General features: G+C 42.0%; 44 protein-coding genes and 1 pseudogene (1 of these 45 cut by a window edge). 21 read left to right on the forward strand and 24 right to left on the reverse strand.

Translation table 11 applies throughout. The features are described from left to right. A protein-coding gene (locus FRX45_RS13690) for a HEAT repeat domain-containing protein (protein WP_152269003.1) crosses the window boundary here: on the reverse strand, window positions 1-2,883 show its 5' portion. 543 nt of this gene lie to the left of the window's left edge; the window shows 2,883 of its 3,426 coding nt (coding positions 1-2,883); it begins with the start codon at window positions 2,881-2,883; the stop codon falls past the left edge of the window. A gap of 196 nt (window positions 2,884-3,079) precedes the next feature. After that, entirely contained in the window at window positions 3,080-3,625 is a 546-nt protein-coding gene (locus FRX45_RS13695) for a hypothetical protein (protein ID WP_152269004.1), read from the reverse strand. Window positions 3,626-3,854: 229 nt separating this feature from the next. Here FRX45_RS13695 and FRX45_RS13700 point away from each other — a divergent pair, with 229 nt between their 5' ends. Beyond that, on the forward strand, window positions 3,855-4,760 hold the full coding sequence (locus FRX45_RS13700; protein WP_152269005.1) for a pirin family protein: 906 nt from the start codon (window positions 3,855-3,857) through the stop codon (window positions 4,758-4,760). 286 nt (window positions 4,761-5,046) lie between these two features. Here FRX45_RS13700 and FRX45_RS13705 read toward each other — a convergent pair whose 3' ends face one another. The 3 genes from FRX45_RS13705 to FRX45_RS13715 all read right to left on the reverse strand — a co-directional run bounded on the left by FRX45_RS13705 (window position 5,047) and on the right by FRX45_RS13715 (window position 7,290). Continuing rightward, window positions 5,047-5,805, reverse strand: coding sequence for an SDR family NAD(P)-dependent oxidoreductase (locus tag FRX45_RS13705; RefSeq protein ID WP_152269006.1), 759 nt, complete (start codon window positions 5,803-5,805; stop codon window positions 5,047-5,049). Between the two features lie 23 nt (window positions 5,806-5,828). Then, window positions 5,829-6,452 carry an NADPH-dependent F420 reductase gene (locus FRX45_RS13710; protein WP_152269007.1) on the reverse strand — a complete coding sequence of 208 codons (624 nt, stop codon included), beginning with the start codon at window positions 6,450-6,452 and terminating at the stop codon, window positions 5,829-5,831. A 67-nt stretch (window positions 6,453-6,519) separates the two neighbouring features. Further along, window positions 6,520-7,290 carry an SDR family NAD(P)-dependent oxidoreductase gene (locus FRX45_RS13715; protein ID WP_152269008.1) on the reverse strand — a complete coding sequence of 257 codons (771 nt, stop codon included), beginning with the start codon at window positions 7,288-7,290 and terminating at the stop codon, window positions 6,520-6,522. Between the two features lie 107 nt (window positions 7,291-7,397). Between FRX45_RS13715 and FRX45_RS13720 the strand changes: the two genes are divergently transcribed. Both FRX45_RS13720 and FRX45_RS23715 read left to right on the forward strand, forming a co-directional pair. Continuing rightward, entirely contained in the window at window positions 7,398-7,757 is a 360-nt protein-coding gene (locus FRX45_RS13720) for a winged helix-turn-helix transcriptional regulator (RefSeq protein WP_152269009.1), read from the forward strand. 181 nt (window positions 7,758-7,938) lie between these two features. After that, a pseudogene (locus FRX45_RS23715) lies at window positions 7,939-8,010 on the forward strand (hypothetical protein); the annotation flags it as partial. A 213-nt stretch (window positions 8,011-8,223) separates the two neighbouring features. On the opposite strand, the gene FRX45_RS13730 reads toward FRX45_RS23715, so the two are convergent. Both FRX45_RS13730 and FRX45_RS13735 read right to left on the reverse strand, forming a co-directional pair. Then, the gene (locus FRX45_RS13730) at window positions 8,224-9,537 is read right to left on the reverse strand and encodes an APC family permease (protein WP_152269010.1); all 1,314 of its coding nucleotides are present in this window, start codon (window positions 9,535-9,537) and stop codon (window positions 8,224-8,226) included. Window positions 9,538-9,718: 181 nt separating this feature from the next. Beyond that, complete coding sequence (locus FRX45_RS13735; RefSeq protein ID WP_152269011.1) at window positions 9,719-10,663, reverse strand: nuclear transport factor 2 family protein; 945 nt, start codon at window positions 10,661-10,663, stop codon at window positions 9,719-9,721. 360 nt (window positions 10,664-11,023) lie between these two features. Between FRX45_RS13735 and FRX45_RS13740 the strand changes: the two genes are divergently transcribed. Beyond that, window positions 11,024-15,133, forward strand: coding sequence for a hybrid sensor histidine kinase/response regulator transcription factor (locus FRX45_RS13740; protein ID WP_152269012.1), 4,110 nt, complete (start codon window positions 11,024-11,026; stop codon window positions 15,131-15,133). A 151-nt stretch (window positions 15,134-15,284) separates the two neighbouring features. On the opposite strand, the gene FRX45_RS13745 is transcribed toward FRX45_RS13740, so the two are convergent. From FRX45_RS13745 to FRX45_RS13765, 5 genes are read right to left on the reverse strand one after another with little or no spacing between them, the layout of a single operon-like run. Next, window positions 15,285-18,515 carry a type I restriction endonuclease subunit R gene (locus tag FRX45_RS13745; protein WP_152269013.1) on the reverse strand — a complete coding sequence of 1,077 codons (3,231 nt, stop codon included), beginning with the start codon at window positions 18,513-18,515 and terminating at the stop codon, window positions 15,285-15,287. Continuing rightward, window positions 18,512-19,480 carry a virulence protein RhuM/Fic/DOC family protein gene (gene rhuM / locus FRX45_RS13750; RefSeq protein ID WP_152269014.1) on the reverse strand — a complete coding sequence of 323 codons (969 nt, stop codon included), beginning with the start codon at window positions 19,478-19,480 and terminating at the stop codon, window positions 18,512-18,514. The genes FRX45_RS13745 and rhuM overlap by 4 nt, the downstream gene beginning before the upstream one ends. Before the next feature lie 19 nt (window positions 19,481-19,499). Next, a complete protein-coding gene (locus FRX45_RS13755) occupies window positions 19,500-19,940 on the reverse strand; it encodes a GxxExxY protein (RefSeq protein ID WP_152269015.1) in 441 nt (146 codons plus the stop codon). Between the two features lie 37 nt (window positions 19,941-19,977). Further along, a complete protein-coding gene (locus FRX45_RS13760; protein ID WP_152269016.1) occupies window positions 19,978-21,141 on the reverse strand; it encodes a restriction endonuclease subunit S in 1,164 nt (387 codons plus the stop codon). Next, a complete protein-coding gene (locus tag FRX45_RS13765; protein ID WP_152269017.1) occupies window positions 21,138-23,210 on the reverse strand; it encodes a type I restriction-modification system subunit M in 2,073 nt (690 codons plus the stop codon). Before FRX45_RS13765 ends, FRX45_RS13760 begins: the two co-directional genes overlap by 4 nt. Window positions 23,211-23,741: 531 nt before the next feature. On the opposite strand from FRX45_RS13765, the gene FRX45_RS13770 reads away from it, so the two are divergent. Then, complete coding sequence (locus tag FRX45_RS13770) at window positions 23,742-24,377, forward strand: dihydrofolate reductase family protein (protein ID WP_226805371.1); 636 nt, start codon at window positions 23,742-23,744, stop codon at window positions 24,375-24,377. A gap of 147 nt (window positions 24,378-24,524) precedes the next feature. On the opposite strand, the gene FRX45_RS13775 is transcribed toward FRX45_RS13770, so the two are convergent. Beyond that, a complete protein-coding gene (locus tag FRX45_RS13775; RefSeq protein ID WP_152269019.1) occupies window positions 24,525-25,316 on the reverse strand; it encodes a nucleotidyl transferase AbiEii/AbiGii toxin family protein in 792 nt (263 codons plus the stop codon). Next, window positions 25,313-26,122 carry a type IV toxin-antitoxin system AbiEi family antitoxin domain-containing protein gene (locus FRX45_RS13780; RefSeq protein WP_152269020.1) on the reverse strand — a complete coding sequence of 270 codons (810 nt, stop codon included), beginning with the start codon at window positions 26,120-26,122 and terminating at the stop codon, window positions 25,313-25,315. Before FRX45_RS13780 ends, FRX45_RS13775 begins: the two co-directional genes overlap by 4 nt. A gap of 522 nt (window positions 26,123-26,644) precedes the next feature. Here FRX45_RS13780 and FRX45_RS13785 point away from each other — a divergent pair. After that, the gene (locus FRX45_RS13785; RefSeq protein ID WP_152269021.1) at window positions 26,645-27,301 is read left to right on the forward strand and encodes a dihydrofolate reductase family protein; all 657 of its coding nucleotides are present in this window, start codon (window positions 26,645-26,647) and stop codon (window positions 27,299-27,301) included. A 221-nt stretch (window positions 27,302-27,522) separates the two neighbouring features. On the opposite strand, the gene FRX45_RS13790 is transcribed toward FRX45_RS13785, so the two are convergent. Continuing rightward, window positions 27,523-27,963 (reverse strand): sll1863 family stress response protein, encoded by a 441-nt coding sequence (locus FRX45_RS13790; RefSeq protein WP_152269022.1) that lies wholly within the window; start codon window positions 27,961-27,963, stop codon window positions 27,523-27,525. A 61-nt stretch (window positions 27,964-28,024) separates the two neighbouring features. Then, a complete protein-coding gene (locus FRX45_RS13795; protein ID WP_152269023.1) occupies window positions 28,025-28,654 on the reverse strand; it encodes a hypothetical protein in 630 nt (209 codons plus the stop codon). A 308-nt stretch (window positions 28,655-28,962) separates the two neighbouring features. Here FRX45_RS13795 and FRX45_RS13800 point away from each other — a divergent pair, with 308 nt between their 5' ends. Together FRX45_RS13800 and FRX45_RS13805 are read left to right on the forward strand one after the other, a co-directional pair. Continuing rightward, window positions 28,963-29,238 (forward strand): SemiSWEET transporter, encoded by a 276-nt coding sequence (locus FRX45_RS13800; protein ID WP_152269024.1) that lies wholly within the window; start codon window positions 28,963-28,965, stop codon window positions 29,236-29,238. A gap of 163 nt (window positions 29,239-29,401) precedes the next feature. Continuing rightward, window positions 29,402-30,556, forward strand: a complete 1,155-nt coding sequence (locus FRX45_RS13805) for a DUF748 domain-containing protein (protein WP_152269025.1) — start codon at window positions 29,402-29,404, stop codon at window positions 30,554-30,556. 287 nt (window positions 30,557-30,843) lie between these two features. Here FRX45_RS13805 and FRX45_RS13810 read toward each other — a convergent pair whose 3' ends face one another. Further along, a complete protein-coding gene (locus FRX45_RS13810) occupies window positions 30,844-32,139 on the reverse strand; it encodes a spondin domain-containing protein (protein WP_152269026.1) in 1,296 nt (431 codons plus the stop codon). 138 nt (window positions 32,140-32,277) lie between these two features. On the opposite strand from FRX45_RS13810, the gene FRX45_RS13815 reads away from it, so the two are divergent. Beyond that, window positions 32,278-32,979 (forward strand): response regulator transcription factor, encoded by a 702-nt coding sequence (locus FRX45_RS13815; RefSeq protein WP_152269027.1) that lies wholly within the window; start codon window positions 32,278-32,280, stop codon window positions 32,977-32,979. A gap of 10 nt (window positions 32,980-32,989) precedes the next feature. Further along, window positions 32,990-34,474, forward strand: coding sequence for a HAMP domain-containing sensor histidine kinase (locus tag FRX45_RS13820; protein WP_152269028.1), 1,485 nt, complete (start codon window positions 32,990-32,992; stop codon window positions 34,472-34,474). 34 nt (window positions 34,475-34,508) lie between these two features. Here FRX45_RS13820 and FRX45_RS23305 read toward each other — a convergent pair whose 3' ends face one another. The 3 genes from FRX45_RS23305 to FRX45_RS13830 form a co-directional block, all read right to left on the reverse strand. Next, on the reverse strand, window positions 34,509-34,685 hold the full coding sequence (locus tag FRX45_RS23305) for a hypothetical protein (protein WP_193311697.1): 177 nt from the start codon (window positions 34,683-34,685) through the stop codon (window positions 34,509-34,511). A 103-nt stretch (window positions 34,686-34,788) separates the two neighbouring features. Next, entirely contained in the window at window positions 34,789-35,499 is a 711-nt protein-coding gene (locus tag FRX45_RS13825) for a LytR/AlgR family response regulator transcription factor (protein ID WP_152269029.1), read from the reverse strand. Further along, window positions 35,500-36,522: a sensor histidine kinase gene (locus FRX45_RS13830; protein ID WP_152269030.1), complete on the reverse strand. Its 1,023-nt coding sequence runs from the start codon at window positions 36,520-36,522 to the stop codon at window positions 35,500-35,502. A 377-nt stretch (window positions 36,523-36,899) separates the two neighbouring features. Here FRX45_RS13830 and FRX45_RS13835 point away from each other — a divergent pair, with 377 nt between their 5' ends. From FRX45_RS13835 to FRX45_RS13860, 7 genes are all read left to right on the forward strand, one after another. Then, window positions 36,900-37,787: an ABC transporter ATP-binding protein gene (locus tag FRX45_RS13835; protein WP_152269031.1), complete on the forward strand. Its 888-nt coding sequence runs from the start codon at window positions 36,900-36,902 to the stop codon at window positions 37,785-37,787. A 39-nt stretch (window positions 37,788-37,826) separates the two neighbouring features. Continuing rightward, a complete protein-coding gene (locus FRX45_RS13840; protein WP_152269032.1) occupies window positions 37,827-41,471 on the forward strand; it encodes a hypothetical protein in 3,645 nt (1,214 codons plus the stop codon). A gap of 407 nt (window positions 41,472-41,878) precedes the next feature. Further along, on the forward strand, window positions 41,879-44,275 hold the full coding sequence (locus FRX45_RS13845; protein ID WP_152269033.1) for an ABC transporter permease: 2,397 nt from the start codon (window positions 41,879-41,881) through the stop codon (window positions 44,273-44,275). 81 nt (window positions 44,276-44,356) lie between these two features. After that, window positions 44,357-44,527, forward strand: a complete 171-nt coding sequence (locus FRX45_RS23310; RefSeq protein WP_193311698.1) for a hypothetical protein — start codon at window positions 44,357-44,359, stop codon at window positions 44,525-44,527. 583 nt (window positions 44,528-45,110) lie between these two features. Further along, window positions 45,111-46,952 carry a CocE/NonD family hydrolase gene (locus FRX45_RS13850; protein ID WP_193311699.1) on the forward strand — a complete coding sequence of 614 codons (1,842 nt, stop codon included), beginning with the start codon at window positions 45,111-45,113 and terminating at the stop codon, window positions 46,950-46,952. Window positions 46,953-47,040: 88 nt separating this feature from the next. Then, window positions 47,041-47,832, forward strand: coding sequence for a helix-turn-helix transcriptional regulator (locus FRX45_RS13855; RefSeq protein ID WP_152269035.1), 792 nt, complete (start codon window positions 47,041-47,043; stop codon window positions 47,830-47,832). Between the two features lie 366 nt (window positions 47,833-48,198). Continuing rightward, on the forward strand, window positions 48,199-48,651 hold the full coding sequence (locus tag FRX45_RS13860; protein ID WP_152269036.1) for a hypothetical protein: 453 nt from the start codon (window positions 48,199-48,201) through the stop codon (window positions 48,649-48,651). A gap of 706 nt (window positions 48,652-49,357) precedes the next feature. Here the strand turns inward: FRX45_RS13860 and FRX45_RS23845 are convergent. After that, window positions 49,358-49,558: an Arm DNA-binding domain-containing protein gene (locus tag FRX45_RS23845; RefSeq protein WP_152269037.1), complete on the reverse strand. Its 201-nt coding sequence runs from the start codon at window positions 49,556-49,558 to the stop codon at window positions 49,358-49,360. Window positions 49,559-49,924: 366 nt separating this feature from the next. On the opposite strand from FRX45_RS23845, the gene FRX45_RS13870 reads away from it, so the two are divergent. From FRX45_RS13870 to FRX45_RS13885, 4 genes are all read left to right on the forward strand, one after another. Then, window positions 49,925-50,515: a phage integrase SAM-like domain-containing protein gene (locus tag FRX45_RS13870; RefSeq protein WP_226805373.1), complete on the forward strand. Its 591-nt coding sequence runs from the start codon at window positions 49,925-49,927 to the stop codon at window positions 50,513-50,515. Window positions 50,516-50,780: 265 nt separating this feature from the next. After that, a complete protein-coding gene (locus FRX45_RS13875; protein ID WP_152269038.1) occupies window positions 50,781-51,095 on the forward strand; it encodes a helix-turn-helix domain-containing protein in 315 nt (104 codons plus the stop codon). 6 nt (window positions 51,096-51,101) lie between these two features. Then, window positions 51,102-52,346 carry a type II toxin-antitoxin system HipA family toxin gene (locus FRX45_RS13880; RefSeq protein ID WP_226805375.1) on the forward strand — a complete coding sequence of 415 codons (1,245 nt, stop codon included), beginning with the start codon at window positions 51,102-51,104 and terminating at the stop codon, window positions 52,344-52,346. Window positions 52,347-52,357: 11 nt separating this feature from the next. Continuing rightward, window positions 52,358-53,116: a metallophosphoesterase gene (locus FRX45_RS13885; protein ID WP_152269039.1), complete on the forward strand. Its 759-nt coding sequence runs from the start codon at window positions 52,358-52,360 to the stop codon at window positions 53,114-53,116. Window positions 53,117-53,126: 10 nt separating this feature from the next. Here the strand turns inward: FRX45_RS13885 and FRX45_RS13890 are convergent, their stop codons facing one another. The 3 genes from FRX45_RS13890 to FRX45_RS13900 all read right to left on the reverse strand — a co-directional run bounded on the left by FRX45_RS13890 (window position 53,127) and on the right by FRX45_RS13900 (window position 57,631). Continuing rightward, a complete protein-coding gene (locus FRX45_RS13890; protein WP_152269040.1) occupies window positions 53,127-53,312 on the reverse strand; it encodes a hypothetical protein in 186 nt (61 codons plus the stop codon). A 3-nt stretch (window positions 53,313-53,315) separates the two neighbouring features. Next, window positions 53,316-54,104: a hypothetical protein gene (locus tag FRX45_RS13895; RefSeq protein WP_152269041.1), complete on the reverse strand. Its 789-nt coding sequence runs from the start codon at window positions 54,102-54,104 to the stop codon at window positions 53,316-53,318. Between the two features lie 170 nt (window positions 54,105-54,274). Further along, the gene (locus FRX45_RS13900) at window positions 54,275-57,631 is read right to left on the reverse strand and encodes a DEAD/DEAH box helicase (RefSeq protein ID WP_152269042.1); all 3,357 of its coding nucleotides are present in this window, start codon (window positions 57,629-57,631) and stop codon (window positions 54,275-54,277) included. Window positions 57,632-57,671 lie beyond the last annotated feature (40 nt).

Genomic DNA, 57,671 nt, shown 5'->3' on the forward strand with positions numbered 1-57,671 from the left:
GAGGTACAGATCGGGCGACAATTTTCCGGCAGCCATCGTATTGAGCAGTTCTTCCAGCGGCTTTCGCGCATTTTCTTTGGGAAGATTTCCTAAGGCAAGTATGGCCGCCTGCTTTTCTTCCATGGTTTTACCTGCTATTACTTTTGACAACAGCGAAACCATCAGGTCTTTGGGGAGATCCATTTGCTGCAGCAGGTTAAGCCCCTCCACCCTTACTTTCTTTTCCTTATCCGAAAGCGCCTGGCTCACAGCGTCGCCCGCTTGTGAATAGCCGAGCGCAACCAGTGTGTTCAGCGCTTCAATGCGCATATCGGGTGCAGGATCATTTTTAACCAGGGTAAACAGCACGGGCAATGCATCGTTGATGTGTAATAATGCAACAGCTTTTGCTGCGCTGAGGCGAACAGCCAATTCCTTATTCTTCAACAATGCTGCTAATGGTGAGGTCATATTTTTTTGCAGAAGGCTGGAATCTCTTTCCACAATGCCGCGGTAGTAACCATCTACACGATCCAGTACAGACGGTTTTGCCCACACACTTAAAGCGTCAATGGCTTCGGCTCTCATTGCTGCAGGAGCGTCCTCCTTCATGGAATAGTTGATCAATTGCTGCATAGCACTTGCGCTGCCGGTGCGCAGGTTGGCATTGATGCTGCGCCGGATCAGCGCTTCATTTGTAAAATTGGTTTTGGCAAGCAAATCTCCTAAAGCAGGTAAAGCCTCTTTTATAGAATTGTCGTCATTAATGGCCCGCGCTGCTTCTGTTACTATAAACTCATCCTTATCATCGAGGAACTTTGCAACACCGGCGTTGCCCATCCTCCTGAGCGCTACCACGGCTGCTATACGCAGGGCGCGGGAAGGGTTTTGCGCCAGGGCGATAACGGGTTCTGCCTTGCCTATGCGTGCCAGTGCAAGGCTGCCGGCATGGCGCAGGTAAGCGTCTGCATCATTATTGTTTTGCAGCATGGCAATAATAGCATCAATAGCAGGTTCGTATTTGATCCTTCCCAGCGCTTCCGCTGCAAAAAAACGAACCCGGCTGGCCGTATCTTTTAAAAGCGGCACTAATTTTTCGCCTGCCGCAGTGTATTTCATATCACCCAGCCACTTGGCCGCCTGCGCTCTTATTTCGGGATCACTATCCTGCAACAGGGGCAATAAGGGAACAGCGTATTTTTTGTCTTTCCGCGCCAGTTGGCTCATGCCCCATATAGCGTTTATACGTGCCAGTTGGTTACCCGACACGGAAAATGTTTTCTGAAAAATGGCCGCTCCGTCTCCGCCACGCTTCACCAGCTCAAACTGTGCCTTTTGACGCACCCGCATATCCGGGTTTTTCAGTATTGCTGACAGTTCTTCCTCTGATTTGCCGCTAAATTTTTCGGATAATAATTTTTTTGTTTCCATGCGTTCAGCAGAGCCTGCTCCCTGCGCATCATCCATCCGCCAGATGCGTCCGTAATCGTGCGTATCCCAGCCGTCAATCCAGTCGGCAAGGTATAAAGCGCCATCGGGTCCAAAATTCAGGCCGGTTACCAATACGCCACTCAGTATTTTTTTGGTTTCGCCCAGTTCAAAACCCGCGCCTTTGGGCTTGAGCCTAAAATTATGCACCGCGGAATTACCGGGATTGCCCACAAATTCGGCCACAAAAAAGCTGTTTTTATATTGGGCACCCAGTGCGGTTCCGGGATTGTATACAAAGCCCGCCGGCCCGCTTACATAATTGCTGATGCAGGGGGTAATATAGGCTGCCTGCCCTTCAAAACGGGGCAAGTACATTTTTTCCTCCATCCACACTTTGTATGTATTGTTTTTAGGGTCGCGGTATTTGCCGTATTGCCAGTTGCTTCTCCAGCCGGCATCAGAACCGTTAACGATATATACCAGCCTTTCTTTTTCGCCGGGATGATCACCATCGTTATCCTCACTCAGCAAATTGCCATATTCATCAAAAGCAAATTCATGCGTGTTACGGATACCCGCAGCAAATATTTCGAAATCACTGCCATCCGGGTTGCAGCGGGCAATTACACCACTGTTGGGATAGGCCCAGGTTTGTCCGTCGGAACCTTTACCATTAAATCCAATATCCCCAATTTGCCAGTAAATTCTGCCATCTGGCCCCATTTCAATGCCCGACATGCCATGCCCGCCAAAGCCGATGTGTACACCATAGCCGTGTGAGAGCGAGGTTTTTTCATCGGGGATGCCATCACCGTCTTTGTCTTTTAATTTCCACAGATCAGGCGCTACGGCAACATACAGGTCATCGCCATATTTAAATACCGAACCGGCAACATCCGTTATTTCATCATTAAAATCGTCAACAATCAATTGCGACTGATCGGCAATGCCATCGCCATCCCTGTCTTCCAGCTTATATATATGTTCTTTTTGTATGGTCAGATCCTTCCAGTCATGAGAACTGTCTTTATTCAGATCCGGCAGCCATTCATTGCGTTTGCTGTTCTCCGGTGACAGTTCTTTATGCAAAAAAGCCCTTCTGTCTTCCACGGTTTGAAACGAGATAGAGGGGATCTCCCATTCGCGGTGACCACGGATGTCGAACTCCGAATTTTTTTGCCGGCTCGTAGTGGTATAATAAAGGACGCCATCATTATCCATTTGTATGGCTACGGGCGATATCACCAAAGAATCCGTGCCCCACAGGCGAAGCGTTAATCCATCTGCCAGTTCCGGCTTTACAATGGCTTCTATAGAGTCGGCCAACTTTGAAACCGTCGCCGAATCCATTTTTTTGATAATGGCAGCGGATTGATCCGGTTGTTTGCAGGACATCCAAAACATAGAGATTAAAAATACGGGCAGGCAGTAAAAACAAATTTGTTTCCTGTTAAGCGCAATGGTAAGCATCATTTTCTTTGGTTAATCTGTAATGGTGGAGTGGTATACTTTATTAAAATAAGTTCACACTATCGCTAAATATAGTGACTTTTCATTTTTCTCCAATAATTTTTCATCGCAAGTTGCCGGTATTTCGGGCAATGATCAAAATGGCACATGCTGCTGCAATGGTGCAGTCAACTGCAACCTGTAATGATAAGGGTGTTCTTTAATTGTTGGGAGCATGCAAAGGCATGGGTCGCGCGGTATTCATTAGCTGGTAAGGAAATAATGGATAGCTGCTTCTTTGAACGCCGATGCTGCCTGAAAATGAAAATGTTTTTGCATCGTTCACATACATCAGTCCCAGCTCTGCCCGTGCATGCATGCCCAGGCTGCTGCTTTTGAAAAGTGAGTTCACCGGGTATGCTTTGTTAAGATCGGCAGACCGGTAAGCGCTATTGAAGTTGATATAAGCAGGCGCTGCGGAGACTCCTGCAAAGGCGTACAAATTGTTGTTCAGCCTGCGGTTCAATTGCAGTCCCAGGGGCGCCGCCACAAAACTGGCACTGCCGCCTTTAAAAAAGCTATAGCCGGTTGAGATGCCACTGTATTTGCTGAGGAACCATTTTTTGCCGGTGATGCTTTTTGCATAAGGGTTGTTGTTTTCAAAAGCTTCCCGTTGCACATCATTCAAATCGTTTGCCGGCAGGGAGTTTTGTGCCTTAACCTGCACGGAAGACATTACTATAATAATCAGTAAAATTGTACGCATGGCTGTTCGGCTTGTGGTATAAAATTAAGGTTTGTTTGGGTAACGGAAAGGAAAGTTAGTAAAAGTTAACAAGGATGAGGACGCCCGGGCTGATTGTTGGGGCGAAACGACCAGCCCGGATGTTGTGCCCACCAAATGCTTTAGTTTAATTTTGATTGCACTATTGCGGATGTACAACAGGTATCAGTACTTTTATGCTCTATCCTTTCATCATTAATGTATTGCAGCTATGATTGAACTTGTTATTGAAGCCCGCAAAGCCTCCATTGGCCCGGGCATGCATGTAAAACGGATCCTCCCGTTCAGGATGAGGCGCATGGTGGGTCCCTTTATATTCATGGATCATGCAGGACCTGTGGATACTGTACCCGGCAAAAGCATGGATGTGCTGCCCCATCCGCATATAGGCTTATCCACGGTGAGTTATCTGTTTGGCGGGCAGGTTACCCACCGCGACAGCCTGGGGGTAGAGCAGATCATTAAGCCGGGTGAAGTGAACTGGATGACGGCGGGCAGCGGCATTGCCCACTCCGAAAGATTTGAAGATCCTTCATCGCTTACCGGAGGACTTGAAATGATACAAACCTGGGTAGCACTGCCTGAAAAAGACGAAGAGGCTGCTCCATCCTTTAATAATTACATCCCCGAACAACTCCCGGTATTTACCGATAAAGGGGTGTGGATGCGATTGATAGCAGGCAATGCATACGGGCTGCAAAATAATGTGAAAACAAATTCCCCCTTGTTTTACCTGCATGTTGTACTGCAGCAGGGTGCAAGGCTCGCGCTTCCAAAAGCACATCCCGAGAGAGGTTTTTATATCGTGAAGGGAAGCATCGAAGTATCAGGCGTTTCATACGACCAGGGAAAAATGCTGGTGTTCAGCAAAAGTGCAGACCCGATAATCACCGCTAAGGAAGAGACTACGCTGATGCTCCTGGGGGGTGAGCCTGTGGGTGAACGTTTTATCTGGTGGAATTTTGTTTCCTCCCGTAAAGAACGCATTGAGCAGGCAAAAGAAGACTGGAAGCAGGGCCGGATCATCCTGCCGCCTAACGACAACAAAGAGTTCATTCCCCTGCCCGGCGATCACTCAAAGCCGGCAGGCGGCCCGCCGCCGGAAGCATTATCGTAAATCAGGATTCACCTGTGTTCCTGCTCTAACTCAATGGCAATCAGGGAAAGGAATGTACGACTATCGGCGCCTGTATACAGATTTAATGACGGCGGCAGATCTCACCAGGCGCCACCATACCTGCGGTGAAGAAACAGTTGCCCGAAAAGCAAAAAGCCACGGATAACTTGTGTACCTGTGGCTTTTAGTGCTAAGTAGCGGGTATTGCTGATTTATTGCGTAGTTGGTGAACCACCTTTAACCCATAACTCCGGTCCATTGTCTTTGATTTTTTGAGTTGATGAATTTAAAAACCATACATACCACCCGAAACGGAAATTTGCTCTCCCGTAATCCAGGCTGCATCATCGGAAGCAAGGAATACGGCGGCTTTCGCAATATCTTCGGGCTGACCTCTGCGGCCAAGCGGTGTATTGGCTATAAACATTTTTTCATACTCACTCCCGGGAGTGACGCCCGCACTGCTTGCACCTTCTGTTTCCGTAGCGCCCGGCAAAATAGAATTGATGCGAATGTTTTTTGCCCCCAGTTCTTTCGACAAAGAGATCGTTATGGCATCTAATGCCGCTTTAGATGCAGAGTACAACGAGGCTGCCGGAAGTGGCATTTTGCTTGCACCCGAACTGATATTGATGATATTGCCGCCCTTATCGCTAAACGCTTTCAAAGATGCCTGGATGGTAAGTATAGCACCCAAAACGTTTACATTGAAATGCTGATGAAAAGATGCTGCCGATACCTGTTCAATAGGCAAATATTGCTGAAAGACCGCGTTGTTTACTAAAATATCTATCCTGCCGAAAGCCTTCTCTGTTTCTTCAAAAAGCCTGGTTACATCGGCTTCTTTCGATACATCGGCCCGTACCGAAATGGCTCTGCCCCCATTGTCGGTTATTTCCTTAACCACGCTATCCGCCCCTTCTTTACTTGAAGCATAATTAACAACTACTTTTGCACCTTCTGCCGCAAAGTGTTTGGCGATAGATGCACCTATTCCTTTTGAAGCACCGGTAACTACCGCTACTTTGTTTTTTAATTTACTCATGATTGCTATTATTTAAGATTTCCTTAGTCGAACTTGACCAGGTCGTTAAAGATCAGTTGACCCCAGCTGTTTCCGCGCGCCTGCACCAGCAGTCCGCCTTCCGAAAGCCCGCCAAGTTTGACCGGTGAAAAACCGAGGTTTTCTGCAAGAGCGCCAATTTCCGCTGTTGCGTCGTTATTGTCGCCCGCCAAAAATACCACTCTCCTGCCACCATGTACGGCCGGATCTTGTTCAAGGACGGCAGCGACCAAATGGTTGAAGCCCTTAACCAGTTTTCCACCAGTGAAGGCCTGCGCGATGACTCTGGAGGAAGGCTGTCCTCCCAGCTCCTCAGGCGACACACCGTAGGCATTGGTCACATCAACAATGGTCTTCCCCTGCCAGGTGGGGAGCGCCCTGGCGACATCCGGGTGCGATTCAAAACGCACAGCCAAAAAGATGACGTCCGCCTTGACCGCTTCCGCCAGGGTTGTAGGAATGATAGTGGGGCCGATTGCGGCCGCGGCGGACGCAAAGCTTTCCGGGTCGCGCGTGGTGGCAACGGATACTTCAATGCCCTTGCGGGCAAATGCCTTGGCCAGAGCCTGGCCGATATTGCCGAAGCCGATAATTGCGTAGCTCGCTACTTTGTTTTTTGATTTACTCATTATTTTTATTTTTTAAAGTGTCTGTTTTGAATGCGATTTTCATTGTATGCAAATTGATTTTGGATTATTATTCAGCTGGCGACAAATAGGTTAGACCACCATCAACGAGGAGTTCAGCACCAAGCATAAACGATGAATCATCAGAAGCCAGGAAAACCGCTGTTTTGCCAATATCAGATGGTTGACCGATTCTGCCGATCGGCATTACATCTGCCCAGTATTTTTTTACAGCTTCCAGTTGTTCGGCAGGAACAAACTTGTCAAATACCGGCGTATCTGTTGTACCGGGCGATATTACATTTGCCCTGATCTTTCTATCCAAAAGGTCGTTTGAGAATCCTTTTGCAAAATGGATTACCGCCGCTTTTGCAGCGCCATACAGCGTGAAAGAAGGATATGCCCGATGTCCCGCATTTGACCCGATGAGAATAATGGAACCACCATCATTCATATAGGGCAGTGCTTTATGAACAGTGAAGTAAACGCTCTTCAGGTTTAAATCCATTGTCTTGTCATAGACGGCTTCGCCAATATCTGCCACGGAACCAAATACTGCACCTGTCACTGCACCACCTGCATTGGCTACAATCACGTCTATTTTGCCAAATTTTTGAGCCGTTTCTTTAAACGCTCTTTCCAGGTCGGCAAGGTTGGTTACATCGGCATTTATGGCTATAAAATTATCGCCAAGCTGAGCCAAAGCACTCTCTAACGTTTCCCGATTTCTGCCAACAATAGCTCCTGCAGCACCTTCATTTTTAAATTCCCGGGCAATGCCAAACCCAATGCCACTATTACCACCTGTAATAACTGCTACCTTGTTTTTTAATCTGCTCATTATATATTGATTTTAAATTTGTTTCGCAAAGATACCTTCAATGGTATACCTTTGTAACCATTATAGTTTATTCTGGTTACTATTGGGTAACTACAAATTTTAGAAATATGAGAGACGACAGATTTTGCAATTCGAATTGCCCGTTTACGAGAGCTATTGGCACTATTGGTAATAAATGGAAACCGATAATTATAAATGTTATTGGCACCCGTTCCATTCGTTTTGGTCAGATAGATGCCATAGTACCACACATTTCAAGGAAAGTACTTACCGAACAGTTAAAAGAACTGGAAGAAGATGGACTTTTGGAAAGATTGGCCTATAAGGAAATACCACCAAGGGTAGAATATAAGTTGTCTGAAAAAGGCTTAGCTTTTTTGCCGATTTTAGAAAGCATAAAAGAATGGAATTTAAAATATGAAGTAGCTCTGATACCCAAAGAGACTGATTACAGTTATGCCGGATAACGTAAAATCGAAACTTGACAGCTGTGATGGTAGCAGCCAATTTTTCGATATCTTGAAAGATATATAAGGAATTTCAGCAGGATGCTGAGCAAAGAATTAAAGGAACAGAAATAAACCAGTTGGTAAAACGAACCGTTTTAGATATACACCTGTAAAAGGTCATTATGAACTTGCAGAACATGGCAATACGTTGCAAACCATAATCCGTAATCTTACAGCCTGGGGGTATATCACAACGAAAAAAGATAGTTGAGACATAGCGTTGCCGGTAACTCTCCGATTGCCCGGATGACTCACCATAACGGGCAGGCGATGCAACACACATTCCTTCTCACAAACATCAGCAACCGGTGTACAAAAAAGGCCTCCTGGAAAGGAGGCCAATTGCGCTTTGGCGCAAACATGAGAAAACAAAATTAACAAGCCGGTTATATGATTAACTCCAATAACCTGCCGGTGAAGCATATTAACGGTCTCTTTTCATTTTTAGTCGTTTCATCACAAAATATATTATCGAAAAAGCCAGCATAAAAATGCCCATACCGGTAAGCTCCGCTTTGGTTAAATGCGAGAGCAGCCAGATGATGGCTGCGGCGGCTGTTAAAGGGATCATCACGCCGCCGGGTACACGAAAACCTTTTTGGGTATTGTGCGCTTTCATTCTTCTCAGTTTAACAGTGGAGAGTACCACGCCCAAATACAGCAGCAGCGAGGAAGCGCTGGCAATGATGGCCAGTTGTTTAAATCCGCCCGATACAGCCATTATGAATCCAATGGTCACATATACGCCGATGGCTATATGCGGTGTAGCAAAACGCGGATGCACTCCGGCTAATCGTTTGGGCAGTAGTCCATCTCTTGCTGCAGCAAATAAGATCCTTGGCTGCGATAGTATCTCGCCACTTAAAGAACCCAGAATGGATAATATGGTAACTGCAATGATGAAAGCCATCCCCGGTTTGCCAAGGGCAATAGCTGCTACGGCAGCCAGCGGAGTATCTTTGTGTGCAGTTAACTGATCGCCCAATGTTCCCTGGGTAACCCATTGAATGGAGATATACAGCAGCATTACAATAAACACGGCCACGAAAATACCCAATGGCACGGTACGCAAAGGATTTTTTATTTCGCCGCCATTGCTCAACGGCACTTCTAACCCGAGGAATGCAAAAAACAATAAAAGGGATGCCGCGCCTATATTGCTAACGGTGGGTTCGGAAACCCATTTCAGGTTTTCTGCTTCCACATACGGAATGGCTACTATGATCAAAACTACCAGCGCAATGAGTTTTCCAATGCCTGCAAATACAACAAAGCCCACCCCGTTTTTCACACTGCTGATGTTGAGCCATGCAAGTCCGCCAAACAGCAGCAATAGAAAAGTCATTCTGTATACATCTATGCCCAGTGCCGGAAAAAAATGCTGAAGGGTATCTGCCAGGGCATTGGCAAGGGCTGCATCGGAAGCCATGCATCCGCCCAGCAGGTATATATTGCCCGCCAGAAAACCGGCCCAGGGCCCAAATGCCGTTTCAATATAAGTGTACACACCGCCGCTTTTGCTGGTGTTGCTCCCGGCTTCCGCAAAACAGAGCGCCAGTAAAAATATCAATGCCCCGCACACGATATAAGCCAGTATCGCTGCGGCGCCCAACCCTTCTGCAACAATGGCGGGCAACACAAAAATGCCGGTACCTACCACCATATTTACACCCGCCAGTGCCAGTGAGCGAACGCCGATTTCCCGTTTCAGATGCTCTGTTGTAGTGATGTCTGCCATTCAATTGAAGTGTATGTATTGCCGTACAGGCTGCGCGCCCAATTTCATGTGCACAGATGATCGTCCATTCATTATGGATGGCTTCACCGGGGGATAGTGCCCGGGAGTTGAAAAAGCGATTGCTTTCGAAACCTGCTGCACAACAGGTGCCGGTATTGCAGGTTCCGAAACGTCGCCGGTATTATTTAGTTAGCAGGCTCTGACTGTAGTAAACCATTTCGGTAACAATTTTGCCCTTTTCATCAAAGCCATCGCTGATGTGCATGGGGAGAATGATGGCTTTTTTATCTGACTTGCGCACCAGGTGCAGCTTCCACCACGACAATACCTCACGGCCATTATCCATTTCATATTCCAGGTAATCGGGGTATCCGATCATTTCAATGAACTTTATATCAAAATCACCGGAAAATTTTTCCCAGTCTGCTTTTGCTTCTGTCTTATTCAGGTATTTTCCATACGCGTCATTGATATCGTAAAACCGGGCATCATCACTAAAAAAACTGAGGGCTTTATCAAAATCGCCTTTTTCGTAAGCATACATAGACTTACGCATGGTATTGATATTTTCGTGATGGTTGTATATCTTTCCGTTGGTTCTGTTCGAAAAACTAACGCCGATCTCATCCAGTATACTTCTGTTGTTATAATTGATGATTGTTTTGATTTTGTTTTCTTTTGTGAGCTTATACAAACGATGCGCCGCGGCGTCTAATTTTACACCGGTAACTTTATGCACGCCTTTGAGTATATCCCAGGTTTGTACCCAAACCTCGTCATTTTTGTTTTCCTTTTTGTATTCAACCGCATCAGCATAAGAGCCCGGATAGGGTTCTATGGCAAAGTAATCGAACTCATTGTAGTAGCGGAGGGTATTGGCAACAAATGCTTTCTTAGCGGTTCCGCTATCGCCATATACATCGGTTGTGCCATTGATCGCTCTGAAATCGTCTGTTAAAAAGCTGTTGATTTTGGCCGAATCACCGCTCACAGTGGCCTTTATAAACGCGTCCACTACATTAATAGCCGGATGTTCTATGTATACCGTTCCATTGGCTTTTTTCTGTGCAAGAGCGGCGATAGTCCCTGTAAAGAGGAGGGCGAATAGTAATAATGCTTTTTTCATTGTACCTGGGTTTTGAAGATGAGTGATATAAATACATGTTTTGGATAAACTGTGTTTGAGGTGTTGATATGGGTTAACCTAAAAAGCGAACAACTCCCGTGTGGAATGTTTAAGTGTAAAAAAAACTATGCGTGATCTGATTTGGTGAGCGGCAGGCGTTCCGTAAATATTGGTGCGGTAAAGTTCCGGCTTATCTGAACGGGTGGTGAGTACGTTTTCATCATTTCAGGGGATATGCTCAGCTTCCGGCAGGACAAATTGTGCAGCATCAGTAAAAATTCGTCTTTTTTACCACGTGTGATCAAAAAACTACCCTTTACCGTATGGTAAATATCTGCCAGGAAAGTTATCTTTATAGGGATGCCCAGCCCGTTTCGTAAACCTTCATTTATTTTTTTACTTTTTGTTTCCTTTTACTGGAATCGCGTTCCGGCTCAAACAGGTTCCGGCTATGAAACCATTTCCACTGCCCAGGGCCTTTCGCAGGGGATGATCTTCGATCTTTTACAGGATCAGGAAGGATTTATTTGGGTAGCTACAAAAAATGGTCTGAACCGGTATGACGGGTACAGTTTTAAAGTTTTTTCCAACGATCCTTACAATCCGCATAGTTTAAGCAGCAATACCATCCAGAAAATATTTGAGGATTCAAAAGGACGGATCTGGGTAGGTACAGAAGATGCCGGGATCAATGTATACGATAAGAAAAGCGGTAATTTTTACCGCATTCAGCACAAGGCTGCCGACGTAACCAGCCTTTCGGGAGATGCCATAAGATGTATAGCTGAATTGGCCAATGGCACCATGCTGGTTTCTGCCTATGGCGCCGGTTTCAACAGGATCGAATTGCCCCCCGGTTTTTTTGAAAAACCATCAGCGCCAATTATAACAAGATTCGAACTTCCCCATAACAACGACAATGTATATGCTATGGGAAAAGATCCCGGCGGCAACGTGTGGATCGGCGGGTTCGACGGATCGGTGTACCGCTTCGACACTGCTAAAAACAGTCTCATTGCATTGAACAAAGGCCACCTGCTCAATGATGGCTTTGTTACGGGAGGTGGAGACGTGCTGCTGAGCGGTAATTATTTTTTATGGGATGGTGGGGCAACCTACCCGATTTTTGATACGGCAAAAATACCTGCCGGCAATATTTTATTAAAGCCACGGGCGTTTTTGTGGAGGAACTATTACCGGGAGCTGTCCAGCTATGATGTAACCAGCAGGGCAACCGGAAAGCCCCTGGCAGGAGACCTGCAACTTCCCGGAAATGTAATGGCAATGTTTCCTTTTATCACCGATCGTTCGGGCATGGTATGGTCGGGTTCGGTGGGCTATGGCCTGCGCAAATACAGTACCGACGGCAGTACATTCAATGAGCACCTGTTGCCGGGATTCAGCGTAAGAGGGATCATACCCGACCGGGCAAATAACATATATGTTGTGGATTACGGGTATGCCTGGAGAAAGATACACGGGCAGTCAATAGAAAAGGATCCGTTCAAAAATTTCCCCCAGCTTGCCCTGATTGACAATTTTTTGATCAGTAAAACCGGCAGGTTTTGGTTTAAATCGGAAACAGAGGTCTATAAAAGCTACTACGATTACAACCCGGTTTCCGGTAAATTAACACAGTATCCTTTGGTTTTGAATGAAGCCAGTGGTGATAAGCAACCGCTGATAGAAGACAGCAAAGGATACATCTGGTTTCCTGTGCGGGGCGGGAAGTTCAGGAGAATACATGAGGAGAGTGGCAGGATAGACAGTTTCAGCATCAATATCAACAATACCAAACCGCTCAATACCAATTCTGTTTGTACGGCATTGTACGAAGACGGGCAGGGCGTATACTGGGTGGGTACGCAGGAGGGTTTTGCAAAACTCGTTTTCGACAGCCGGCATGAGCTACCCGATGTAAAATGGTTTTACAACAAGGCTGAAACACGCAATTCGCTAAGTTATAATCATGTATCCTGTTTTATGGATGATCCGGCAGCGCCGGATAAATATTTATGGATATGCACCAAGGGGGGCGGATTGAACCGCATGAACAAGATAACAGGTGATTTTTTTCATCTTACTTCAAAACAAGGTTTGCCCGACGATGTGGTGTATGGTATTTTACCGGATGATGCGAAAAACATCTGGGGCAGCACCAATAATGGGCTGTTCTGTTTGCTGGCCAATCTCACGCACGACAGTACCGGCTGGACTTTCAGGAATTTTACCAAAGCCTACGGATTACAGGGCAATGAATTCAATACGGCTGCTTTTGCCAGGCTGCCCAATGGTAAAATGGCATTTGGCGGTGTGAACGGCTTAAATATTTTTGATCCGGAACAAATCCTTTCAGGTGTGTTTTCGCCCAATGTGTATATCACCAATTTATTAGTGAACAATACCGTTGTTGTACCCGGTGATAAAACGGGCGTGCTGCAGCAAAATATTGACCAAACCAAAGCCATTACCCTTAATTACCTGCAGGATATTGTAACGCTTGAATTTTCATCGTTAGACTATACGGCTCCCGAGCAAAACAAATACCGCTATCAGTTGGCGGGTATTGATAAAGGCTGGGTGGAAAGCGGCAATCGCAGGTGGGCTACCTACCTGCATCTGCCTGCAGGAAAATATACCTTCAGGGTGCAGGGCAGCAACAGCCAGGGCATCTGGAGCAACCATATGCATGAGTTGGAGATCATCATACTGCCACCCTGGTGGCTCAGTTGGTGGGCCTATATCATATATGGTGTACTGATCGCATTGGCCATAAGAATGTATCTTAGGTTTAATGTAAATAAGGCCAGGCTTGAATCGCAATTGAACTATGAACAGTTGGAAGCCAAAAGAGTAAAAGAACTGGATACGATTAAAACACAATTGTACACCAATATTACCCATGAGTTTCGTACACCCCTTACGGTTATACTGGGTATGGCGCAGCAGGTCATTGATCAGCCGGGGGAACAGTTTGACAGCCGTATGGATATGATCGTGCGCAATGGACGCAGTTTGCTGAACCTGGTAAATGAGATGCTGGATCTTTCCAAGCTGGAATCCGGCAATATGCAACTGCAAGTAACGCGGGGCGATGTGATCCACTTTCTCCGTTATGTTGTGGAATCTTTTCACTCCCTGGCCGACAGCCAGCAAAAGCAACTGCATTTTCTCACCGATGCGGATGCCCTGTACATGGAATACGACAGGGAAAAGATCAGGCAGATCGTTTCCAACCTGCTTTCCAACGCCATCAAGTTCACGCCCGAAAAAGAAAATATCTACATCACCGTAATCGAAAATGTGTCGCCCGATGAGGGTGATCGCGCTACATTGATCATTAAAGTAAAAGATACCGGCATAGGTATACCCGAAGACCAGTTGCAGCATGTTTTCGATCGCTTTTACCAGTTAGACAACAGTCACACCCGCAAAACAGAAGGCACGGGCATTGGTCTTGCATTAACCAAGGAACTGGTTAAATTAATGAAAGGTGAGATCGTGGTTAAAAGCCCGCCTGCCGGTATAACACGTGGCAGTGAGTTTACGGTATCGCTGCCCTTAAAAAAGATAGCTGCCGTTGATGAACACACGGAAGATGGTTTGAAAAAGGTTTCCATCACTCCGCCTGCCCCGGCCACCACCGCCACAGCACACGTAAACAACGGCCAGCACACTACCACTGCGCCCCTGATACTGCTGGTAGAAGACAACGCCGACGTAGTGGCGTATACGGCATCCTGCCTGCCCGGTTACCGGCTGGCTGTGGGTAAAGACGGAAGGGAGGGGTTTGAGATCGCTACGGATATGATCCCCGACCTGATCATTACCGATGTGATGATGCCATTTGTAGATGGCTTTGAACTGGTGGCTCAGTTGCGCGGCAATGAATATACCAGTCATATTCCCATTATTATGCTTACGGCCAAAGCAGACATGCGCAGTAAGATAGAAGGTTTGCAGAAAGGTGCGGATGTGTACCTGGAAAAACCCTTCAATAAGGAAGAGTTGCTGGTAAGAATAGAGAAGCTGATGGAGATGCGCAAAAAATTACAGCAGTATTATCTTAAAAAAGCCGGCATCATTACCAACGGTTCCCAACCCTTGCCGCCGGATAGGGTTTCAGAAAAAATAAGGGAAAAACCTGAAGATGCTTTTATCATAAAACTGAGGGAAGTAGTTGAACAACATTTGAGCAATGCAGATTTTACAGTGGAGCAATTGTGCAGGCTGCTGTTCATGAGCCATTCGCAACTGCATCGTAAATTAGACGCACTCACCGGTTACTCCCCCAACAAATTTATACGGATGCTGAGGCTTAAAAAAGCGAAAGAGCTGTTGCTGCACCCCGCCAGCAGCATTGCCTCGGTTGCACTGGATTGCGGCTATAACGATCCGGGTTATTTTGCAAGGGTATTTAAACAGGAGTTCGGTTCCACACCACAGGAATGGAGAACGGCAAATAGCTGAATCAAACCCTTAACGGAGATACCTTCAGCGAAGTGAACGACCCGTTAAGCCAACTGTCAATTTTAAACCGCGACAATTCTTATACCGCTGCTATAAAAATGATAAGATTGTCTCAAAAAAGAGATTTACTGATTATTGCAAATCGTAATCTTTAGTATTGTCCATAAATACTCACTCCTCCTCCAAAATATTGATGCTTCAGGTGTTCATAAACTAAATTTGTCCTCAAGTCAATATCATCTGTTTGGTAGGTTGGATAAGGTAAAACTTCAAAAAGCGTTTTATTTATATAGTTAAAAACCGCTGCTGCCGTTACTGATTTATCAGCCCATTGGTCAACTCTTAATTTTTCTTTTTTTAATTCTTCAAGTAGCTCAATCGAGATTTTCTTAATTTCTTTTTTTTCTTTTTCTGCTAATTTTTTGCCGTGTCTTAAGATGTCGAAGATGGCTTTTTGTTCTTCTGTTAACCCTTCTCGTTTGGTGTCGGCTTCCTCTTCTGAATACGAGTTTATGAGTTCAATCAGTTTTCTGAAAGTTTCTTTGATGACTACTTCGTCTTTGCCCCTGTTGTATTCTTCAATGATTTCCTGATAGCGTTTGTAATAGTCAACCGTCAAAGGATTGCGTTCAACCATTCGTTTTAACTGCTTTTCAACTTTGTCTTTCAGTGATTGAACGGCTGCGTTTTTATTTTTGGTTTTCATAAAATATTGCTCCAGCAACTCAAAATTCAATCCGCTCAGATCTATAATTTTTTCTTCGTTGTGTCCGGGTTCTGTTACCATGGTTTCTATGGATTCATCCACCACATTTTGAATTTTTCTCATGATGTCGGCAACGTCGGCACTTTCAATATTACTTTCTATGGCTGTATAAATTACATCAACGGCGCTTTTCCGCTTAGCATATTGATTCAATGCCTTATCGGGTTGCAGGGCTTTGTACTTTTTGAAAACTTCCCTCGCTAAAATCTGAAATTTGCGTTTGGTTTCGTCATTGGTGTAAACGGCATTAACCCCTTTTTCCATTGCTGCCAATTTGTGCAAACCATCCGCTTTGATGAGTTCTTTCAAATCGAAATTCACTTCATCCTGCAAAAATGTTTCAGTGGCTTCCAGTACTTGCTCCAATTGCCTGATGAGTTCTTCTTTTGGTTTTACAGGTGGCTCGGGTTTTTCTCCTTCACCATCCTCGCCATCGTCACCTCCCGAACCATAAATTGCCAAAGCATCCAGCAAGGCCGTGTAAGTTTCAATATAGTCCACTATTAGCCCATTGTTTTTGCCTTCGCTTATACGATTGGCTCTTGCAATGGCTTGCATCAACGTATGTGATTTTAACGGCTTGTCTAAATACAAAGTGGAAAGCGTAGGGACATCGAAGCCTGTAATCCACATGGCGCAAACTATCACGAAACGGAAAGGGTCATTCTCATCCTTAAACCTTGTTTCAAGGTCCTGGGTGTTCATTTTATCCCGGTGCGGTTCAATATCTAAATCCCATTTCTGAAATTTTTGAATTTCGTTTTGTTCTGAACTTACTACTACACAAATTTCCGTTTCCTTGATCCATTGCAATTCACGGCTCTTTTCTAACAATTCCTGGTCGCCATATTTTCCTTTGGCAACTTCTTTTTCCAATTGTTCAACGGTTAGTTTCCAATGATGCGTAATCAAATCATACATTGTTACGGCTGTAAGTTTATCCAATGCGATAAACATTCCTTTGCCTTTGTAGCCTCTGTTGCAGAAGTGCCAAACAGCATCTTTGGCGATAGCATTTAATCTTTTCTTTGCTGTAAGTATGGGATATTCCCGTGCAAAAAGCTGTTCAACACTGCTGCGTTGGTCGCTGTCTAAATCCTCACTTTCGGCATCTATTACGGCTCGTATTTGCTCATTGATAACGGGATTTTTCAATCCTAAATACTCGCCTCTGTTTTCATAATACAATGGAACGGTTGCTCCGTCATCCACACTTCGTTTGAAATCGTATCGGGAAACATAGTCTCCGAAAATTCGCCTGGTAATTTCATCGTCTTTGAAAAGCGGGGTTCCGGTAAAGCCAATGAACGAGGCATTTGGCAAAGCATTACGCAAATTCATTGCTAAACTTCCGCCTTGCGTTCGGTGTGCTTCGTCTGAAATGACAATGATGTTATGCCGTTTGGTTATTTCTTCTTCAAAGTTAAATTTGTGAATGAGTGTAAACAAATAGCGATGTTCTGAACCCAGTAATTCTCTTAAATGTTTTCCGCTGCTGGCTTTTAATGAATCTTTGGCGCCTGCTTTTATATCAGGAACAGCACCTATTCCTCTAAAAGTCCCATAAATCTGTGTGTCTAATTCGTTGCGGTCGGTTACGATTAAAAAAGTGTAGCTGCCTGTAAACTTGTGGTGGATCTTTTGACAGAAGAAAACCATCGAGTAAGATTTTCCGCTTCCCTGTGTATGCCAGAATACACCCAATTTTTGTTTTTCTTCTAAACTGATTTTACCCAGTTTGTGGAGTTGCTCTTTGTGCTGAATGTTTTCAATGGCTTTATTTACGCCAATAAACTGATGGTTTCGGGCAATGAGTTTTACCACTTTTCCCAATGAATTATCAAACAGGATGAAGTTCTCAAACAAATCCAAAAGGCGTTTCTTCTCGCAAACACCAACAATGATTCTATCCAAAGCAACAATGCCTTCGTCTTCCTCGGTAATGCGTTTCCATTCGTGAAAATGCTGATACTTGCCTGTAACGCTACCGATGCGGCTTTCAATACCATTGCTCAATAGTACAAAAGCATTGTAATGAAAAAGTTTTGGAATGACGTCTTTATAGTCCGTAAAATTATCGTTGTAAGCATTTTCTAATTTTCGGTGGGCTGCTTTCAGCTCTATGAATAAAAGCGGAATTCCGTTTACAAACCCGATAATATCGGGTCTGCGTTCCCTGTTGCTTTTACCCTGGATCCATAATTGGCGAACAGCTAAAAAGTTATTCTCTTCGGCATTGTCAAAATCAAAAACTTTGAGTGTTTTATTCTTTACCTGTTCGCCTTTTTCATTGATGAAGTCAACCGGAATACCGTTTCTTAATAATTGGTGTTTCTCGAAATTGATTTCAGCCAATGACCTGGTAATGCTTTCTTCAATGAGTTTTTCATACGCCTGATGGTAGGCCTGTTCAGGTAAGTTTGGATTGAACTGTTTTAGTTTCTCAAAAAATACCTTTTTGAGCACCACTTCCTTTTTGTTCAGTCTGCCCAAAGCGCTGCCTTCGCCAAAGCCTTCTTTATTGTAGGCCAATAGCGTATCCCAACCCAACTGATTGAAAAACAAATCAATCGCGGTTTTTTCTATGAGGTTATCTTCTGAGTATTCCCAGGTCATCTGTTTCTGTTTAAAATACTAATGATAAGTTGCTTTACCGTTTCCATTTCTTCGGGCTTGCTTGTGGCGACAAAAAGAGTGAGTGCAGCCAGGGCTTCATTGCTGATGATTGGCGTATTATTATCTGCAAAGAGCAAATCGTTTTTCTCCAGAAAATGCAGAAAGCAAGCCGCTGCTATTCGTTTATTCCCGTCCACAAACGAGTGATTTTTCACAATCAGGTATAAAAGCGTGGCCGCCTTTCCTTCGATGCTTTGATACAAATCTTCATCTCCAACACTTTGAGCTATCTGCTTTACGGAGCTTTCAAAACCTTTATCCTTTGGTTTGGCAAACACATCCGAAGCAAAGGCGGACTTCATTTTGGCAATCAAATCCAAATACGCTTTCAACTCAGGATAAACGGTTTTCCGGATAGTCTTTCCTTTAGCATCTAATTGTTCGTGGTCATAGTCGTCTAACAATTCAAGTCCTTTGGCAAAGATTTGCAGCATTTGGCTGTCTGCCTCAGTTGCTTGTTGGGTAATGGCCCGGCTCAATATGCGGATACCGGTTTTTAAGTATTCAACCTGCTGCTGTTTTTCGGCAAGGCGTTTTTCGTTGATGGCGTAGCCTTGCACCAGATAGTCTTTCAGTCGTTGGGTTGCCCATTGACGGAACTGGGTGCCTCGTTTAGAATTTACCCGATAACCTACCGAAAGAATAGCATCGAGATTGTAGTATTCAATGGTTCTTGTAACCTCTCTGCCAGCCTCGATTTGAACTGTTGCATTTTTTGCAACAGTTGCCCCCTTGTCTAACTCTCCATCTTTATAAATTTTACTTATATGTCTGGATATTACTGATTTATCACGACCAAATAATTCTGCAATTTGATTAAGCGAAAGCCAAAATGTTTCCCCTTCAAACTGCACTTCTACCTGCGTTTGATTATCTGGGGTTTGGTATATCACTATCTCACTCATACTTCTATTTGTCCACTCATCAATTGTCTGAATTTGGATTTGTAGGATTATTTGATTTTAGGATTTCATTTTTATATGTCTTGTTTTCGGGATGATTGACATTATAAACTCTTTTAAAATCAAGGCTTTTTGCCCCAAAATTAATAAGCAAACCAATGGGCAGGTGGTATGCCTGGCAATAATTCATGGCCTGTGCCAGATGCACTTCTTCTAATTTTATCAATGCCTTTAATTCCACCATAATCACTTCTTCTACAAAAAAGTCAACCCTGCGAGTGCCAATATCAATGCCTTCATAGTAAATAGACATTTCCATTTCACGCTTAAATCCCAATCCTTGATTTTCCATTTCAATTGCCAAGGCCCGCTGGTATATTACTTCCTGAAAACCATTGCCCAAGGTACTATGCACCTTCATGGCACAGCCGATAATTTTATGTGTCAGTTCTTCGTATTTCATACTAATCCTATCATCCTTTAATCTTAAAAATCCTAATTCAGACCTCTATTTGTCCATTCATCAGTTTAGGTAATAAAATATCCCTTGCCTCGCGGAGTTTGGTGTTTTGTTGATTGAGTAGCGATTTCAATTTCAATAATCTTGAAACTTCTTGGTGAAATTCTTTCAATACGCTTTCAGCAGGTAGGTTTACTTTTAAAGCTCTTGTATATGCTAAGCTAATGAACCTTTGAGAGGTGCCGCTTGATTCTTGTTGGAACCTTGTTTTCATTTCATTTGAGTTCAAATAACAATACAAAAATGAAGTGTATATTGGGTCATTCGGCTTGAATATAATTACATTCTTAACTGAAAACCCGAAAGGAGAATCTATAATTGCCACATTTCCAATGGTGCCGATATTTGAAAGAACTAAATCTCCATTTACAACTTTACTTCTTTTTTGAATTTTATCGTGGTCTGCTTCGCTAATGAAATATGCAGATGAGAAGTCAATAAAACCTCCAATTAAATGTTTGCCAGTTACCAAGTAATAGCCATCAACTTGTTGTTTTGGACTGTCGTGTGTTCCATCGGTTACATAGCAAACATCAAGAATTGATTTCTCATCTAATTTCTCCTCCTTCACAATCCCCCTATACCTCAAAAGCGCCTTCTCCTCCAACAACTTTATCCGCTTCAAATTATTCTCTATTAAATCATCATAAGCCGATAAAATGGAAGCGATTTTGCGTTGGGTGGGGAGTGGGGGTTTCGGAATGTTGAGATTTGATAAAATACTTTGATTTAAGTTGTTAATATTTGTTCCACCCGCATTTGCAGATAATGTATTCCTAAAAAATTTTGATTTAAATAAATAGGCATAGAATTTTGGTAAGACATCTTCCTTGGTAAATCTTGCCCTAATGCAAAAACCTGAAAATGTCAATGGCTCCAGTGTATTTTCAATAAATAAGTTTCGTCCTACAAGCTCCTTATTTCCATTTGAACGAACGAAGAGAATGTCACCCTTTTTTAAAAAGTAGCTTGGATTAATAAAGTCTTCTTTGAGTTCTGCTAAACCTTCTGTTTTTACCGAAAAGTAGTCTTGAAAATCTGCTACAGAAATATACTTAACACCTTGCCCATATTGGTCTTTATTGAAGTTTAATCCATTCTTGAATTCAGCAACATCACCTAAATTCACTCTTCCCCAATTCATATTAGAATAGTTTTATAGTTTTCAGTAATGCTTTTCGCCAAAGCAATTGCTTCTTCGTTCAATCCTTCCAACTCAATATGTATTTCGTTCAGGCGTTCTTCGTAGTCAAAGTCATCATCGGTGGCGGTATCCACGCCAACATACCTGCCGGGGCTTAGGCTCCAGTCTTTGGCTTCTATTTCTTTTTGGGTTACAACTTTGCAAAGTCCCTCCACATCGGCATACACGCCATCAGGAAATCGGCTCGTAAGCCAATGGGCTTGTTTGTAGAAATATTCGGTTTCGTGCAGCAGTCCGAGGTCTTCTTCACCGGGGTTGCCGCTGAGTTCTTGTTGCAGGGTTTTCAGTTGGTCGAGCTGTTCTTTCAGCTTCAGGTCTTTCCAGTCTTTGTTTTTGTTCAGTTGGTATTCTTTGGCGGCTGTGTTTATTGCATCCAACAGTTGCTTAATGAGTTTGTCCTGGGGTTTGCGTAATGCTTTGCATAAGTGGGCAATGCTTTCTAAAATGTCAATATCGGCTTTTGCCTTTTTCGCTTCGGCAATCAGTTTGTTTTGTTGTTGGTAAACCTGTGCCGTTTCCTCAATTTTTAACGCTTCCACAAATGCGTTTGCGGCTTTATTTTCTTTCACGTATTTGCTGGCAAAGTCACTTGCAGTTTTAAATACCTTCTGCAATTGTGTTTGAAGTTCAACAGTTGTTTTTGCTATGTCTTTAGCCCGACTCGCTGACTGTTTCAGGTAAAGATGAATGGTGTTTTCAAAGATCTTCCTATTACCCCGGTACAAATTCACAATGCAAATAAGGTTCTGTAGCTGTTCGGGGCTAAAATCGTTTACCTTGCTCGTTACCTTGCGGTAAATCTTACGGGCATCGAGCATCAGTGTCTTGTCGCTTTTCTTTTTGTCGGTTTCTTTTGCCCGGTCAAAAAACCAAAGTGTGCAGGGCAATGAACGGGTATAAAAAAAATTGTTTCCAATAGCCATCATCACATCCACCGCGCCTGTTTTTACCAACTTCTCCCGTATGTCTTTTTCGCTATGGCCTGCATCACTGGCAGAAGAAGCCATCACAAAACCTGCTCTGCCTGTAGGTTTCAGGTAGTTGTAGAAATACTGTATCCACAAATAATTGGCGTTGTCGTTTTTGGGCAGGTTTACTTTGCCATCCAGTACTAAGCGGAGGTCTTTCTTTACAGCATCTTTTGCTTTGTCCACACCATCCACATTAAATGGGGGATTAGCCATTACAAAGTCAGCACCGCCCACCAGGTTGTGTTTATCTTCATAAAAAGTATTGCCCTCTTTTATGTTGCCTTCCAGTCCGTGCACTGTCATGTTCATTTTTGCCAGCTTCGTATTCAGGTCAGCTTTTTCCTGCCCGTAAAAGGTAACTTTTTCAGCTGGCTTCAGTCCGATACTCTCCATAAAATAGCCTGTTTGCACAAACATACCCGCACTACCGCAGGCAGGGTCAAACACAATGCCATGGTCGGGTTCAATCACGTTTACAATGGTTTGCACCAGGCTCATAGGCGTAAAAAACTCTCCCCCTTCCTGTGCGCCGGTCATCGCAAATTTGTTGAGAAAGTATTCGTAAATCTTCCCGAACAGATCGCCTTCGGCTTTTTGCAATACCTCTTTATTGAAAATGCGGAGCAGTTCACGCAACAGGTCTTTACTGAAAATGGAAAAGTTTTTGGGCAAAACACCTTTGAGGTTTTCGTATTCGTCCTCAATCAGTTTCATAGCGTTGTCAATCGCTTCGCCTGTGTCGGCACTTTCGGGCAATGCTACCAGATAGTCAAATTGTGCTTTTTCGGGCAGGAACATGGAGTTTTGCTCTTCAAAATCTTTTTTGGTCAATGCCCGTTTTCCCCTTTGCGGATGCGATGGCAATGTTTTTTCTAATTCAGTTTTTACTTTTTTAAACCGGTTGTACGCGTGTCGTAAAAATATCAGGCCAAGAACCGGCATTGAGTATTCCGAGGCAGTCAGTTTACTATTAGCCCTCAGTTGGTCTGCTGCCCGCCAAAGTTCCGCTTCTAATTTTCTCAGTTGTTTTCCTTGCATTGGTTGATCTAATTCTTTCGAGATATAAATTTCAAAATCCTTTCTTTTTTCGCCCCGGAAATGATGCCCTGTAAAAAGCATCAACTAGCGTCTGAAGATAGTTAACCTGCAATTCTATGACATCCAAATCAAACAATTGCGCAACTACCGGTACGGTTTGCCGGGCGTTCGCTCCTTTTCAATTCAGCTCAATGTGGATGTATCAATATCTAAGGTGGATCCTACTTTACGCAAAAGCGTTTTCTTCAGTTTGAGCAGGGCACTAATCAAAACCGGAATTACAACTCCGGATTACCTGGCATTTTATTTATGCTTAAGTGTCAAATTTAAGGAAAAGGTGAGGCTTCCCGGATGATATCTCGGAAAATTATTATGGGATGGTAAAATTGGAGATGTCGGACCCGTTATTGTTTCGCAATTTAAGACGCTATCAAACGTCCTCTCTCTTTTGGATGCTTATCCCCTGTCGCAACACCCCTTTACCATTGTCACAAGCACACCCGGTTTGGGTTAACCGGGCTTTGTAGCTTTGTGTCATCAGCAAAACAAAATGATATGCGAAAAATCATTGTTCCCACTTTTATGACCATGGACGGCGTATTGCAGGCGCCGGGCGCACCGGAAGAAGATCGCTCGAATGGATTCCAATGGGGCGGCTGGCAATTTGCTTACTGGGACGAACAGATGAATAGCGTTTTGAGCAAAACCTTCTCCACCCCGTTTGACCTCTTGCTCGGCCGTCGTACCTATGAAATATTCGCGGCGCACTGGCCCTACCAAAACGATGCGATCGCTGAAATCTTCAACCGCATCAATAAATACGTGGTGGCTACAACACCCGTTGACCTGTCGTGGAAAAATTCCGTACTCATCAGCAAAGATGTGGTGAATGAATTGAAAAAATTAAAGCAGCAAGCCGGTCCCGACCTGCTGGTGCATGGCAGCAGCCGCTTGGTACAAACCCTTATGTCCAATCACCTCATTGATGTATTGCATACCTGGATATTTCCCATCACACTCGGCCAGGGGAAAAAATTGTTCCGGGAAGGCACACAGGCGCAACAATGGAAGCTCACGGACTCAGTGGTATCCACAACGGGTGCGATCATCGCGAGCTATGTTCCGGATGGCGAGGTGAAGGGGGGGGCTTTGTACCGGATAAAGTGAGTGAAGCGGAATTGGCCCGCCGGGAAAAATGGAGCCGGGAGTAAGCAGTCAGGCCTTAGGTGTTGCAGGTCGAAAGTGCATGGCGTCAAACCATTATTAAAATCCTGCTGAAACCCGGCATGAAACATTTTCTAAATTTTCAGATAGTTATATTTTTTCCAGCAATTCTTTTTTTATTAATTCGAAGGCTTTTTCATTGTCGTATTCTATACCTGGTCGAAGAATAACATGAATATCACTATTGAATTCATTGTCGTTCATTTTCTCCTCCATATTTAAAATAAATTCCTTTTGTGTAGGGAGTTTATCTACTACGAACTGCATATACTGCCGGTAGCATTGTAACAGTTTATCGGTATTTATTTCGTGATGTGAATATGCCCAGTAAAGATCAAACAGATCCCTGCTTTTTCTACGCTGATACAATGCTCGCAATTTGGTGCCGAATAATTCTTCCAATTCAAAGGTTGTGAGTTTACACTCTCCGGTGAACCATGAATTTTCAACTTTCAACTTTATTCCCTTTAAACCCATTACATTGAAGTGTTCCCTTGTATTTATTTCAATTTTCAACCTCATATTTATTACAGGTGGTATCTCGGATGGAAAGCGATAAATAATTGAGTTATTATGTAAAGCGCGTTCGCTCTTTCCTTTCGTTCCTATAAATTTCATCCGTTCGCGAATTCTATCCAGCAAAGGGCCGATAGGGCCTTCTTTTATTTGAACCAGGTCTATGTCTTCTGAGTATCTTGCCTGGGGCTTCAGGTATAGCTTGTGAAAAGCGGTGCCACCTCTGAATGCAAGATTTGTTCTTAGCAATTCGTCAGAAAAAAGCTCTACTAATGAACGTTCTATAATTAAGTCCTGTTCAACTTGAGCGTTATCCGACCAGGGAGCATGCTCTTTCCATTCCTCGATGTATCGTCGTGCAATCATATATCTGTTTCAATTTGCGCATTTGGAATAATTTTCCATTTTGTGTTTACTTCCCCCCTAACTTCCCTGCCAGGAACAAGAGGCACAACCAAAGGTCTTTTTGCTGTCAACGCCTTTAATATAGCTTCGCTTAATTGTTCATTTTTCAAATGTGCGTCCAGCAAATAACCGAGACGCTGAATTGCTGCAACCTGTGAATATGATTTAGCTGTTTTCTGCAGTTTGCCTGGTTTTATTTCTTCCACAAGTTCCCGAAGAATACTAGCGGTGCGATTAATGCCGGTATTTTTTATATAGTATAATAAATCCAATGCAGTCAATTCCGGCGACGAAACGTTAATGTAACCAGCGTCCGTTTTTGTCTGTATTATATCATCTTCTAACCATCCTGTTTTCACAAAAAAATTAATCTTCAATTTTTTGTTTTTAATATTTCGCAAAGCAGGCTTCTCTATTATTATAAAAGATTCCATTGGCTGCTGGTGGGCCGCCCCATGTATTGCCGCAGCAGAGATAAGCCCTACATAATATTTTCGACCTAAGGTTTTCATCATATCATCTATAAATAAACTGTAGGGAATCACCCCCTGGGCAGCATATTCGGGTGGTATGATTGCATAAAACCCCTTCCTAACCTGTATGATTTTTTTCTTTAATTTAAGTCGGAAAAGATTCTGATTCAAGGCTTTATCAGACAATTCAAATTTTTCTTTAGCTTCTTCCAAAGAGAAAGCATAACGACCCTTAGACCTAAGTGAATCCAGGTATTCTTCAAGATAATCGTAAGACTTTACTAAGACGCTCATTATATAATATTTGCGATTTGCTACACACTCTGTAGTAGATCGCAAATGTAATATACTAAATCTAAATTTTATTCCTTCTTTTTCACAATCATTCCCTCCCTTCCCGGCGTATTCATCACCAGACCAGCGCAGGACATCTCCCTAGTTGATACTGTGAAACAGACAGTGCCTGATTTGCCCCGACACTGCCGGATAAGTTGTAACCAATCTTACCCCTTTTTAACCCTTAATATTTTCCGGCAATGCCCTCCCATATTGAAAAGAGGATTTGCCAGGAGAATATTTGATCCTGCAGGATCAATCCTGGTCAACTAAGATAATTTGTGAGATCAAATACAGCGCTTTACATTTTATGCGCCCGCCCGGTAAACCATTCCGATCTGTCAACGACTCCCCGCTCTTTTCCACTTTCTCTTTTAAGTGCTTACCCCTGTCGCAATGCGCCTCCACAATTGTCACAACTGCACCCGCTTTGAATTAAGCCGGCTTTTTAGCTTTGTGTCATCAGCAAAACAGAATACCATGCGAAAAATTATTGTTCCCACTTTTATGACGATGGACGGCGTATTGCAGGCGCCGGGCGCACCGGAAGAAGATCGCTCGACTGGATTTAAATGGGGCGGCTGGCAATTTCCTTACCAGGACGAGCAGACGAAAAGCGCCTTGGGCAAGATCTTCTCCACACCGTTCGACCTGTTACTTGGCCGGCGTACGTATGAAATATTCGCGGCGCACTGGCCCTACCAAAACGATGCGATCAGTGCAATCTTCAACCGCATCAATAAATATGTGGTGGCAACAACAGCCATTGACCTGTCGTGGAAAAATTCCGTACTCATCAACAAAGATGTGGTGAATGAATTGAAAAAATTAAAGGAACAGGAAGGCCCCGACCTCTTGGTGCATGGCAGCAGCCGTTTGGTACAAACCTTATTGTCCAATCACCTTATTGATGTATTGCATACCTGGACATTTCCCATCACACTCGGTGAGGGAAAAAAATTGTTCCGGGAAGGCACACAGCCCCAGCAATGGAAGCTCACGGATTCAGTAGTATCCACAACGGGTGTGATCATTGCGAGCTATGTTCCGGATGGTGAAGTGAAGCGGGGTTCATTTGTACCGGATAAAGTAAGTGAAGCGGAGTTGGCCCGCCGGGAAAAATGGAGCCGGGAGTAATGTCAGGCCTTAGGCCTTGAAGGTAGAAGGTGCATGGGTTCAATTGAAAATGCTGCACCTGATTGTTTTGGATATAGCCAGGGATGGCTGTGGCCTGCTATTCCATAAATGCAATGAGCCGGAAAACCGGCTCATTGCATTGGTAGCTATATCAATATCTGAAACTACATCAGGATAAAAAACCTGCAAGGGTATAGCAGATACTTTGGTCAGGTGCGGCCCTACTCGTGATTGTTGACACCAATATTTTTGATCGCGTCTGATACGTCTCCCATATCCTTTTTAAACTCGCGCTTGAATGCCGCCCATTTGGAAGTTTTTGTATGAACAGATTCGTCAAGCTGCTCCTTCAGGTCTTCGTTCTTTGCCTCGAGTTGCTTTACCTTTTTGTTGTACTTCTTTTTAAGGTCATCGGCGAGGCTGGGACCTTTGTCCTTTAATTCGGCGATCTTCTTTTGGTTTTCGGCGATACTGGTTTCGGCTTCCTTTTTAAATTGTTCATAGTCAGCGGCCGAATCTATTTTCGCTTCCGTTAGATCCTTTTTGGCTTCGATCATGTCTTTTCTGGCCTTCGCGGCTTTTTCATTTTCCTGGCTGGAGGCAGACAAGCTGCTCATGGCAAGGATAGCGATCGCGGAAATGGTTACAATGCTTACTTTCATGTTGTGTGTTTTAAATATAAAATTTGTGCTGGTCATAGTTAGTCTAAGGGAAATGCAATTTTTATTCCCTGCGTTTGGCTTTTGATTCGTCTACTGCCGTTTTCTTGTTATCAATATCCGTTCTCATAGAACTCAGTTCATTGGATATGGCAGCAAGGCGCACCTCAATAGCGGCCTTCTTCTTTTCAAGATCCGTTTGTTCATCCACCAGCTTTTGATATGCTTTTTCAGATTTGTTCACATCGCTGATCTGGTTGCTGATATTGAGATCTGCAAAATGATTGTCGGCATCTTTCACAAATGAATTCAGAAATGCAATGACATTTTCAGTAAGAACGCTGTCGCTGCCTGAACTGGTGAAATTGTTGTATCCCTTAGATACCGCCATGTATACGTTGCTGGAATTGTTAGGACCCTCTTCTACCTTGGTATACAGGTCTATTTTATCTTTACTGATCTCCGAAAGGATAACGCCCTTGTAACTGGCTGCACCGCGTCTCACCCTTTCTTTCAGTCCTGCACGGGATAGCTTTTCCTGCAACGCTTCAGTGGTAACTTTCAGTGGTTGATTGATACTGATCATAACGGCATCCCTGTTTGTTTTTTCAATAACAGTAGATACAGAAGTGGCTTGCGCGGTAACATAGCCGCATACCACTAACATGGCAATAGCCAAAAAGAATTGTTTCATAAAAAACTTTTTATAAGTGAAAATTTCGGAGCAGGTGTAACAATTGAGGGGGTTGTAAAGTAGAAAGTCAGAATGATTACGAAGTGCGTCCTTTGAACACATAAAGATAGTCTATTTAAAATAGAAACAGGATTTACTTTGTTAAATAGGATCAAAGCATTTGATTTCCCGGGATTCGTGCTAAAACACGTGTAAAAAAATCCACAATAGCACGATGATTGTATCCGCTCTCACGGTTGGATTCACAAGAATCCGGGTAAAAAATCCCGGACCTCATATTGCTCTATTGGTACTATCAAATTTATCTTATGGAATTTAGCCCATTACATATCGGTATTGCCGCAGGTATATGCACGGCAATTTCTATGATTCCTCAACTTATAAAAATCCTGAAAGAAAAAAAATCAGAACAGGTTTCTGTGCCGATGATTCTTATACTGCTCAGCGGGCTCGCGTTATGGGTTTGGTATGGCTTTGTCAAAAAAGATTTTCCTGTTATTATAACCAACTGTTTTTCTTTATTGGTAAATATCCTTTTGGCCATCTTCTCTATCAGGTACAAAAAAAAGAAAACAGCGCAATGAAATTTCCCCGTTCGGTAAGAAAGCGATAAATAGAAGTCAAGGCATATTATCGCCTGTAAATTCGGCATTGAATATTTTGGCTTTTATAACAGTTCATTGTATCAATCCATAATCAATCCTTTGCCGGTATGCTGATTGGCATGAAAATTTAATCTGGTACATTATGAAAAAGACAATCACGCGTAAAAGGAAGATCGTTTATATCGTCCTCGGAAGCCTGCTGATCATATTAACCGGCTTGCGTATTGCCCTGCCCTATATTTTGCTGAATTATGTAAACAAACAATTGACAATGATTGACGGATATACCGGCCATGTAAATGATATTGACGTTGCCTTATACAGAGGCGCATATACCATTAAGCAAATCAAACTCGACAAGACCGGTGGAAAGGTTCCTGTTCCATTTTTTGCTGCGGATATCATTGATCTTTCTGTAGAATGGAAAGCATTGCTCAAGGGCAGGATCGTTGCCGAAATAGAAGTGGAAAGGCCAACCCTGAATTTTGTAAGCGGTCCCTCCAAAGCGACCAGTCAGACAGATATTGATAACGACTGGACAAAAGTGGTAGACAACCTGCTTCCTGTTAAACTTAACAGGTTCCAGGTCAATAATGGAAAAATTCATTACAGGGATTTTCACAGTTCACCCAGGGTAAATATTGAGGCTGGAGAAGTCCATATCCTCGCCGAAAATCTTACGAATGCCGGGCAGATAAAAAATACACTGCCTTCTACCGTAAAGGCGTCTGCGACGGTATATAATGGAACAGTTAACCTGGATATGAAGATCAATCCGCTTACTACTATTCCCACCTTTGATCTGAACGCGCGGCTGAGCCCGGTGAAAATTACTGCGATGAACGACTTCCTGCAGGCTTACGGTAATTTCGATGCAGAAACAGGAACAATAAGTATGTATTGCGAAGCAGCAGCAAAAGATAAAAAGATCACCGGTTATGTAAAGCCCATCATCAAAGATCTGAAAGTTGCGAACTGGAAAGAGGATAAAAAAAACCTGGGGATAAAGGTGTGGGAATCAATCGTGGATGCTGTGGGCTGGGTGCTGACCAATAAAAGAAAAGACCAGATCGCTACCACGGCCGAATTTACCGGCAACATTGACACACCCGATGTTAACACCTGGGTGATCATCGGTCAGTTGCTGCGTAACGCTTTTATCCAGGCGCTGTATCCTGCGCTGGAAAATAGCATCAACCTGCATTCGGTAGACAAAAAAGAAGATAAGCAAACTTTGCTGGAAAGAATTTTTGAAGGGGGTAAAGCCAAAAAAAATTCAAATAAAGATAAAAAGTAAGGCTGGGTGAAATGATAAGACTTCAGTAAGCTTTTGCATGAGTAACAGACATATCTTATGCAGGAAACAAATCACTTTAGGCAACTAACAAGCACACATCGGTAGAGCAACGGGCGCATGCATCAGCAAACTGCTTGCAATAAAAACATGCACATATAAATAAAACCTCAGTAAACTACTGACCATTTCCAGGGCTGAGTTTTTTAAATTGTTAAGCTGATATATGAGATGAGTAAAAATAAAAGCAGCCTGCTATCAATAAACAGGCTGCTTAAAAATGATCTGCACTATTGCAGGGTTACTTTGATGATATTTTTGATGTCCGGTAAGGTTGTAAAACTGTTAGGGTTAGGTACCGCCTGGATGGGTTTGTTTTCGTCAAGTGGTGTACCCGCCAGGTTGAATTGTGTGATACCGGCACCCGGATATTGATTAATAGCGGTTCCGTTATCAAACAAGCCAATGGACGAAGATACATCTCCTTTTTGCAGGGCATCTATATCGTTACCGGTTGTTGCAAAAAACCAGTCGTTCGAAAATCCATACATGGTAGCAATAGCAATTCTGTCACCTTTAGTCACGCTGAGCTGTTGCGAAACCTTGCCTCCAACTGCGTCACTGATTTTAGGAAGCAATACCGTGGTTGCAGTTTCCTTTAATACATATACACGCTTTACACCTTTCTTTGTTTGTAAAGCCGCTGCTAAAACATCGGCATTGCCTTTTTGTGCCAGATCTTTCAACCCTTCCCCTCGATCATTTTCACCTGGTTTGTAAAAAGGGTTTTCATTTCCCTTATATACTACTACCAGTACGGGCGACAATGGGGTGAAGATGCCGGTAAGTTCAGTAATATAACCACTTAATGCGGTGTTATCGCCCATTTCTGCAATATCGGTTAGCCCGTTTGCCGTTGGTTTATCCGCCGCATAGAGGGGCTCCGGCAGCAGCAGGTTGCCGCCTGCCACATAGGATATTGCCCAAACACCCGGGCTGAATGGGGTTTCATTGGCAGTCCCGCCTGAATTATTCATAATGGTGAGCGTAAACATTGAACTGCCATTGTAATCAAGCGATACTTTCATTAATTGCGATGCAGGCAGATAAGTATTGCCATAATCATCTGCAGCATTTATCTCCTTAATGTTTTTGGCACTCACCTCCGCGGTTCCCGGATGCGCTACGCTCATACCGGGTACCTGATTGATGCGGGTTCCGTTATCCCACAATTTTATCCCGGCAGATACATCGCCGGTAATGGGAGTACCATCATCATTATATAATCTGATACCCGGATTTTCGGGTGCAAAGAACAGGTCGTTGCTCCAGCCGTACATGGTGGCAAAGGTTAAACGCTGGTTTTTAGCAGCAGAGAAGCTGAAAGATACCGATTGCCCGGGAAAAATAACCGGTGGCGTTCCCTCACCCTTAAACGTCCCGGATTCTACCAGGGGTTTACTGTCCAGTACATTTTCAATGGTAATGGTATTAGGTTGTGTTACAACTTCATGGTCTTTTTTGCATGATGCCAGCAAGACAATCGCAGAGAGCATCGTAATAGTTACTGCAATATTCTGTTTCATTTTTTTGTTTTTTAGTACACAAAAGAACAAACAGGATGTCCCAAAGCAGTCGCAGAATTATAACAAAAGTATCACGGCGCAGATCGGATAGTTTTTTTGCGGACTTTTGAACACAATATTGATTTCAATCTGATCCATATGCACAAAGTGTTGCTGATAGAAGACGATAATAATATCGTTGAACTGCTCACCATCCACCTCAATGACCTTAGCTGCGAAGTTGTTCCGGTTGCCAACGGACAGCATGGGCTGGCCTTTGCCAGGGAACAATCCTTTGACCTGGTTATACTGGATATTATGTTACCGGGTTTGAACGGAATGGAAGTCTGCCGCCGGATAAGGCAGACAGACCGGCATACGCCGATACTTATCCTGTCTGCGCGGTCGGAAGAGATTGACAAAGTATTAGGTCTTGAAACAGGAGCCGATGACTATCTTACCAAACCTTTCAGTGTACGGGAATTTATTGCAAGGGTAAAAGTGATCTTTCGCAGGAAGGAAGAGCAATTACCCGAAGATAAAATTGCACTGTCCTCTGTGATCAGGTTCGCAGAACTGGAAATAGATACAGACAAAAGAAAAGTTATGCTCAACGAAACCCGCATTGATCTCTCTCCCAAAGAATTCGACCTGGTCGTCCTGCTGGCATCCAACCCGGGAAAAAGCTATAGCCGCAAACGCCTGCTGAACCTCGTATGGGGATATGATTTTGAAGGGTATGAGCACACGGTGAATTCCCATATCAACCGCCTGCGGGGAAAAATAGAACAGGATATTTCCAACCCTAAATTTATCCTCACTACATGGGGTGTGGGATATCGCTTCAACGAAGAATTATAAAAAAGAAATTATGTCTATAAAAACAATCAGGGGCAACCTTTTGTTCTGGAAAATCGCTGTTGTGTTTTCCGGCCTTTTGATAATACTGGGAGTAATGTTTGTGCTGATTGCATCAAAGCTGTCCAGGTCCTATTATACCATGGCTCACCAGGAACTCTATGGCAATATAGCTTCTCACCTGGCCAATTTTACGCACCCGTTAAAAAATGGTAAACCCGATACTGCTGTTACACATGATATCATACATTCCATTATGGTGGCAAATCCCAGTGTGGAAGTTTACCTGCTGGACACAACCGGTAAGATCACAGATTATGTGGTACCGGATAAATCTGTACGCAATCACCATGTGGATATTTCCAAAGTAAAACAATGGCTTGCTGTAAAAAAAGGGGAACGACCGCTGGGCGACAATCCCAAGCAGCCCGATGAGCCCGGCATTTTTTCCGCAGCGCCGGTATATGAACATGGCCAACTCTCCGGATATGTATACGCATTACTGGCCAGCGAGAAACAAAGAGAAATTCTTAGTACGCTGAACAGTGATTTGTATTACCGCCTCGGGTCGTATATTTTCTTCAGTGCCCTGCTGATCGCCTTTATTGTGGGCGTGATCACTTTCTTCCTGATCACAGACAGCATCTGCCAGATTGCGGCTGTGGTGAGTAGATTTAAAGAAGGCGATTATGCTGCAAGAATTGAAGGGCACGCTAAGGGTAATCTTGGTATGCTCACCTCCACTTTTAATGAAATGGCGGATGTAATTGTGGATAATTTCGATAAGATCACCGCTACTGATAAATTCCGTCAGGAACTCATAGCCAATGTTTCTCATGACCTGCGTACACCATTGTCAATCATGCAGGGATACGTGGAAACGCTAATGATTAAAAAAGACAATATTAGTGACCGGGAAAAAGACAAATACTTGTCGGTGGTGGCCGAAAGCACCAGGAAGTTATCGGCGCTTGTGGAACAATTGTTTCAATACGCTAAACTGGAAGCCAACCAGGTGAGCCCGCAGAAAGAGCAGTTCCTGCTTGATGAGCTGGTTTCCGATATACTGATGGCCTATCAGCTTAAAGCAGCGGGAAGAAACATACACCTCGAACTGAATAATACGGGCAGCCTGCCGCCGGTGTTTGCCGATATCGCGCTTACAGAAAGAGTATTACAAAACCTGATTGACAATGCTTTCAAATTTACGCCTGATGGCGGCAGTATTACGATACATCTGCAATATACACCGGCAGGCGTACAGGTAAAAGTAGCAGATACCGGTGTGGGTATTGCGCATGAAGACCAGGCCTATATTTTTGAACGGTATAAACAATTGCACAGAAATGAAATGCCGAAAAAAGGAATGGGCATTGGCCTGGCTATTGTAAAAAAAATACTGGAACTGCACCAGGTATCCATACAGGTTACCAGTGAACCCGGCAAAGGAACTGCATTCTGGTTTGTACTGCCCATATTTTCCCGGGTTAGTGTATAAAGGATCAATACTTATTGTTATGGGCAAACGGGCATCACTCCGGGCAAAATCCTTTTTGTTGTAATGCATTTCTGACCTGCCGGTATTCATCCTTTGCAGGAATCAAAACAGCAAAATCCACATCTCTTGAAATCCTGGATTGGAGTAACCCTTTTGCCAATGAAGTAACCTTCAGACTGACGGTTGGTTTGGCGTTGCAGGCTAAATTCATACAAAGACAGGTTTTTTCTTTGCTGTTTGAAAATTTATTAACCCAACGCTAAAAGTATGCTCACAGGTTACTCAGCAATGACAGATTCGTAAAATAATTTGGGTTACAATCCCAACGATTTAAAGAATTCTTCTTTGTAATTGCTACCAACGGGTATTTCATATTGACCAATGAAAATCCTGTTACCTTCAATATGTGATATTTTGGATTGGTTGAGGATATAGGAACGATGGACCCGCTTAAATATAGATGGAGGTAATATCTTTTCCGTATTTATGAATGACATATTTGGTTTAGCAGTAAACCTGGTGGTAACCATCTTGGTGTAATTTCCCTGGGCTTCGGCAAATAAAAGCTCTGAATACTGTATATTATAGATCTTACCTTCAGTTCTTACAAAAAAGGAATCATTGAATGACGGAAGATCGACAGCCTTATTCACTTCACTTAGGGGGTTGATTCGTTCTACAGCCTTATCCACAGCAATGATAAATCTGTCCAATAAAAAAGGCTTAACAAGATAATCACAGGCAGCAAGTTCAAAGGCATCAACGGCATATTCCTTAAATGCAGTTGTAAATATTACCTGCGGTGGTTTTTTCAGCGTGTTATAGAAATTAATACCATCCAGCACAGGAAGATGAATGTCAAGAAAAAGGATGTCAACATTTATCTGGTCCAGTATTACTTTTGCTTCCAGCGCATTGGTACACTCACCTACTACACGCAACGATGGCAGATAGCCACAGTAAGAAAGCAGAATTTCTCTTGCAATAGGTTCGTCGTCAACAATCAGGCAATTAAGCGGCTTCATTTATTTTACTTTAAGCTGCAGGGATATTTTGTAGATATTATTTTCCTTAAAGTGGTTTAAGGTATATTCCCCCGGGTACAATAAGTCAAGCCTCCTGATGGTATTTTGTAAACCCATTCCCATACTTTTTTCAAGGTAATTACTCAGCCCGGTTTCTTCACCACAGGTGTTATCTATAAAAAAGAATATTGTGTTATTGTTTATGCGAAGATCAATATTAATTTTTACTTTTAAATTAAATGAATTCTTCGAATGCTTAAAGGCATTTTCAATAAATACAATAAGCAGCAAAGGTGCAATCCGTATATCGCCAGTCTGTTCTTCAATATGCATATTAAGCACAAGTCTTTCTCCCACTCGAATCTTTTCGAGGTCAATATAATTGTGGATATAGGACAGTTCATCAGAAAGAAGCACAAAAGATTGCTTTGTATTATATACAGAGTATCGCAACAGGTCTGATAATTTTACAATAAGTGATGGGATTTTTTCATGTTGGGTGATGGAGAGCCCATACAGGTTGTTTAATGTGTTGAACAAAAAATGTGGACTTATCTGTGATCGTAATAATTCCAGCTCACTTTCCTTCTGTTTGTCTGCTATTTCAGCTTCCTTCATTTGCCGTCTTAGCGTTTCTCTTGATGAAGCAAGAAAAACGCCTAATGAAAGAAAAAGAACTACTAGTGGGATGCCAAAGCTGAGTGATTCCCATCCTCTCTGCAGATCGGAAATGAAAAGAAAAAAAGTTAACCCGAGGGATAAAAGGGAGACTAAAAGTGTAATTACCAGCAGAAATGCGCCTATCCTGTTCTTTAGCAAAAAAAATTTGCATGCCCACCTCCCCGCATAGGTTGTGCCTATAAAATAAGCACAGGCAAAAATCGCTCTGGGTATCAGCTCTGCCCTGAACCGGCTAGTAAGTACGGGCAGAAAAGTAAGTAAAATAAAAACAAGGCAAAACAAAAGGTGTACCGCCAGTCTCGACTGAAAAAGGTTCTTAATCCATTGCTGCCATTTATCCATATATACAAATATCTGCAACTGAATTTGAGTCTGAAAGATTAAATGCAGAAATCCTCAAAAAGCTGTTGAAACGGGCATAATTCGTGACTAAGCGTTAGCCACTATTTTCCGGACATCTGACATTCTTCGATAGGTATTAGACATAATTATTTTTACCCTCAAATAGATTCTCTAACATTTGCAATTGTTCGTTTCCTACAACCCTTATTCATTACAGAACAGTAAATCAGTGCAAAACCTACCGTTTTATTGAATGGCAGATGGCTATACGATAGGTATGTGTATTGAACAAAAAAACAAAGGGCAAGCAAAACGACAGTACTTTTTCATTTGATCATCGGCTATTGCTGATTTTTTACAAGGTTAAATAAACTCGCATGCAGTTAGACATTAAAGGACTATCAAAAACCTACTCCAATGGAGTACAGGCAATTAAAAATGTATCGCTTACACTGAATGAGGGAATGTTTGGATTATTAGGTCCCAACGGTGCAGGCAAATCTTCGTTGATGAGAACTATTGCAACCTTGCAGGAAGCAGACGAAGGCTCGGTTCATCTGGATAGTATTGACGTGTTAAAACAAAAAACAGCAGTAAGGCAACTGTTGGGTTATCTTCCGCAGGAGTTCGGCGTATACCCGAAAATATCTGCCGAGCTGATGCTCAATCATATTGCGCAGTTGAAAGGAATCAGCAGCAAAACAGAACGTAAAGAAATGGTGGGGTATTTATTGAATAAAGTGAATCTGCATAAAGATAAAAAGAAAAGTCTTGGCACCTATTCCGGTGGGATGAAACAACGATTTGGTATTGCGCAGGCGCTGATGGGAAACCCACAACTGATCATAGTGGACGAACCAACTGCGGGACTTGATCCGGCAGAACGTAACCGTTTTTATAATCTTTTAAGTGAGATCGGTGAAAACACGATCGTTATTTTGTCTACACATATAGTGGAAGATATAAATACCCTATGTTCCAACTTCGCCATCATCTGCCAGGGAGAAGTTTTATTCACAGGAACACCTGATGATGCTATCCGCCAACTGGAAGGAAAGATTTTTGCTAAAACAATTTCCAAAACAGATATACTCAGATACCGGGAGAAATATAAAGTAGTATCAACACAACTTAAGTCCGGTAAATTATCTATCAGGATACTGTCGGAGTCAAATCCGACAGAAGATTTTATGGCAGTAACGCCAGACCTTGAGGATGTTTACTTTACCCGGATAAGCTCAAAACTTGACATCAATACTTTGTAAACAGTTTATCTCTCCCTCAATCTTCCAATCAATTCAAATATGTTCAGCCAGATATTCTTTTTTGAAATCAAATACCGGTTAAAAAAACTTGGTGTGTATATTTATTTTTTCATTTGTTTTATTCTCGCCTTCCTGACATTTGGTTTTGGATCATTACCGCTCGATGAAAAACAGTTTATTAATTCGCCTTCTTCTATTGCTTATTATATTTCAATGATGAGCATGATTATGATGCTAGCAAGTTCTGCCATCATGGGCGTTCCACTTTATCGCGATATTGAGTACAATACAAAGGAGTACTATCTTTCTTATCCCATCACCAGGGCCGGGTATTTCTGGGGAAGATTTTTGGGATCATTTTTATTTGTGGTAATACTTGCGTTTGGCCTTTTTCTGGGTATTTACTGTGGAACCAGGGCCGGTCCTGCTTTTGGTTGGGAAAGTGCGGCACATTACGGACCCAATCGTTTTATGTTTTACCTGCATCCTTTTTTAACCCTGGCGCTGCCCAATCTCTTTTTTACATCATCGTTGTTCTTTGGGTTAGTAGCCATTTTACGCAATGTAAAGGTTATTTACAGCAGCGGCATCATGCTTTTTCTTGGGTATCTTCTTGCTAATTTTTTTATCCACTCATCTTCTAATGCCTATTTAATTCATCTTAGTGATCCGTTTGCCAGTAATGGTGTGCGCTATATAACCGATGACCAGCCTCTCTCGTGGAAAAACAACGAAGTGATATCATTAGACGGACTTTTTCTTGTTAACCGTTTAATGTGGTCAGGTATTGGAACAGCTATCCTGCTTTTTACCTGGTTTCGTTTCAGTTTTGAACGTTTCTTCAGACCGGAAAAAGAAAACAAACTGGTTAAACAAACGGCCGACAAGCCCGGAAAGCTTCCTCTTTTACATATTGATTTCAAGAAAAAATACAATAGGCCGGTATTGTACTCGCTTACAAAAATTGAAGTGATCAATATTATAAGGGACAATTATTTCTGGATCATTATTGTTGCAGGCAGTATTTTTTTAGGCATTATCTTTTCACATGGTCCAAGCAATTTTGGGGTAAGGGATTATAGAAGAACAAGCATGATCTTGTTCATGTTCAACAATAATTTTTTAATCTTTCTTTTTTGCGTGATCATTTTTTACACGGGCGAAGTAATACGCCGCGAAAGAACAACCGGATTCTCTTTTGTTAATGATGCATTGCCGCCTCCCCTATGGATATTGCACCTGGCAAAAGTGCTCAGTATAGTATGTCTTTCCATTTTTCTTACTATAGCTCCAATGTTAATTGGCCTGGCTATACAGGTTTCCAGTGGATTTTACCTCTTTAACTTCCCGGTATACTTCAATGTATTGTTCTTATGCGTACTTCCTAAACTGGTTGAGATGACTATGCTTTCCTTTGTATTGCATATATGCATACGCCATAAGTTCGCTGCGTTGGGGATAGGCATCGCATATACCATATTATGCGTGCTTGCCTTACAGTCAGGATATATGAATTACCGGCTACTGCTTTTTTCTTACACGCCTTTTTATGCGATATCGGATTTTGATAATGTAGGGCATATGATGAAACCTATTGACTGGTTCAATATGTACTGGCTGCTGCTTGGAGTTTTGTTGCTGATTGTTGGATACCTGTTTTATATGAGAGGTACGATTACATCGTTTAAAGAAAGAATGCAACTGGCCAGGGAACGTTTAAAGGGCAATGCCGTCTGGCTCACAGCTGTATTACTGGTTGCATTTGTGCTTACCGCCGGGTTTAACTATTATAACGTAAGTTATCTTAACCACTACTATACAAAAAGTGAAGAGATACTGCAGAAGGTGGAGATAGAAAAAAAGTTGAAGCGTTACGAGGATATGCCTTTGCCAATGGTAACCGATATAAAAATGTTTGCTGATCTCTTCCCGGAAAAGCAAAGGGCTGATTTCAGATCGTTTGTAACGATAGTAAATAAAACAGCATCATCCATTAAAGAATTATTGCTTGACGGAGATAATGTTGCGCAGTATGATGTAAAGTATAACAACGCTTTGCTTTCATATACCTGTCCGCTCTTTTTTGCACGCGGAAAATTTAATTTCTTTGGTCCCGGGCAAGATAGTTCCGGATATAGGTTGTACCAATTACCCCAGGCGCTTAATCCCGGAGATACCGCCCGGCTTGAACTACGTTCATCCAGGTTTTTTAAAGGATTCGCTAATGATTTGTATGCAGCTTATTTTTTGCACAATGGAACCTTCATGGGTGTCGGTCTTCCGAGTTTAGGTTATGACACCGATGAAGAGTTAAGGAATGAGGAAGAACGAAAAGAATATGGATTGCCAAAAAGAGCGGAGGAGTTTCCTTTAGGAAAAGAAGCGGAAGGCGCCAATATACTTTTACCAGGCAGGGCAATCGGGTTGAGAAAATTCGAATTAACGGTAAGCACTTCGGCTGATCAAATCGCTATTGCACCCGGTAATCTTGAAAAAAAATGGAAAGAAAATGGAAGGAATTATTTTCAATACAATTGTAACACGCCCGGCATTTATACCCCGGCAGCTATTCTTTCCGCACGATATGCGGAACTGCATGATAGTGTAATGGTCGGTGGCAGCCGTTATATTGGTATAGATATTTATTATCATGTCACACATAACACCAACCTGCAACGTTTTGTAGCAGCTTACAAAGATGGGTTGGTTTATTATTCAAAAGCATTCGGTCCTTATCCTTTTAAACAGGTCCGGCTTGCGGAATCATCTGTGTATGCGCCGGGTATTACTTCTATGGCAGCTACCGATGTATATGCTGAGCGTTACGGCTGGAATGCCAATTTCACTGATCCCAACCAGTTTGATTTCTGTTATTATACTACTGCAAAAACATTGGCGAAACAATGGTGGGGTAACCAGGTTGCGCCTAACCATACAAAGGGCTCGGAATTACTTACAGAAGGACTCTCAAAATATTGTGCATTGGTGATGTGCGAAAAAAAATATGGAAAAAATAATATGAGGTCCATTTTGCTGGATGAAACAAACGCGTACCTGTGGCAAAGCCGGTGGAATAAAAGTAGCCAGAACATTTTATTACATGCGACAAGCTGGGCAGAAATTGATAATAAGGCCGGTGTAGTATTGTATGGGTTAAAAGACCTTGTGGGTGAAGATAATATTAATGCGGCCCTTCGCGAATTCCGGGATGCTTATGTATTCAGAACATCACCTCCATATGCAGGCACAAAAGAATTATATTCTTATTTAAAAAAGCATGTCCCGGATTCTCTGCAGTATTATCTGGAAGATACCTGGGAAAAGATTACTTTTTACGACAACCGCATTATTGAAGCGAAAGCCATTCGCCCTGACAGCAGCGATCACTATAAAATAATTTTACGATGCAGTACTGCCAAAGTATACCAGGATAATAAGGGCGAAGATAAGCCTGCTACAGCAATGAATGACTATATTGATATTGCTGTTTTTGGAGAAGATACCAAAAATAAGGAAGGGCGCAGCGAAGCACATCCTTCATATATTCAAAAGCATCGGCTGACATCGGGCGAACATACTATTGAAATTATGGTAACAGGAAAACCGGTGAGGGTAGGTATTGACCCATATTTAAAATTGATTGATCGGGTGCCGGCAGATAATATAAAAATGGTAGAGTATTGAAATAAAATGTTGTTGTTTCGGAATCTCAGAATTTATTCAAAAACATTTATATCTATTGCCGAATGAGCCACATTCTAACAATATCGAACACCTTTGTATCAAATCCGGACAAACTGATTATTCTCCCTCTCTGTTAATTCGCTTAAATTCAATCTGTTACCGAAATGGCATAATTTCTTGTGTCATTTAATACCACAGGTCAGTCACGTCATTAAAAGAGAGATTCATGCGTGAAAACTTTTTTAAAATCACACGGTGAATACTTAAGAAATAAAAAGTATTCAGTTTTAATAAAAGCAGCGCTTGCAACCTTGTGAAGAATTTGAGAACGGAGTGGATTCTTTTCGCGTTTATGGTTATCAAAACAAAGCGATAGACCCTAAACTATAAATCATAAACAGTTGATTATGTTCAGAAGTTATTTGAAAATTGCTTTCAGGAGTTTCATGAAAAACAGGCTGGTTTCTTTCATCAATATATTTGGATTGGGATTAAGCATGTCTGTAGGGATGATGATTATGGTTCGTCTGCAGGATCAGTTCAGTTATGATAATTTTCATCCGGCAGGAGATCGTGTTTATCGTGTGCTCAGCGACTTTAGCAAGAAAACAGGAGAGCAATGGACGATGGCAAGCACACCTTTTCCTTTGAGGGATAAACTGCAAACAGATTTTGCGGGTATTGAAGATGCGGTTAATATTTATCCCCAATTAAATGTTAGGGCTACAGCAGGCGGAAAAGAGATTTATCTAAATGGTGCTTTTACCACATCTTCTTTCTTTCACATATTCGGCTTTTCTCTTGAACAGGGAAACCCCGCAACGGCTTTAAACAATCCGGGTAGTATTGTAATCAGCAAAAACACGGCGGATAAATTTTTCGGGGCAGAAAACCCTATTGGTAAAGTTTTTACTTTAGAAAAAGGCGAAACTTTTGTAGTAACAGGTGTGTTGAACAAAATGCCCGGAAAATCTCATATTAATTACGATGCGTATGCGTCTTCTTCCAGCATCGTAAATATGGAAAAGAACAACAGCATCCCATCAAAATCTTCTGATTGGTATGCTTTTAATAACGCATATACTTATGTGCTATTAAAAAAAGGGGTTACTACTGCAACGTTGAAAAACGAATTAAAAAGCATATCCGGTGAATTAAACAGCAATATGAAAGAAGGGCATGTGGCATTTGAAATCCAGTCAGTCAATAAAATAACACCTGGTTCCGACTATCTCTACAATGATACAGGTAGCGGTGGTTCATGGTCAAAGCTTTATTTTGAAATGGGCTTTGCTTTTATCATTTTGCTCGCGGCTTGTTTTAATTATACCAATCTTACCATTGCGCGTGCATTAACGCGTGCAAAAGAAGTTGGTGTGCGAAAGGTGACTGGTGCTAAACGCAGCCAAATATTTGTACAGTACATTATTGAATCTGTATTGCTTTCCTTTCTTGCTTTATCTTTTGCATGGGTATTGCTTTCGTTCATCATTCAATATGCACCATTTAACGACGACTATGAATTTATTCCTTCTACTTTCAGGTATAATACCGGACTGTTGTTCTGGTCAGCGGGGTTCGCCTTATTTACAGGGTTGCTTGCGGGTAGTGCTCCGGCATGGATATTATCTTCTTTTAAGCCTTTGCGTGTGTTGAAGAACCTGGTTACCGCACGTATAATGGGAAAAGTAAGTGTTCAAAAAACTTTAATTGTTTTTCAATATAGTCTTTCGCTGGTTATTATTATTTTTTTAGTAGCTTTTTATAAACAGTTTTCATTGATGGGCGAAGCTGATCCTGGATTCAAAAGAGACAACGTGTTGGTGTTGCCCTTAAATGGTCTGGATAAAGATATCCTTGCGCAAAAAATTTCATCATTGAATGGAGTAAAGTCAGTCAGTGCCATGTCTTCCCAGTTTAAAAAACATTTCGCCGGCATGAGTGCGACAGTTTGGTTAAATAACAAACAGGATGCGATATCGCTGAATTATTTTTATGCCGAGCCAATGTTCATAGATGACATGGAATTAAAAATACTTTCGGGACAAAATTTGTACAATACTTCGGCAGACAATACCGAGAGTAGCATACTTATCAATGAACAGGCTGCCAGAGCGTTTGGATTTAAACACAACAACGATGCCCCTGGAAAATCTTTATGGATAAATGATTCAACCAGACTACAGATCACAGGTGTACTCAAAGATTTCAACTATGTCAATGCAGGCAGCACGATAATGCCTTTGGCCATCAGAAATAAAAAAAACGAATACAATTATTTGTATGTGGCTGTTCATAATGCCGATAAGGAGAAATTGGTAAACCGTATTGAGCAGGAGTGGGCCAAACTTGCTCCGGCACAGCTATTTACTTTTTCATGGCTCAGTGAAGATTTGGCTAAGAACAATTCTCAATCGGCTACTATATCCCTGTTGGGTTATCTTGCGTTTATAGCTTTTTCTATTGCATCGCTGGGTTTATTAGGACTGGTAGTTTATTCGGTTGAAGTTAAACGAAAAGAGATTAGTATAAGAAAGATCATAGGAGCAACTGAAAGACAATTGGTGAGTATGCTCTCGAAAGGATTTATAAAACTATTGATTATTGCAGGGCTCATTTCCATGCCAATTGGATATGTATTGGGTTTTTTATTCCTGCAAAACTTTACGAACCGTACTCATTTCGGACCGCTAAACGTATTCGCTTGTTTTTTGATTTTGTTTGTTATGGGGTTGATCACCATCATTTCCCAAACTTATAAATCGGCAACGGTAAACCCTGCAAACGATTTGAGGATGGAATAAAAAACCGCGCCCGGCCTCTTACCTAAACTTCGAAACGAGCACGCCCAAAGTCCACTTAATGCAAGGCAAAAATTACTGGAAATGCACCGTTCCAAACGCGATCCAGAGCAGCCAGCAATCGAGAAAACTGAAAAACAATTAAACAGTCTTCTTTATGATTTGCTTAAGCCAGAACAGGTTCCCGACTCTATTTCCCCCGAGTTGCTGAAAGAAGCGCGCAGGCGGCGAAAACGACATGAACACCACTTGTAATGATTTTTAAAAATTAAAAGAGCAATTTTTATGGAAGCACCTAAAAAACCTAATACGCCCGAAAAGACATTCTCGATCTGGTACTGAATGAAATCCTGGAGCAGCTGACGGAAACAAACAAAACTAATTCTGGAATAATTGAGGCACTTAATCATTTGTCGGGTAGAGTCAGCAGCTATGATGAAAAGCTGAAAAACCTAACAATAAATGTACGCGAACCAGATACCAGGCCAATCAAAGAAATTGTTGAAAAAGGGTTTAAGCACGCCAACCAAATATTGGATTTAAGACTAAATAAGGTTCGAGAAAACAACTGGCGCCTGTTTCTGCAATCAGATGCAAAAAAATGGGTAGTTATCTTACTCATAGCTGCACTCTTTTTGACCTACTTGTACCTTTTTGCGATACGTTTGGTAAACGCCCCATGAAAGGCATGAATGATTGGGAATATCCTAAGTCAAAATGTTGAGTTGTAAAGTTCAACCCCATCTTAACGGGTGCTTACTATAACTCGGGAAGTGATTTCCAGAGGCAGGCAAAATTCATTCTATTTTCTATAAAATTAATGCGTTTTTTTTGCTCTATGACTCCAGTTAAACTTCGCCAAACTACACCGGTGATACGCCATATCGCGGCTTTTTGTACTGTGTTTTGCATGACCTTGTCACCTGTACTTGGCCAAAAAAAGATCAGTTATTCGAGGCAGGAATACATGATTGCCATGCGCGATGGGATCAAATTATATACCCTTGTATATGCTCCCGATAGTCTGCAGGACCAATTTCCAATCCTGATCTCAAGAGGTCCTTACGGAAGCGCACACATTGGAAAACCGACAGGCGTATTGGCTGAGGATGGATATATATGGGTATACCAGGACATCCGTGGAAAGCATAAAAGTGAAGGCCAGTACGTAATGAACCGGCCGGTACTGGATAAGCCGGGCAATATCGATGAAAGCACCGATACCTACGATACCATTGAATGGCTGATACACAACATAAAAAACAATAACGGCAAAGCTGGCATTTTAGGCAGTTCCTATTATGGTTGGACCACATTGGCCGGTTCCGCCCGTCCGCATCCTGCTTTAAAAGCTGCCAATCCGCAGGCGGCGATGGGGGATTTGTTTTTAGGAGATGATTTTCACCATAATGGAGCTTTCCGTTTATCTTATGCGCTTGATTATACTTTTGGGGAAGAGGGTTCCAGGACGGATACCAGTTTTCAATATGATGAGTACGATGTATATACCTGGTTCCTGAAACTCGGCCCATTGTCTAATGTCAATAAACGATATTTCCATAACAGGATTCCTACCTGGAATCTTTTTATGCAACACCCGAACTATGATTCATTTTGGCGGGTGCGGTCGCCTTTGAGTTATATGGATTACCCGAGAGTTGCCACCCTGCATACTGGTGGCGTCTGGGATCCGGAAGACCTGAATGGCCCACAGCTGATGTACACTGAAATGGAAAAGCGCGACAGCAATAACAAGAATTTCATTTGTCTCGGGCCATGGATTCATGGAGCATGGAATTGGGACAGCATCTGGCGGTTGGACCGGTATGTCATGGGCAGTAATACTTCAGGCTATTTTCAGAGGAATATACAAAAGGTCTTTTTCGATTACTGGCTGAAGGGTATTGGAGACGGGAAATTTCCGGAAGCAACTGTTTTTCAAACAGGAAGTAACGTTTGGAAAACCTACAACACCTGGCCGCCAAAAGAGGCAGTCATTAACAAAATATACCCGGCTGCTGGCGGAAAAATGTCATTCGAAAAGCCTTCTGTACCTGGAAAGCAGGCGTATGACGAATATGTAAGTGATCCAAAAAAACCTGTGCCTTACCGGCCGAGGCCTATCGAGCAGACTTATGGGCCTGGTTCACGTTGGTATCTCTGGATGTTAGGTGATCAGCGGTTTGTTGATGGAAGGCCGGATGTCGTTAGCTGGCAGACTGATACTCTTACGCAAGATATGACGGTGACCGGTGAGATCATTGCCCACGTGTTTGCATCGACCACCGGCAGCGATGCGGATTTTGTAGTGAAACTGATCGATGTATATCCGGGGCATGTTAAAGATGACATAAAGTTGGGTGGATACCAGTTTATGATAGCCAGTGAGATATTCAGGGGACGATTTCGTAAAAGTTTTTCCAAACCGGAAGCCTTTACACCGGGAAAGGTTGAAGAAATCAAAATCGGACTACACCAGGTAGACCATGTTTTTAAAAAAGGCCATCGCATTATGGTGCAGGTGCAAAGCAGCTGGTTCCCCCTTATAGACATGAATCCACAGAAATTCGTGCCCAATATTTATGATGCCAAAGCTTCAGACTACCAAAAGGCAACAATCCGTATACATAGAAGCGCCGAGTTTGCCACCTACCTGGAGCTTCCGCAAGTGACAAAATAATCTTACATCAACTTTTACTTTCTTGTGGCTGCGATTTGTATTAACATAGTTACATTTATGGAGCAAGTTTACGTTAATTACTTTTTGCATGCTGGTATTGGAGAAAGGCATTTACCTGGGAACTGTGTTAGACGCGGCCGGCGATGAAGGCTTTCGTATCGGACGCGTATCCTATCAGGCAGATGGTTCCTGTGATGATATGCACTGCCATGAAAATCCGCACATCAGTTTTGTTTTAACGGGTGGGAATGTGGAGAAGCGCAAACACATTGAATTTGAAAGATTACCTGGGAAAGTCACTTTTTATCACTCTGGTGAAGCTCACCAGAATATTCACAAAGCTGGTGATTCGAGGCACATTAACATTGAAATTTGTACTTCTTACCTCGGGAATAATTTATTGGATGCTGAAAAAATAAATAAAGCCTGCCAGGCAGAACCGGATATTAAGTTTCTGATCCTGAAAATGTATAAGGAGCTTTTGATCGACGATGATTATTCCGGTACTTCTATCAGGTTGCTTATGCTCGAAATGTTGTCTGCTTCCAAGCATTTGTCCTCCACCCGGCCAGTATGGATAAACAAAGTTCAACAGGTACTCAATGATCGCTGGAATGAGGCGCCAACGCTGCGGGATTTGTCGGCTGCCGCTGGTGTCCATCCCATTACGATTTCAAAACACTTCCGCAAGTATTTCAACTGCACGCTAGGTGAATATATGCGCAAGCTCAGAATAAACAATTCAATTGCCCTGGTTCAATCGACTGGCACCTCTCTCACCGATGTCGCCTATGAATGTGGTTTTGCCGACCAAAGTCATTTTACGAGGACTTTTAAGCAGATGACCAGTTTTCTGCCCAAGCAGTACCAGCGGTTATAGACGAGGATGGTTTTCGAAAAATTGACGGATCGTTAATTGCCCGGTCGAATTTCTTGAAATTTACGCCCAGGTCTTTGTACACCGTGGTTTTTGGAATAAATGTAAAAACGTCCCTGAAAGTTTTGATGTGCCCAGAGTCGATTAGCGCCTTTATTATATTGTACCGATTATCTTTATACCTTTTCATGCACTCTGCTGATGAAAGTTCCTGTATAATTTATAGCGGAAATGATCATATTTTCTCTTCGTCAACTGGCTGCTCTTCGATGTGTATCAACAATTTCCAACACGGAATGTCCAGGGATTCAGCCAGTGTAAATAATGTGCTTATTGTAACGTTAACTTGTCCATTTTCCATCCTGCAATGTGAATACTACGGAAGCCTATAATCTTTTATCCGGTCGCTGCATACAGAGCGGCAGCACATGGATGCAGCTTGACTTTAACGACAAAAACCCGAACGGGAACTTCCGTATCAAGCAATTTCATTCAGATTATGGCTATGATCTTGAAAAGGTCTTGCAACAGTTTCCGTTGAAAGACCTGCTTAATAAAGTTGAAGCAGATAAACTGCACGATGGATTAAAGAATGGCAACCGTATATCTGTCAGCTTTGTAAAAGATGGTAATGAGCATCGGTTTTATATTGAAGCGAACCCACAGTTCAAATCAGTAAATATCTACGATGAGCACTCCAGAAAGATAACACTTCATACAGCATTAGGCAATAAGACAATGGATGCTATGAAAGTGACACATAAGGTCAATGAGCAGCAACAACAAAATCAGGCAAAGAAGAATGGTATGCGCATAAGCTGATAAAGATATGAATAATGGAAAGGCTAAATTATTTATCGGATTTTTTTGAGGCTATAAAGTCTGATGCCCGGATTAGCAATTAGCCGATTGTACTATGTCTTGCCCCACTTGAGCCAACCCGCCTGTTAATACGCCTGTGACTTGTCCCAGGCAAAAAAAATGGGAGCTTAATATTATTCCATGAGCATGAGGTCAACGGAAACTATACTACACGAACTAATTGAAATTTATTTGTCTGCAGCAAAACATAATTAAAAGCCAGTGGAAGCAAAGCCTGCTGAATTTAATTGAGCGCCAGGTCTAACTGCCGGGAACTTACTATTTGTCAATGTCAAACAAAACACAATCAATAAAAGGACTATTGCGAACGGTCAAAATAAGCCTATACAAAACTGGCAAGAACTTACCTATACAAACCACGTCTACGCAGCGCTGGCAAAGCCGAAAGAATTGCTACTGTAAGGGTTGCTTTGCTTACTTTAGGGCATTTGCTGCATATATAGTCATCAAACTGATAATAAATATGCTCCCTGGCTTTTTCTTTCTTTAACGTGTCTATTTTTTGTTCCCTGACGATGTTTTCATACGAAGCGGAATCAAATTGAATAATGTTGCTTGACGTACGTTGCTATATCCGTTACATTGTTTTGTGAAGCATACAAAATCATGTCCTCTACCAACCTTTTTAATCTGAATATTTCACTATTCATTTTTTCATAATCTCCTGTTGCAGGCGGCAGGAGATTAGAGATAGTTCCTTTTGATTCCAATATTGAGCTGGAATTTTTATGCCGGTGAATAAAATTGGTTTCTGCTTTTGATTAAAGCAATAACGAATGAAGATAGAAGAAGTGTCATCATTATGTACTCTGTTGGTACGGCAAATAACTTTTACTGGAAATCGCATAGCTAACAATTTTTGAACTGGACTCGACAAAACTTGGGTCTACTTCCAGGTCTACTTTTTTAAATTGTTAAGCTGATATAAAAATAAATCTTCCTGCGTTGTAAATTTGTTATAAGAAGATGAAAATCAATCCCTTGAAAGCAAAGTAGTGTAAAAATAAAAAAGGATCATCATTGCTGGTGATCCTCCTAAGCGGACCGGACGGCGGACTGGCCTCTTTTTACATCTATCCATTACTTTACATATCCTTACATTAAGAATTAATTTTTAAGTAATTGAGTGAATTATTCACTTACACCGCATTTTATCTTCACATGACTTGATAGGCCTGACATAGAGTAAACGATAGAGTAAAAACGTCAAGTTATGATATATGCACTCAAACCGATCTGCAAGAAAGACTGGAAAAGAAGAAATGGGACCAGCCTGGTCTTTATTCAGTATTGCATGGGTTCAAACCAGCGCACCCTGGTTGATACACAGATCGCCATTCCTCCTGAATACTGGAACAGAAAATTATTAAAAGTCTATGACGATCTTCCGCCGGAGTACGGCACCGCTGCTGAGTTGAATGAACGCTTGCAGAAAATGATGCGGCTGGTAGAAGATATTTTGAGCTTCTGTTTGAAGAACACAAGAGATAATCCAATGTTCTTTTTGAAAAAGAACTTTTCGCCTGATCTCGATATTACTACCCTGGAACAACGCAAGGAGAAAACAGGAAGCTTGGATGTATATGATCAGTTCGATGCGTATATTGAATCGAAGAAAAGAAGGATTGCACCGGCAACAGTGAACATTTACATGGAAGTTAAAAGATACCTGCAGGCATTTGAAAAGTTCAGAGGAAGAAAAATAACCTTTAAGTCCTTCGATGTGGACTTCTATCATGAGTTTATTGAGTTCAAAATACAAATGGATCACCTCTCATTCCTGCCGGAGATCATTTTGCACTAATGAGTTTTTAGCGGGTACACCTGTTGAGTTGATCATGAAAATTAGCGGCCATAGAAGCCTGAAAGACTTTTATCGGTATATCAAAGTGACACCCGACCAGGCGGCTTATCAGATAGAGAAAATTTGGAAGGAAAGGGAGCAAGTTTTGGGCGGACTGGTGGTTGGGTCTGCGTAACTGGCTCTATTTCAAAACATAATTTCATGCGATATTAACGTTTGCTATAGTGAACATTTAAACCTATATTTGTTTATTATAGTGAACGTTATGGAAAACAGAACAATAACCCTTACCCCTAAATTAGAGAAGATTCTAACTGAATTAGGAGGAAATATAAAGCTGGCCCGGTTACGAAGAAAATTAACCACCGAACAAGTTTGCGAACGGGCTAATATTAGCCGAACCACTTTATGGCAAATAGAGAAAGGAATGCACAATGTCACGATCGGTGCCTATACACAAGTCTTATTTATCCTTGGCCTTGAAAAAGACTTGCTGCGGGTGGCGACCGATGATGAACTCGGCCGGAGATTACAGGATGCCGATCTGGAAACTAAAAAAAGAGGACCCCGAAAAAAATAAATCGCCATGGACATTTTAGTTTACGCCGACTGGATAGAATTAGAAGGGCCCGCCTTAATGGGAACGCTCTCGGTTGCCCATACCAAGGGACGGGAGATTTTCTCATACGCTTATGACAAGGCATGGTTGGTTAGAGGGCTTGCTCAAAACTTAGATCCCGATCTGCAACTTTTCGCAGGCACTCAATACCTTTCACCCGGAAAAAAGAATTTTGGAATTTTTCTCGACTCATCACCTGATAGATGGGGACGTGTTTTAATGGTAAGAAGAGAAGCCATTAGTGCAAGAATGGAATCCAGAAAGGCAAAGACACTTTTTGAAGAAGATTACCTCCTTGGAGTATTTGATGCACACCGGATGGGCGCTCTCAGATTTAAAAAAGATGCAAATGGCCCATTCTTACATGATAACGCAAGCCTTGCATCGCCTCCCTGGACATCATTACGGGAACTTGAATTTGCAAGTTTGCAATTGGAAAAAGATGTATTGACGGACGAGGAATCATTGAAATGGCTCAATATGTTAATGGCCCCGGGTGCATCGCTTGGCGGGGCACGGCCAAAAGCAAGTGTAGTTGATACAAAAGATAATTTATGGATAGCAAAATTTCCCAGTGGAAACGACCATGTTGATATAGGTGGTTGGGAAATGGTTGTTAATGTACTTGCTAAAGAAGCTGGTCTGAACATTGCTGATAGCCAGGTAAAGAAATTTAATAGTAAACATCACACTTTTCTTTCAAAAAGATTTGACAGAGTCAAGGGTAACGGCCGTATTCACTTCGCCTCTGCCATGACATTGCTTGGCTATTCGGACGGAGCCGAAGGTGTTTCCTATCTTAACCTGGCTGAATTCATCATGCAAAATGGCGCAAACGTCAAAGACGATCTGGAAGAATTATGGCGACGAATCGTTTTTAATATTTCTGTAAAAAATACAGATGACCATCTTCGTAACCATGGATTTTTGCTCACTTCCCAGGGATGGATACTTTCTCCGGCTTTTGATGTTAATCCTGTTTACCACGGAAGAGGTTTGACACTAAATATTTCTGAGACGGATAATTCTTTGGACTTTGACCTGGCAAGTTCAGTGGCAAAATATTTCAGGGTGCCAGGAAATAAAGCAACTACAATCATTTCTAAAGTACAGCAAGCTGCAAGCAAATGGCAAAAGGTTGCAAAAGCCTATAAGATTCCTGCCAGTGAACAGGATTTGATGGCTCAGGCTTTTGAAAAGTCCGCTCCTTAAAAACATCCGTTATGACATTACAATATTGTTCCGATCTGCATTTGGAATTCAGAGAAAATAAACAATTTCTAAATCAGCATCCTCTTCAATCTAAAGGTGAAATTTTAATATTGGCCGGTGATATTGTCCCATTTATTGAGATGGATAAGCACAAAGAGTTCTTTAATTACATTTCAGACAATTTTAAATTGACTTATTGGCTCCCTGGTAATCATGAGTATTATTATTCCGACGCGTCCGAACGATCAGGAACAATCAATGAAAAAATAAGGGATAATATATTTTTAGTGAATAATATCTCATTTCAACACAATGATGTAAGGCTTATTTTTTCTACATTATGGTCAAAGATCAGCCCTGTAAACGAATGGCAGATCGAGCGCAGCATAAACGATTTTCAGGTTATCAAATTCAATGGACATTTTTTTTCTGTCTCCAACTTTAATCAATTACATTCAGATAGTCTGAATTTTATAGACAAGGAATTAAGCCAGAATAATGCTGGTAAAACAGTAGTCGTTTCTCACCACGTACCTACTTTTTTGAATTTTCCTTCTCAGTATAAAGGAAGTATTTTAAACGAGGCCTTCGTTGTTGAGTTATTTCCTCTAATTGAATCTTCGAATATTAATTATTGGATTTATGGACACCATCACAGTAATACCCCGGAGTTCAGCATTGGGAACACTGTCTTACTTACTAATCAAATGGGATATATTAGAAACGAGGAAAATCAGGATTTCAGGTTAGACAAGATAGTAACCTTGTAAACAAAGATGACTACCTTTTAAAAGATAGATTCCCCCTGTCAACATCTTTCAATAAATCATCTTCGCCTTCAATCATAGGATCATACCAATCTGCTTTCTTATGAGACCACTCCAGCCAACTTTTTATTTTTTCGGGGGCATCGTTTTGTCCTATTGTCTTTTCTACTGCAGCAAGATAATTACGAAGATTATTCACCTTCTACCACCGCTCAGCTTTTACCATCAAATCTTTGAATTCGCTTAGTTCATTTTCTTTTAGTTGCTGTGCATCTATCACAGCCTGGCGTTTCCTTTCTATTTCCTCGAAATATTTTCGATTCTTCTCCTGTTCAGCCGTCAATTCGGCGCTGGCTATTTCCAATTTAGAAACAATCTCGGGTAAATAATTTTCCAACGGTTGTTTTCCATCTTTCCATTCCTTACTGGAGTAGCCGTCATACTTAAAATATAAAATATTAACCGGGTGATATTCGGAACTATCGTAGTGCTTTCCCGGGACAATAACTCTCTTTGTTTTTCCCCGAAAGAAAATCCTGAATTCCTGCTCCTTTATAATGGCGTAAGTGAAGCCATTTTTTAAGATAGTCTCATGCTTTCTTGCCCTGAGTGCTTTTATCAAAGTATCCATAAACAGCAAAGCCCGGTTTATATTTTTTGGAGTGACCTTTATATCCAGCCCATCTCTTGAACTGGAAACCATCCCCTGGTAAATGAAAGTGTCTTTATTGGTTAAGTATTGCCTGGCTTCAATAATCAATCTATCTGGATGACTAAGCCTATCTGGAACAGTAAAGGATAGTACAGGATCACTCTTTATTTGTTTCGTTAAAACAGATAATGACTCAGTATTTTTTTTCTCATCAGCCGTTCGTAATGATAAAGTGAAGGTTACTACTCCTTCAAACGATTCAGGAAACGGAATAATACGGACTTTTTTTCCGAATTGCTGCTTCATCCAATGGCCTGCTTTCGGTAATGGAATGTTCATCCGCTTGCATATCTTGCGTAAGCCGTTATCAGAAATTTTATACCTTTTTGATAAAGATAACATTGGTTCAGACCATACCAGATCATAGAGGTCTTTTCGGGTGACTGTTATTTCGCTCATTTTTATTTCTTAGAGATTTTGACTAATATGCAAGCTAACGGGAATACCCCCTATATCAATTTTTCCTCCAGCATCCCCTTCCAGGCAACAAACCCCTTCTTCGAATCCGCATAATCGTGAACGACTCTGCTAAAATTATTACTCTCTTTCTCCAAAAAAGCTTGCCTGCCATTTTGCTTTATATCCCTAAGTATTGATTCAATCTCTCCAAGAGTAATTCGTAAAGACTCCCTTGTTCTATCCGTATGCCAAATATAGGTGGCCTCTTCGCTATCCAATGTTTCCCATATAATATGATATTTCTTTTCACCTGCTAATAAGAATAAAAAAGAAAATGGTTGTAAGACAAATCTCAATTTCAAAACTGAAGCTTCATGCTTAGAAGAAAGATATTTTAGCTGCAAATAATGCTTTGAGTTCTTAATGTTTAGAATGTCATCAAATAGGGCAGCTTCGGATGAAAATAATTTCTTCCCTTCGTCATATGGACTCAACAAATCCTCCATCGTATGGATAGATTGATCATCCGCGGCCCGGCCTCTGCCTTTAAAAATCTCACGTTTTACAAACTCAAACCGAACACTATCAATCATGTGACCATTTATGCTATCAATGTCTTCTGATTTGGCTGTTGATGATAATATGTGGCTGGCGGTGTATTTTACGGTAATATTTGCGAAGATTAATTTCTTTTTCAATGCCTTTATGAAATAGTCACGGATGGCTGCAAACTCTGGTCTTATATCTGGGTTAGCGATTTCGAATATAATTTCCTGGTTAAGTTCATCAATGAAGATGGGAAATGAAACACTTCCAAATAAGAAATTAATTTTTCCAAAAGGCACTTTCATTGTTTTCAAAACAACATACTCGGTAGGAGCCAGCTCTTTTTTATCATCTTCTATTCTTTTAGTGTCAATAATAGGCTGATGTTTTAGTATAACGGATCTTAGGAAACTACTTGTGTCCAGGCTTCTGAATTTTATTCTTTCAATTCCATAAAAATAAAATGAACCCTGTCTGCCATCTGTAACCTTGCTAATTGGAAAATTATAGTCAGTAATTTCTGTAACTAACTCCCCTTCCTCTTCATTATAACTATTGACACGTAATTTCCAGACCACTCCATCTTTAAATTGCTCAACAGGTAATGGCAAATCAAGACATTCAACGGGGAGTAAATTATCAGTGGTATTGATGTAAAAACCAGCCCCCTGAAAGACCAGCAATATTTCATCCAGGTTTGTTAGTTGTCCTGACTTCATCAATTTCCGATAATACTTATTGCGCTGCCTGAACAGGTTGTTAAGGTATTCAATCCTGCAATCCCTGTAATCATATATAACCGGGGCAACCGGACTTCTCTGAACCCGACCGATATATTGAATCAGTTTACCTTCAAAAGAAAAGGGATAAGCCAAAACCAGGCAATCTAAAACACCGATATCCGTCCCTTCTCCAATAAATTGACCGGTGGCGATCAGTACCTGGAAATCGCTGCTGTCAATTAGTTGCAGTTTCGCTTTCTTAGATTGCTCGCTATCTTCTCCGGTCAATGCAATTGTTTCACAAGTACCTTTCAGATATTGTTGTAGTATATCAACATGGGCTTTCCGCTCGGTTAATACAAGTATCTTTCTGCCAGCCCTTACTTCCCTTTTAATATCTTCTACGATCATTTCATTTCTTGCCGTATCATGAATAAGGATATTTAAAAGTGTTTCAGTTTTATCCGTTGAGGCATCAAACGGCGTAAATAATTCTGTGTTTTGAATGACTACCGATAATTGTCTATTCTGGTTTGCAGTTATAGGGATGACCACTTCATGAATTATATCGCCAATGTGAATAAATATCAGCTTTTCATCTTCGTTTTTTCTAATAGGAGTTGCTGTAAACCCATAGAGGTAATAAGAATGGAAGTGCCGTATTACTTCCCGGAATGTTTTGGCGGGCATATGATGACATTCATCTACTATAATTGTTCCAAAGGCATGATGTAATTTGTCTTTGTCTGGCAGCTCCGGATTTTGCAGGCTTTGTATTATCGCTACGGTAATTTCTTGCCCAATTTCATAGCTACTACCATTAATTTTTCCTATTTGGAATTTTGGAATACCCAGAAAAGACTGAATCCTATCCACCCACTGATCAAACAATTGCTTTCGATGAACGATGATTAAAGCAGGTTGCTGCTTTCTTGCTACAATTTCTAAACCCATTACCGTTTTTCCTGCCCCCGGAGGCGCAACGATAACGCCAAAGTCTTTTTTATTAGTGATTTCAACCGCCTCTTGTTGATAGTCATGCAATGAAATGGAAGATGTAAATTTAACCGGTTCAAGTTTTACTCTTTTATCCTCAAATTTATAGGCTATTTTTTGTTCATTGCAATATCGGAGCAACCTGCCAATAATACCTCTTGGCATAATAATGGTATTCTCTTTTTCCTCTACTGTTTCAAAATACATTTGCGTACCATAAGTACTTCGTCCCGATCTCTTTTTAATAAGATAATCTACATTCATAAAATTCAGATTATCCTTTAGGTATTTTGACAATAAGGAATCTAAGCCAAAGCGTGGCAATACGACCTGATTACTGAGAATGACTGTGAACTCGCCATTCAAAGAATTCGTAGCAACTGCTCCAATAGCAGAACTGGTAAGTTTATTATCAATAATGTCCTCATACAATTCATCCAGCGTTTTCATTTTTACCTTTTGGACGGTTTCTAAGAACGCCCATTGGTCAGGAAATTGGTTTAAATTTTCTGGATGAATAAAACAGGCATTACCATTCTCCATAGCCTTCTTCTGTAAAGGCAAAGCAATAAGGTTGCCCAAGCCTTTACCCGAATGCCCATCCTGATTGGGAAATAGCCTGTCAAAATTTGAATTCTTTTCCACTTCAGATATGATGCCCGAAGATTTGAGGAGTTGAATAAATAGCTGCCTGCTTTTAAATGCCGGATAGGGTTCTCCAAAAAACATCCAGACATGGCCACCTGTACCAGATCTCGAACGTTCAAGGTAAACAGGTAGATTATACTTTTCACATTCCAGCATGAATGTCCGGCACTCGTCTATCCAGCTTTTGGTTTTGGCGGTGGACTGGTCGAAATCTGCCGCTATAAACCAGGATGTGTTATCCTGTAATAAAGGATAGACCCCTACGATTTCTTTTCCGGATAGATGGTTCCGCATTCTTTGATCCGTCAGCGGCGCATACTCTTTATTTTTAAAATCCTTTAACGTGCCACCTTTTGTCTTGTGCATTTTAAATTGATCCCAGTCCAGGATATAGGCAGGCATATAACCGCTTTTGCCATCCCGTTCCCAGCGAATCGCAAAGGCATCCTCGCGGCCTTTAAAGAGTGATTTGAATATTTTCAGGTTCTGCACCATCGTCTTTACTTAAAGGCAAAACTAAGAAAAGGGCAGCTTG

Source organism: Agriterribacter humi (assembly GCF_009192765.1).
GTDB lineage: Bacteria > Bacteroidota > Bacteroidia > Chitinophagales > Chitinophagaceae > Agriterribacter > Agriterribacter humi.

Excerpts from the sequence above, each read along its gene's own strand:
- FRX45_RS13710 (WP_152269007.1), bottom strand. The coding sequence starts at position 6,452 with ATGAGTAAATCAAAAAACAAAGTAGCGAGCTACGCAATTATCGGCTTC.
- FRX45_RS13775 (WP_152269019.1), bottom strand. The coding sequence starts at position 25,316 with ATGATTGCACGACGATACATCGAGGAATGGAAAGAGCATGCTCCCTGG.
- FRX45_RS13790 (WP_152269022.1), bottom strand. The coding sequence starts at position 27,963 with ATGAAAGTAAGCATTGTAACCATTTCCGCGATCGCTATCCTTGCCATG.
- FRX45_RS23305 (WP_193311697.1), bottom strand. The coding sequence starts at position 34,685 with ATGAATTTAGCCTGCAACGCCAAACCAACCGTCAGTCTGAAGGTTACT.
- FRX45_RS13855 (WP_152269035.1), top strand. The coding sequence starts at position 47,041 with ATGCTGGTATTGGAGAAAGGCATTTACCTGGGAACTGTGTTAGACGCG.
- rhuM (WP_152269014.1), bottom strand. The coding sequence starts at position 19,480 with ATGAGTGAGATAGTGATATACCAAACCCCAGATAATCAAACGCAGGTA.
- FRX45_RS13815 (WP_152269027.1), top strand. The coding sequence starts at position 32,278 with ATGCACAAAGTGTTGCTGATAGAAGACGATAATAATATCGTTGAACTG.
- FRX45_RS13745 (WP_152269013.1), bottom strand. The coding sequence starts at position 18,515 with ATGACCTGGGAATACTCAGAAGATAACCTCATAGAAAAAACCGCGATT.
- FRX45_RS13885 (WP_152269039.1), top strand. The coding sequence starts at position 52,358 with ATGACATTACAATATTGTTCCGATCTGCATTTGGAATTCAGAGAAAAT.
- FRX45_RS13835 (WP_152269031.1), top strand. The coding sequence starts at position 36,900 with ATGCAGTTAGACATTAAAGGACTATCAAAAACCTACTCCAATGGAGTA.
- FRX45_RS13695 (WP_152269004.1), bottom strand. The coding sequence starts at position 3,625 with ATGCGTACAATTTTACTGATTATTATAGTAATGTCTTCCGTGCAGGTT.
- FRX45_RS23845 (WP_152269037.1), bottom strand. The coding sequence starts at position 49,558 with ATGCGATTTCCAGTAAAAGTTATTTGCCGTACCAACAGAGTACATAAT.
- FRX45_RS13830 (WP_152269030.1), bottom strand. The coding sequence starts at position 36,522 with ATGGATAAATGGCAGCAATGGATTAAGAACCTTTTTCAGTCGAGACTG.
- FRX45_RS13895 (WP_152269041.1), bottom strand. The coding sequence starts at position 54,104 with ATGAACATTCCATTACCGAAAGCAGGCCATTGGATGAAGCAGCAATTC.
- FRX45_RS13805 (WP_152269025.1), top strand. The coding sequence starts at position 29,402 with ATGAAAAAGACAATCACGCGTAAAAGGAAGATCGTTTATATCGTCCTC.
- FRX45_RS13705 (WP_152269006.1), bottom strand. The coding sequence starts at position 5,805 with ATGAGTAAATTAAAAAACAAAGTAGCGGTAGTTACCGGTGCTTCAAAA.
- FRX45_RS13900 (WP_152269042.1), bottom strand. The coding sequence starts at position 57,631 with ATGGTGCAGAACCTGAAAATATTCAAATCACTCTTTAAAGGCCGCGAG.
- FRX45_RS13810 (WP_152269026.1), bottom strand. The coding sequence starts at position 32,139 with ATGAAACAGAATATTGCAGTAACTATTACGATGCTCTCTGCGATTGTC.
- FRX45_RS13765 (WP_152269017.1), bottom strand. The coding sequence starts at position 23,210 with ATGCAAGGAAAACAACTGAGAAAATTAGAAGCGGAACTTTGGCGGGCA.
- FRX45_RS13730 (WP_152269010.1), bottom strand. The coding sequence starts at position 9,537 with ATGGCAGACATCACTACAACAGAGCATCTGAAACGGGAAATCGGCGTT.
- FRX45_RS13820 (WP_152269028.1), top strand. The coding sequence starts at position 32,990 with ATGTCTATAAAAACAATCAGGGGCAACCTTTTGTTCTGGAAAATCGCT.
- FRX45_RS13755 (WP_152269015.1), bottom strand. The coding sequence starts at position 19,940 with ATGAAATACGAAGAACTGACACATAAAATTATCGGCTGTGCCATGAAG.
- FRX45_RS13785 (WP_152269021.1), top strand. The coding sequence starts at position 26,645 with ATGCGAAAAATTATTGTTCCCACTTTTATGACGATGGACGGCGTATTG.
- FRX45_RS13845 (WP_152269033.1), top strand. The coding sequence starts at position 41,879 with ATGTTCAGAAGTTATTTGAAAATTGCTTTCAGGAGTTTCATGAAAAAC.
- FRX45_RS13740 (WP_152269012.1), top strand. The coding sequence starts at position 11,024 with ATGCCCAGCCCGTTTCGTAAACCTTCATTTATTTTTTTACTTTTTGTT.
- FRX45_RS13850 (WP_193311699.1), top strand. The coding sequence starts at position 45,111 with ATGACTCCAGTTAAACTTCGCCAAACTACACCGGTGATACGCCATATC.
- FRX45_RS13875 (WP_152269038.1), top strand. The coding sequence starts at position 50,781 with ATGGAAAACAGAACAATAACCCTTACCCCTAAATTAGAGAAGATTCTA.
- FRX45_RS13760 (WP_152269016.1), bottom strand. The coding sequence starts at position 21,141 with ATGAATTGGGGAAGAGTGAATTTAGGTGATGTTGCTGAATTCAAGAAT.
- FRX45_RS13870 (WP_226805373.1), top strand. The coding sequence starts at position 49,925 with ATGATATATGCACTCAAACCGATCTGCAAGAAAGACTGGAAAAGAAGA.
- FRX45_RS13780 (WP_152269020.1), bottom strand. The coding sequence starts at position 26,122 with ATGAGCGTCTTAGTAAAGTCTTACGATTATCTTGAAGAATACCTGGAT.
- FRX45_RS23310 (WP_193311698.1), top strand. The coding sequence starts at position 44,357 with ATGCACCGTTCCAAACGCGATCCAGAGCAGCCAGCAATCGAGAAAACT.
- FRX45_RS13795 (WP_152269023.1), bottom strand. The coding sequence starts at position 28,654 with ATGAAACAATTCTTTTTGGCTATTGCCATGTTAGTGGTATGCGGCTAT.
- FRX45_RS13880 (WP_226805375.1), top strand. The coding sequence starts at position 51,102 with ATGGACATTTTAGTTTACGCCGACTGGATAGAATTAGAAGGGCCCGCC.
- FRX45_RS13700 (WP_152269005.1), top strand. The coding sequence starts at position 3,855 with ATGATTGAACTTGTTATTGAAGCCCGCAAAGCCTCCATTGGCCCGGGC.
- FRX45_RS13735 (WP_152269011.1), bottom strand. The coding sequence starts at position 10,663 with ATGAAAAAAGCATTATTACTATTCGCCCTCCTCTTTACAGGGACTATC.
- FRX45_RS13825 (WP_152269029.1), bottom strand. The coding sequence starts at position 35,499 with ATGAAGCCGCTTAATTGCCTGATTGTTGACGACGAACCTATTGCAAGA.
- FRX45_RS13840 (WP_152269032.1), top strand. The coding sequence starts at position 37,827 with ATGTTCAGCCAGATATTCTTTTTTGAAATCAAATACCGGTTAAAAAAA.
- FRX45_RS13720 (WP_152269009.1), top strand. The coding sequence starts at position 7,398 with ATGAGAGACGACAGATTTTGCAATTCGAATTGCCCGTTTACGAGAGCT.
- FRX45_RS13715 (WP_152269008.1), bottom strand. The coding sequence starts at position 7,290 with ATGAGCAGATTAAAAAACAAGGTAGCAGTTATTACAGGTGGTAATAGT.
- FRX45_RS13800 (WP_152269024.1), top strand. The coding sequence starts at position 28,963 with ATGGAATTTAGCCCATTACATATCGGTATTGCCGCAGGTATATGCACG.